We start from the raw sequence: 54,600 nt of genomic DNA, 5'->3' as shown, positions 1-54,600 counted from the left end.
CATCAATTCCTCCAAGGCGTTTCTTCAAACAGCGGCGTCCCTATCAACCTCGCCCCACCGGAGGCGGACGCTAGGCGGCGAGGCGATTGCGGTCAATCCTCGGCGCGCTCGCACAGGTTGAAAAACGCGGAAAATCCGCGCTGACGCCGCTAAGAAAATGTCATAAATCCAAAGCGCTTAGCTTGGCAGGCCCAACCGCTGCCGCTACCAGCGGATCAGCGCCGACCCCCAGGTGAAGCCGCCGCCCATCGCCTCAATCAGCACGAGCTGCCCAGGCTTGATCCGTCCGTCCGAATGGGCCTGCGCCAAAGCGAGCGGGATCGAGGCCGCCGAGGTGTTGCCGTGCTTGTCGACGGTGATGACCACCCGGTCCTCGCTGATACCGAGCTTGTGGGCGGTGGCGTCGATGATGCGGCGATTGGCCTGGTGCGGCACGAACCAGTCGATATCGGCGCCGGTGAGCCCGGTTTCCTCGAAGGTGTGGCGCACCGTATCGGCCAGGTTGACCACCGCGTGCTTGAAGACCTCCCGGCCCTCCATGCGCAGGAAGCCCACTGTCTTGGTCGAGCCCGGCCCGCCATCGACATAAAGCTTGTTCATGTAGCGGCCGTCGGAGCGGATATGGGTCGTCAGCACGCCGCGATCGGCGAGCGTGCCGTTGCCCTGCTCCGCCCTGAGCACCACGGCGCCGGCGCCGTCGCCGAACAGCACGCAGGTGGCGCGGTCCTCCCAATCGAGAATGCGCGAGAAGGTCTCGGCGCCGATGACCAGCGCTGTCTTCGCCGCACCGCTGGTCAGGAACTTGTCGGCGGTCGCGAGCGCGAAGACGAAGCCGGAGCAGACGGCCTGCAGATCGAAGGCCGCGCCGTGGCTGATGCCGAGCGCAGCCTGGATCTCGGTCGCGGTCGCAGGAAAGGTGTGGTCGGGCGTCGCGGTCGCGACGATGATGAGGTCGACCTCGCTCGCCGGGATACCGGCGTCGGCGAGCGCGGCCTGAGCCGCCTTCAGGCCGAGCGTGCCGGTGGTCTCGTCATCGGCCGCGATATGACGGGCACGGATGCCGGTGCGCTGGACGATCCACTCATCGTTGGTGTCGACCTTCGCCGCCAATTCGGCGTTGGTGAGGATTCGCGCAGGCAGATAGGAGCCGCAGCCGCGCAGGACGGATCGCATTCTGGACAAGGACGTTTCTCTTCCCTACTCGCCCTAGAGCCCGTTCCGATCAGCTTGCCCTGCAAGCTGATCGACAAAACGGTCTCTCACTTTGTTTGGAGACGGATTCACCGACAGATTATCCAACCTGATCGGATCCGGCTCCCGCGACCTGCGGAACTGCCGGTGCCGCGCTGGGCCGCGCCGTCGCGGCGACCATCTCGCGCACCTTGGCCATCAGATTCTCGCGCGCCATTTCGTAGCCGAGTTCGGTGGCGCTGGCGAACCCGACGGCATCCGTGCCGCCATGGCTCTTGATCACGATGCCTTCCAGACCGAGAAAGACACCGCCATTGACCTTGCGCGGGTCCATCTTGTCCTTCAGCGCCGCGAAGGCGCCACGAGCGAGAAGATAGCCGATTTTCGACATCAGTGAACGGCCCATCGCCGCACGCAGATACTCGCCGATCTGCTTGGCCGTGCCTTCGGCGGTCTTCAGCGCAATATTGCCGGTAAATCCCTCGGTGACGACGACATCGACCGTGCCCTTGCCGAGATCATCGCCCTCGACGAAGCCGTGATAATCGAGATGCGGCAGGTTGCTCTCGCGCAGGATGCGACCCGCTTCCTTGACCGCCTCGACGCCCTTGATCTCCTCGACGCCGACATTGAGCAGGCCGACGCTCGGCCGGTCGATGTCGAAGACGACACGCGCCATGGCGGCGCCCATCACCGCAAGGTCGACCAGATGCTGGGCATCGGCGCCGATGGTGGCACCGACATCGAGCACGACGCTCTCGCCGCGCACCGTCGGCCACAGACAGGCGATCGCCGGCCGGTCGACCTGCGGCATCGACTTCAAGCAGAATTTCGACATCGCCATCAGCGCGCCGGTGTTGCCGGCCGAGACGGTGACGTCGGCCTCGCCGATCTTGGTCGCGTCGATAGCGCGCCACATCGACGATTTGTAGCGGCCATAGCGCAGCGCCTGGCTCGGCTTGTCGTCCATCTTCACCGAGACCTCGGTGTGGTGGAAGGTCGTCACCGCCTTGAGCTTCGGATGGGCGTCGAGCAGCGGCAGGACCAGCGCCTCGTCACCGAAGATCACGAACTTCGCATCGGGGCGGCGTTCGAGCGTGAGCGCGGCGCCCGGAATGACCACGGAGGGGCCGTGATCACCGCCCATGGCGTCGAGCGCGATTGTAACCGGGCGTGTCATGAGAGGGTGGTCAATTCCAGGGACTGTGCCCCCAGCCTGGGTGGCCGGGCGGGCGGCGGACCATAGCGGGTTGGCCGCCCGCCGCAAGCCAAAGCGTTGATGTTTTTAGCGATCATTCGCCGCGTTTCAGCTGTAGGAGCGCGGCGAAAGGCGATTCGGCTTCCGTCTCAGGCGCCGGTTCGGTGAAGGCGACGCCAGGCTTGCGCGGATAGGGATCGAGCGCGAGCGCGAGGAATTCGAGCGTGACCACGCCCAGATCGATCATGCCGTCGACGATCGGCTCCGGCGGCTCTTCCTCGTTCAGCAACACCTCGATGTCGATCTCGTCATCCTCCGACGGCCGCGCGGCAATCTCGGCCTCGGGCGCGAAGTCGAGCTTGACCGGCACGTTGAGTTCGACCGGGAAAGGATCGACGGTGACGACGCAGTTCTGGTGCAGGCTCGCCTTGATCATGCCCTCGAGCTTGACCCGCTCGCCATTGCGCGACAGCGAATAGCTCGCCTTCAGCGCCTCGGCCGAGGCGATACCGAGGAAGGTCGCAATCGCTGCGAGGTCGCCCTGCTCCGCCGCCAGCTCAACGGCGACCGGGCGCAAGGTGATGGTCTCGACGCGGAGCGGGTGCGAAAACGGCAATGTGTCCGGGCTGGAATCGGTCATGTGGCGATGCTGTCTGCGAAGTGCGAGAACAAGGGATTGGCGGCGAGGATATCGTCGAGCGAGCGCGTGGCCAAGACGGCGGCGGCGCTCCTGACATGGCGCGCGAGCGCCGGCGCATCAACCCCAGCACCGACATTGCGCAGTAGAGCCGCCTCGAGCGCATCGGGCGCCGCAGCGGCGAGCGCCTCCTCATAGCCGCTCAGGCGACCATAGAAGCTGCGGCCGATCTTCTTCATCCGCTTCGGCACGGCGACGTCGCTGGTGCCGCCCTGGCGGAAGCCGAGCTCGAGATAGGCAAAGCTGGCGTCGATCAGGTCCTGCGCCACATCGGCCGCCGGCGCCGGCAATTCGCGCAGGCGGCGCAGAACCAGGAAGAGATGGAGCGTCAGTGCCTCGAACCGGCCCTCGAAATCATCGGGCACGCGTCCATCGAGATAAAGCGAAGGCTCGCGCGAGGCAGAGACAATGCGCTCCAGCACCGCATTGACCGGCGCCATGCGCGCGCGCTTCCTGCCGAACAGGCCGAAGATCACAGCCTCTACCCTCACCTTTCCCGGCTCGCTTAGCTAAAAAGCGACTTGCCTTGCCAAAGCCATGCTCGGGCGTTACGCCAAGCGCACCCACCCTGACAAGCGCGGCAGCACCGCGCGCCTGCCTCCGGATCCGCCAAGCATGACCGCTCCGACCCGCCGTACCGTCCTGATCGGCTCGCTGGCCGCCGCGTTGCCGCTGGCCGGCTGTGGCACTGCCACCAATCTCGGCCTCCGCACCCCGACCTCGGCCGGTCTCAACGAGGAGTTCACCCGCGGCTTCGTCATGGATGACGAGCTGATCGGCAAGGTGAAGCCCGGCATGGACGTACAAACGGTGCTGACCACGCTCGGCACGCCGTCGACCACCTCGACCGTCGGCAACCGCACCTTCTACTACATCAGCCAGAAGGTTCGCCGGCGCTTCCAGTTCCAGGAGTTCGCGGTCATCGATCAGCAGGTCCTGGTGATCTATTTCAACAAGGGCTTCAAGGTCGAGCGCATTGCCAATTACGGCCTGCAGGACGGCGTGATCTTCGACTTCATCAGCCGCACCACCACGACCGGCGGCGAGGAGCAGAGCTTCCTGCGCAACCTGTTCCGCGGCGTCACCAAGTTCTCGCCATTCGGCACCTCATAGGCGCCTGTCCGCACCGAATGCAAAAAACCCGCGGCGCTGCCGCGGGGTTTTTTCTTTCCCTCCTGCCTAGAGCCGGATGATTTCAGTTGGAACCGCAAGGCGATACCAACTGAAATCTGAATCCGTCTCTTATCAAAGAGTTAGAGCAGGATTCTTGCGAAAAACCGGTTCCCACTTTTTCGCATCCTGCTCTAGATGCCTCAACCGCTTTTCGGCTTCCGTTCAGGCAGCGTCATCGCGAACACCCCGACGATGACCAGAGCGAGCCCGGCCCAGGCGGTCGCGCTCAAGCGCTCGCCAAGGAACAGGACGCCGATGGCGACGCCGGTGGGCACGCGCAGATAGGCGACCGAGGTCGTGCCGACCGTGCCGAGCCGGTCGATCAGCCTGAAATAGATGATGAAGGCGAGCGCGGTCGAGAACACCGACAGAGCCAGCAGCGCCTGAATCGACTGAGGTGACGGCGAGAGCGTCCAGGGCCGGTCGATGAGCAGGCTGAAGGGGATCAGGATCACGGCGCCGCAGATCAGCGATCCGGCCGCCGGCATGATCGGGTCGAGCCCCTTGAAATTGCGCCCGAACAGCGCCGCCCCGCCATAACAGGCCGCCGCCGCGACCAGAGCGAGCTGCGCCCAGAGCTCGCGGCCGACCCCCGACAGCGCCTCGACGCCGATGATGAGGCAGACGCCGAGCATGCCGGCGGCAACGCCGAGAAGCTTCCGGCCCACGGCAGCCTCGGCACGGAAGAGCAGCAGGCTCAGCAGGAAGGCGAAGATCGGCGAGCCGGCGTTGAGGATCGCGGCGAGGCCGGCATCGACGCTGGTCTCGGCCCAGGCGATCAGGGTGAACGGCACCGCGCTGTTGAGGCAGGCCTGGATCAGGAAGCGCCGCCAGATCACCGGATCGCGCGGCAGCTTCAGCCCGCGCCAGCGGATGATGACGAGGAGGATCGCGCCGGCGATCAGCGTCCGCGCCGCGATCAGGGTCAGCGGCGGGATCGTCTCGACGCCGAGCTTGATGAAACTGTAGGAGGCGCCCCAGAGCACGGCCAGAAGTACCAGCAGCGCGATGTCGAAAAGCTGGCCATGACGGGCGGCGGGGATGCTGGCAGGCGTGGTCATGAAGGCGCTCCTGGGGACGCCGGGACCATGCCAGCATTGCCGGGCCAGCGCTCTCGCGAACGCTACGGTCCCGGCCGTATCGAGCCGCCATCGTCGCGCCCGCCTCAGCTGCAGGATTTGCCTTGGCATGGCTTGAACCAGGAGCGTAGGCTCAAAAATCAGCGGCAGATGGAGTTCAGCATGAACCCGGAACTCGGCCGGCGAGTGATCGCGATCGCACAGAAGCTCGTCGGCAGCCACTACATCAATGGCGGCTATGGCGCGACGCCCGGACTCAACGATGGCTGCCCGTGTCGATCCGGCGGGATCTCGCTGATCGCCGACGAGAGCAATCTGGAACCGAAGCTCAACTCGGGGAACAAGAAGGCCAATCTCGCCGTCAAAGCGGCGACGATGTCGGTCAAGACCTACTGCGTCTGCGCCGGCAACTACGCCACCTTCTCGGGCGGCCGCGAGACGACGGCGACCGCATCCGACCTCACCGGCTATCTCGACACGCTGAAGGGCAAACCGCCGTCGAGCTGGGAGAACTACGCGGAGCACTACACACCGCGACGCACCTTCGGGCCGGGTCAGAACGGCGGCGACGGCGGCGGCAAACTCGTCTGGGGCCAGTCGTGCAAGGGCATCCGCCATTTCGACTGCGTCGGCTTCATCAGCTTCTGCTACTGGAAAGCCAGCGGCTCCGTCATGCAGCTCGACATCAGCGCCTGGCGCAATCCGAGCGGGGGCAGGCAGGTCTTCGACTTCAAGGCCGGCGAGCGGCCATCCGCGCTGATGGATGGCGACATCCTGGTCAAGGCCGACCACCATATCGGCTATGTCAGCGCCACCGGCACGGTGATCGAAGCGCAGGACTCGCATTTGGGCGTGCGCTCGACGACCGGCTTCATGCTCGCCTCACCCGGCAAGTGGACGCACCTCGTGCGCCTCGCCGGCGCCGCCTCTCCCGAACTGGCCTGGCCGATGGGCTGGTGGCGCGTATGGGACGGCGGCACCTGGTTCTATTATCTCGGGCCCGACGGCGTCGCGAAGTCGAGCAAGACGTCGCCGTTCAATACGCGCACGCCGCCCGGCAAGGCACACAACACCGGCACCTGGGTCTACACTGCGCCGAAGACGCTCGTGATCACCTGGAAACAGGTCGCCGGCGCGCCGAAGCCGTGCAAGGAAACCTTCGTGAACGCGGCCGAAGGGTGCGAACAGATGAACGCGACCTCGAACCTGTACTCGCCGCTGGTCGCGACGCGGATGGAGTGAGGCTCACAGCCTGATTCAAGGTCTACGTAAATCGAATCAGCCGATCGCCCCAAAGCCTTGAGCGCAATGAAAAACCCCGCGGATCGCTCCGCGGGGTTCGTGCTTGATCAGGCTGCTCTCGCGCTCAGGAATGCGCGAGGATGGCGAGCAGCAGCAGCGCGATGATGTTGGTGATCTTGATCGCTGGGTTCACGGCGGGGCCCGCCGTGTCCTTGTAGGGGTCGCCGACGGTGTCACCGGTAACCGAGGCCTTGTGAGCCTCCGAGCCCTTCATGTGGCGCACCCCGTCCTTGTCGACGAAGCCGTCCTCGAAGCTCTTCTTGGCGTTGTCCCAGGCGCCGCCGCCCGAGGTCATCGAGATCGCGACGAAGATGCCGGTGACGATCACGCCCATCAGCATGGCGCCGACCGCGGCGAAGGCCTGGTTCTTGCCGGCGATGGCGCTGATGGCGAAGAAGGTGACGATCGGCGCTAGCACCGGCAGCAGCGAGGGCACGATCATCTCCTTGATCGCGGCCTTGGTCAGCAGGTCGACGGCGCGGGCATAGTCCGGCCGCTCCGTGCCTTCCATGATGCCCGGCTTCTCCTTGAACTGGCGGCGGACTTCCTCGACCACCGAGCCGGCGGCGCGGCCGACCGCGGTCATGCCCATGCCGGCAAAGAGGAAGGGGATGAGGCCGCCGAGCAGCAGGCCGACGACGACATAGGGGTTCGACAGCGAGAAATCGACGACGACGCCCTTGAAGTACTGGAAGGTCGTCGAGCCCGCCTTGTTGGCCTCGGCCACGAAGAAGTTGAGGTCCGAGGTGTAGGCGGCGAACAACACCAGCGCGCCGAGGCCGGCCGAGCCGATCGCGTAGCCCTTGGTGATCGCCTTGGTGGTGTTGCCGACGGCGTCAAGCGCGTCGGTGGAGTGGCGGACTTCCTTGGGCAGGCCGGCCATTTCGGCAATGCCACCGGCGTTGTCGGTGACCGGGCCGAAGGCGTCGAGCGCCACGACAACACCGGCCAGTGCCAGCATCGCCGTGGTGGCGATGGCGATGCCGAACAGGCCGGCGAGGCCGTAGGAGACGATGATGCCGGCGATGATCACGATGGTTGGCAGCGCCGTCGATTCCAGCGAGACCGCGAGGCCCTGGATGACGTTGGTACCGTGGCCGGTGACCGAGGCCTGGGCGATCGAGACGACCGGGCGCTTGCCGGTGCCGGTGTAGTATTCGGTGATGACGACGATCAGCAGAGTCACCGCGAGGCCGACCAGCGCGCAACCGAACAGGGCGCCCGAGGTGAAGGTGACGCCCTGCCCCGTGGTGAACGAGGCGGCGAAGCCGCCGAACATCAGGTAGTTGACCGCGGCGATGGCGCCGACCGAGAGCACGCCGGCGGCGATGAAGCCCTTGTAGAGCGCGCCCATGATCGACTGGTTGGCGCCAAGCTTGACGAAGAAGGTGCCGATGATCGAGGTGACGACGCAGGCCGCACCGATCGCCATTGGGTAGAGCATCATCGTGCCCAGCACCGGCTGGCCGGCGAAGAAGATCGCAGACAGCACCATGGTCGCGACCAGCGTCACCGCATAGGTCTCGAACAGGTCGGCCGCCATGCCGGCGCAGTCGCCGACATTGTCGCCGACATTGTCAGCGATGGTGGCCGGGTTGCGCGGGTCGTCCTCGGGGATACCGGCCTCGACCTTGCCGACGAGGTCGGCGCCGACATCGGCACCCTTGGTGAAGATGCCGCCGCCGAGACGGGCGAAGATCGAGATCAGCGAGGCGCCGAAGCCGAGTGCGACGAGCGAGTCAATGACGACGCGGCTCGACGGAGCAAAGCCCTGCATCGAGGTCAGGAAGCCGTAATAGCCGGCGACGCCGAGCAGAGCGAGGCCCGCGACCAGCATGCCGGTGACCGCGCCCGCCTTGAAGGCGACGTCGAGGCCGTCGCCGAGCGACTGCATCGCGGCTTGCGCGGTGCGGACATTGGCGCGGACCGAGACGTTCATGCCGATGAAGCCGGCGAGGCCCGAGAGCACCGCGCCGATCAGGAAGCCGATGCCGACATAGGTTCCGAGCAGATAGGTCAGCACGACGAAGAGCACGGCGCCGACCATGGCGATGGTGACGTATTGGCGCTTGAGATAAGCCTGCGCGCCTTCCGCGACCGCGCCGGAAATCTCCTGCATGCGCTGGTTGCCGGCATCGCGTTTCATCACGTCGCCATAGGCCCAGAGGCCGTAGACGATCGATAACGCACTCAAGAGTATGATGATGAGCAAGGCCGACATCGAATTTCCTATCCCTGAGAATTCGTCATCCGGGGCAGGACGCCCCGACGGATCCCGGTTTTCCGGGTTGTTGAACGCAGGGAACGGCTCCGCCAGGCCTCACAAAGAATCAGGCCCGCTGTGCCGATCGCCGGTGTTGGCGAGATTGTTGCCCAGTTTCCGCCAGAATCGCAAACGGCTCGGCTGACAAAATCGCACGAATGTCAGGCAGAAGGGATGCATGACGGCGTGCCGCGCATCACCGCATCATCAGCCGATGCTCGATGAGGTCAGAGCGCGACGTCGCGGTTGACGTTCTTGTAGAGCAGATAGGCTGCGTCATCGAACCCGGTCGGATAATATTGCTGCGGGCAAAATCCTCCCATCCAGATGAAGTCCCCGGCCCAGATCTCGTGCCATTCGGTCCCGAGGAAGTAGAGGCCCTGCCCTTCCAGCATGTAGAGCCCGTGCTCCATCACATGGGTCTCGACATCGGGGAAATAGGCGCCCGGCTTGAACCACATCAGGTTCATCTCGAAATCGAAGCGCATATCGCCGCGCGGCAGCAGGAACTGGAAGCCGCGTCCGTCCATGCCCGTATGGTTGGTGATCGGAACCTCGTCGCGATGGGAGAGGATCGGGTCCGGCTGCGGCAGGCCGACCGCCTCGTAGCGCTTGCGCAGGCCGAGCACGCGCAACTGTTCCGAACCGGTATTGCGAAGCGAGAAGGCGGTACCGGGCGGAACATAGGCGAAGCTGCCCGGCCGCAGCTCCACAGCCGGCGCATCGCCGATGGCGAAGCGGCCAGTGCCTGAAAGGACGTAGTAGAAGTGCTGGATGCCGTCCTCGCGGAACGGCTCCGGCGTGCCACCGTTCGGCTCGATCTCCAGCAGGTATTGCGCGAAATGCGCGCCGAGCACCGGGGCGGCGAGGACACGCACGACCGTGTCGTCGAAATGCAGCAGGCGGCTGACCAGCACGCCTTCCGGCGGCATGAAGGCGTAGTTCGGTCGCACCACCCCGCGATTATGGCCGATCGCTCCCGGGGCAGGCCGTCCGGGAGTCGCAGGAAGCTGGTGCGGGCGCATGGGAAAGCCTTTCGTCGAAAGCCGATAGAGCCTCCGATCTTGCCGGCTCGACCGGGGCTAGGAAAGCCGCCTCAAGCGGGCCGCGCTTGCGTCTGCAGGCCTTGCCAGGCGACCAGCGCCAGCGCAATCGCGACCGGCGGGAAGACCAGCCAGTTGACGCTGTCCCAGCCGCCGGCGCTGAGCAGGCCGCCGGAGGAGAAGGAGGCGATCGCGACCGAGCCGAAGACCAGGAAGTCGTTGGCGGCCTGGACCTTGACCCGCTCTTCCGGCCGGTAGCAGTCGGTGACCAGGGCGGTTGCGCCGATGAAGCCGAAATTCCAGCCAACCCCGAGCAGCACGAGCGCGATCCAGAAATGCGCGACGCTGAGGCCGTTGAGGCCGACCACGGCGGCGAGCGCAGTCAGCACCAGACCGGCGGCGGTAAGCTTCTCCTTGCCGAAGCGGGCGATCAGGCGGCCGGTGAAGAAGCTCGGCGCGAACATGGCGAGCACATGCCACTGGATGCCGAGCGCCGCATCACCGACGCTGTGGCCGCAGCCGACCATGGCGAGCGGCGCGGCGGTCATGACGAAGCTCATCAGCCCGTAGGTGACGAGTGCTGCGATCACCGAGGCAATGAACTTCGGCTGGCGCATGATCTCGCCGAGCGGCCGGCCGCCGCTCGACTTCGCCTGCGCCACCGGTGGGGCGCGCAGCGCCAGCACGACGCCGATGGCGAGCAAAGCGAGCGCGCCCTGCGCCAGAAAACTCGCGGCGAAGGGCGCCGCCGGCGTCAGGTCGCGCGTCCAGTAGACCGATTGCGGCCCGATTATTGCTGCCGCCAGCCCGCCGATCATCACCCAGGAGATGGCCCGAGGCTTGAAGCTGTCGCTCGCCGTGTCGGCAGCGGCAAAGCGGTAGCTCTGGACATAGGAGCCGTAGAGTCCGCACAGGAATGTGCCGAGGCAGAACAGCCAGAACAAGCGCTCGGCCACGCCGGCTGCAGCAATGGCGGCCCCAACCGCGCCGACCAGCGCGCCGATGACATAGCCGCTGCGACGGCCGAGCCGGCGCATCATGAAGGCGGCGGGGATCACGCCGGCGGCGAGGCCGAGCTGCATCAGGCTGACCGGGACGGTGGCGAAGGCCTGGTTCGAAACCAGTTGCGAGCCGACGATGCCGCCGAGCGAGATCACGATCGCCGGGCTCGCACCGCCAAGCGCCTGGGCGCCGGCGAGCACCAGCGCGTTGCGCTTGGCGAGCGTGTCGCCATCCATCACCGGAACATGCTGGTTCATCGCGGCCGCCGAACCCTTCGCGGCCATCTGGCCGCCGTCAGAAATGAGCGAAGGAGCCGCGCGCGAAGGTTCGCGGCCGGCCCGCTTCGGTATAGCGCACGCTCCCGGCCTCGGCCGTGACCCGCCCGATGCGTGCGAGGCCGAGGCCCGCCGCTTCGGCGGCAGCAGCCAGAGAAAGATATTCTCCTTCCGAGACCGTACAGAGAATTTCGTAGTCGTCTCCGCCGGTCCAAGCCAGCTCCGCCAACGCGGGATCGGCCATGACGGCAGTGCGGGCCGCGGGCGAGAGCGGCACCGCGTCGAGGTCGATCTCGGCGCCGGCTTTCGAGGCTGCCAGCAGCTTGGCGAGGTCGCCGACCAGACCGTCGGAGATGTCCATCGCGGCCGAAGCGTGGCCCTGCAGGCCGACCGCGAACGCGATACGGGGCTGCGGGTGCAGATAGCGATCGGCGAGGAAGGCCCGGTCGGCTTCGGCGAGCCTGCCGACCCAGGCGGGCCGATCCGGACCATGCGCCTTCAGCCCGAGCGCGCCATCGCCGATCGTGCCGGTGACGGCGATGATGTCGCCAGGCTTCGCGCCGGAACGCAGCACCATGCGGCCAGCCGGGACGCTGCCGAAGGCGGTGATGGAGAGCATCAGCGGCCCCGGCGTCGAGACGGTGTCGCCGCCGATCAGCGGGCAGCCGCCCTCGCCCGCCATGGCGGCGAGTCCCTCGGCCAGGCCGGCAAGCCAGTCCTCCGTCCAGCCTTTCGGCAAAGCGAGTGCCAGCACGAAGCCGTCAGGTTTCGCGCCCTTGGCGGCGAGATCGGAGAGATTGACGGCAAGCGCCTTGCGGCCGATCGAGGCCGGCGGATCGTCCGCGAAGAAGTGGACGCCGGCGACGAGCGCATCCGCCGTGACGACCAGCTCATAGCCGCGCGCCGGGCGCAGCAGGGCGGCATCGTCGATCAGGCCGAGCCCGTCGCGACCGGCGATCGGGGCGAAATAGCGGGCGATCAGTTCGAACTCGCCCACTTCGCTCATGACGAGGCGCACCTGAACTCCCTCCCCCCGCTTGCGGTGGGGAGGGCTGGGGTGGGGGGCAGTACCGCTCGGCGGGACGTTTCCGGACGGAACTCCGGCTTTCCGGCCCCCCACCCTAACCCTCCCCACCGCAAGCGGAGGGAGGGAATGCGGTGGCGGATCGGCGCTCCGTTCGCGAAGCTTTCCATCAAGCCGCCGGCGCGTCGAATTCCTCGGCGCGGACGTCGCGGGCCAGCTTGTCGAGCACCGCGTTGACCATGCCGACCTCCTCGCCCTCGTAGAACGAGCGGGCGACCGCCACATATTCCGAGATCACGGCGCGGGCCGGCACATCCTTGCGGAAGGCGATCTCATAGGCGCCGGCGCGCAGGATCGCGCGAACCACCGCCTCGACGCGCTTCAGTGGCCAGCCGGAGGCCAGCGTCTCGTCGACCGAGCGATCGACCAGACGCTGCTCGCGGACGACGCCGCCGAGCAGGTCGCGGAAGAAGGCGATCTCAGCCTTGGGAAGCTCGATGTCCTCGACCTCCTTGCCGATCCAGAAGGCCTCGAACTCGGCCATGGCCTCGACCACGCCACGTCCGCCGATCTCCATCTCATAGAGCGCCTGCACGGCCGAGAGCCGGGCGCCGCGGCGCATCTCGGATCGGCTCATTTCGACTCCTCCGCCAGCGAGCGCTTGTAACGCAGCACCGCGAGCGCAGCTTCCGCCGCGCCGCCGCCCTTGTCCATCTCGCTGCGGTTGGCGCGCGCCCAGGCCTGGGCGTCGTTCTCGACGGTGAGGATGCCGTTGCCGAGCGGCAGGGCAAAGGCGACCGAGAGATCCATCAGGGCGCGCGAGCTTTCGCCGGCGACGATGTCGTAATGGCCGGTCTCGCCGCGAATGACGGTGCCGAGCGCGACCACGGCCTCATAGGGATCGACCGACTCGTCTGCAGCGCGCAGGCCGATGACGATGGCCGAGGGGATCTCGAGCGCACCGGGAACGGTGACGCGGTCGACGCGGCAGCCTGCTTTCTCGAGTACGGCGAGCGCCCCGGCCAGGAGTTCGTCGGCGAGGCCGTCATAGAAGCGCGCCTCGACGACGAGCACGCGCGCGCCCTCGAGCGAAGTGGCCGAAACAGCCGATGATTGCCGGGGTCCGGCCATGATGAAGTCCTCGTCTGGGATTGAGGACGCTGGTTAGCCGCCCGGGCGCGCCTCCGCAAGCCGCGCGGCATACCGCGCCATCAGATCGACCTCGACATGGACGCCGTCTCCCTTCCGGCGTTCGCCCCAGGTGGTGACGCTGAAGGAGTGCGGGATCAGCAGCACGGTGAAGACGTCGTCCTCGACCGTGTTGACCGTCAGCGATGTCCCGTCGAGGCAGATCGAGCCCTTGGCGGCGATGAAGCGGGCGAGGCCTTGCGGTGCCCGGATATGGAAACGCGCCGTCGCACCCCAGGGCTCGCTGGGGTCGGCGGCGATCTCGTCGATCTTCAGGATCCTGCCGACGCCATCGACATGGCCGGTGACGAGATGGCCGCCGAGTTCGTCGCCCATCTTGAGCGAACGTTCGAGATTGACCTTGGTGCCGGGCGCCCAGTCGCCGACCGATGTCTTCGCCAGGGTCTCGGCTGCCGCCTCGACCTGGAAGGTGCTGCCCGGCTCGCCATCCTCGCGCGGGTTCAGCGCCGTCACGGTCAGGCAGACGCCGGCGCAGCAGATCGAAGCGCCGATCTCGATGCCGGCCGCTTCCCAGGGACAGGAGATATCGAACTGCTTGAGGCTCGGGCCCTTGCTCTCGGCGCGGGCGACGGTGCCGATGGCGGTGACGATGCCGGTGAACATCAGGCGATCCTCGTGAAGCGTTCGAAACGGTCGCAGCCGATCTGCCCGGCTTCGGTGAAGGCGTAGATTTCGGGATCGGCGAGCAAAGCCGCAAGTCCCGGCCTGACGGCGACGATGCCCTCGGACCCGAGCGGCTTCGGCGAGGTCGAGACGATGACCTCGTCAGCGAGGCCCTGCAGCGCGAGTTGCTCGCCGACGGTCGGGCCGCCTTCGGAGAAGACACGGGTGATGCCGCGCGTCGCCAGAAGGCGCAGCGCCTCGCCAAGGTCGAGATGACCGTCGGCGGCGCGCGAGACGCGCATGACCTCGACGCCAGCGGCGACGAGCTTCTCCTCGGCCGCCACCGGCGCGTCCTCGGCCGCGATCACCCAGAGCGGCACGGTCGCGGCCCCCTGCACCAGTTTGGCGCTGAGCGGCAAGCGCAGCGACGAATCGAGCACGACGCGGACGGGCGAGCGAATCTCGAGGCCGGGCAGGCGCACGGTCAGCAGCGGATCGTCGGCGAGGACGCTGCCGATGCCGAGCATGATCGCGTCATGGCTGACACGCAGGCGATGCACCCACTCGCCCGATTCCGGGCAGGAGATGGCGAGACGCGCGCCCCCTGCCCCGCCGGCGAAGCCATCGGCCGTGCGCGCGACCTTGAAGGTCACCATTGGCCGCCCTTCGGTCACCCGCAGGACGTGGCCGCGATGGCTACGCTGCGCCTGGTCTTCGAGCACACCAACCTTGACCTCCACACCCGCCATGCGCAGCAGGGCGTGGCTGAGCCCGGCGATCTGCGGATTGGGGTCGGCCATGGCGGAGACGACGCGCCTGACGCCGGCAAGCAAGGTGCGCTCGACGCACGGGGTTCCGCCACGGATCGTGCGGTGCGAGCAGGGCTCGAGCGTGACATAGAGCGTACCGCCGCTCGCAGCTGCGCCGGCCTGCTCGAAGGCCATCGCCTCGCCATGCGGGCGGCCACCCGGCTGGGTACGGCCCTCGCCGACGACCACGAGCCCATCCGGCCCGTCGCGCACGACCACGGCGCCGACGCTCGGATTCGGCCAGGTCTGGCCGAGCCCGCGCGCGCCGAGCTCCAGCGCCCGCGCCATGAAGGCGCGATCGATCTCGTCCTGGTCAGGCATCGTCGCGGGCAGGCGCCGGCTTGGTATCGGGCTCGATATCGTCACTCCCGAGCTGGCCGAGCAGCTCCTCGAAATCGCGGGCCTCGCGGAAGTTCTTGTAGACCGAGGCGAAGCGGACATAGGCGACGTCGTCGAGCGCCTTCAGCCCTTCCATCACCAATTCGCCGATGGCCGAGCTCTGGATCTCGCCCTCGCCGGAACTCTCCAGCTGGCGGACGATGCCGTTGACCATGCGCTCGACGCGCTCGGGCGCAACGGAGCGCTTGCGCAGCGCCACCTCGATCGAGGTCTGCAGCTTGTCGCGGTCGAAGACGGTGCGCCGGCCCGAACGCTTGACCACGGTGAGCTCGCGCAGCTGCACGCGCTCGAAGGTGGTGAAGCGGCCACCGCAATCGGGACAGACGCGCCGACGCCGGATCGAGGCGTGATCGTCGGTCGGCCGCGAATCCTTCACCTGCGTGTCGAGGGAGCCGCAATAGGGACAACGCATGGCGAGGCCTCGGGGTTACCGGGCGACGATATCGCCCGCGGCCCTTCATTGCCCCAGCCATGCCGTCGCAGGCCAGCGAAAAACGACCAGTCGGCGGCAAGGGAACAAGCACGAGATTGCATGACGCTCCGGCCTTCGGATCGCAGCTCCTCGAAAAAGACGCCGGGCGAACCGCCTTCCCGTGGCAAGGTATCGCCCTGCGACCAGCCTGCCAGTCACCTTTTGCGCCTGCCTTCCGATCCCCCATTCGCCAATCGGAGTTTCGCAGATGTCCAATGACACGATGGGCGACGCCTTCGGCGGCCTGGTCGTCCTGGCGTTCGACCTTCTCGACGACGAGATCCAGAGGTCTCCCGAACGCCTCGCCGCGATCCTGAAGAGCCCGGTCGTTCTGGCGACGGCCCAGAAAGGCCTGCTGAGCTTCGCGAATGCGAAACTCAAGAGCCAGACGACGCAGCTCTCGCCAGACGATATCCAGAAGCTGCGCTCGATCGGTGACGACGTCCTGTCGAAGGCCGCCGACGAGTATTTCAAGCAGATCAAGAAGTCGTCGAGCTACAAATCCCTGGAAAAGCAGGTCGACGCCTTCAAGCAGGCGGCGAGCTCGTCGGCGCTCGGCGTCTGGGTCGATCAGCACAAGGGCATCGTCTACGTCGTCGGCGCGGCGCTGGCGCTCGGGGCGGGCGCTGCCCTCTTCGTCACCAAGCCGACGAACGGGGCGGTGACGCTCGGCCTGCAGCAGCTGGAGAAGCTGAAATTCGAGGTCGTCAAGCTCGGGGCGCTGAAGCTCGGCGTCGGCGGCATCGTCTTCGATCCGACAGCGGAGCTGGTCGGCGCCAAGCTGACCGGCAAGCTGAAATGGGAGAAGCTGAAGCTCGACCTCTCGCTTCAGGTCGTGACCAAGTCGGCCGCCATCGAGAAGGTAGAGGGCGAGGTCATGGTCCAGTACGGCTCGTTCGAGCTCAGCGGCATCGTCAAGAAGGACGTGAACAAGCCGACCGTCGACCTCAATCTCAAGCTGAGCGCGACAGACGACCGCTTCAACGTCTCCGTCGCCGCGCAGGTCAAGGATGGGCAGTTCGGCGGCAGCGCCTCGGCGGGCTACAAGATCGCCAAGGGGCTCGACCTCAACGCCGAACTCAGCCGGGCCAACCGGGGCGATGCGCCCGGCGGCCCGGAGAACCTGTTCATGATCAAGCTGACTGGGACCTTCCCGTAGATCGCCGCGCGTCCTACCGGACGCGAGGTGGCGATCTACGTCCTTGTTTCAGCACCGGATTTCTCCGAAAAGTGGAATCCACTTTTCGGTCCGATGCTCTACGAGATCCCGGCCGCCTCCCGCTCAATAGATCGGGAAGCGCGCGGTCAGCTCGTGGGCCTTGGCCTTGACCGCCTGCTCGACGCTCGTATTGCCCTCCTCGCCATTGGCGGCGAGGCCATCGAGCACCTCGGCGATCAGCTCGCCGACCTTCTTGAATTCGGCGATGCCGAAACCGCGCGAGGTCGCCGCCGGGGTGCCGAGGCGGATGCCCGAGGTGACCATCGGCTTTTCCGGATCGAAGGGGATGCCGTTCTTGTTGCAGGTGATGTGGGCGCGCCCGAGCGCGGCCTCGGCCGCCTTACCGGTGACCTTCTTCGAGCGGAGATCGACCAGCATCAGATGGTTGTCGGTGCCGCCGGTGACGAGGTCGAAGCCCTTGCTCTTCAAGGTCTCGGCCAGCGCCTTGGCGTTGGCGACGACGGCGTGGGCATAGGTCTTGAACTCCGGCCGCAGCGCCTCCTCGAAGGAGACGGCCTTGGCGGCGATGACATGCATCAGCGGCCCGCCCTGCAGGCCCGGGAATACGGCCGAGTTGATCTTCTTGGCGATCGCCTCGTCATTGGTCAGCACCATGCCGCCGCGCGGACCGCGCAGGGTCTTGTGCGTGGTGGTGGTGACGACGTGGGCGTGCGGGAACGGCGAGGGATGGGCGCCGCCGGCGACCAGCCCGGCGAAATGGGCGATGTCGACCATGAAATAAGCGCCGACCTTGTCGGCGATCTCGCGGAAGCGGGCGAAGTCCCAATGGCGGGCATAGGCAGAGCCGCCGGCGACGATGACCTTCGGCTTGTTCTCGACCGCGAGGCGCTCCATCGCGTCATAGTCGATGACTTGGTCGACGACACAGACGCCATAGGGCACGACCTTGAACCACTTGCCCGACTGGTTGACCGGGGCGCCATGGGTGAGATGGCCGCCGGCGGCGAGGTCGAGACCCATGAAGGTGTCGCCGGGCTGCATCAGCGCCATGAACACGGCCTGGTTGGCCTGGCTGCCGGAGTTCGGCTGGACATTAGCGAACTGGCAGTCGAACAGGCGACAGGCGCGCTCGATCGCGAGCTTCTCGGCGATGTCGACGAACTGGCAACCGCCGTAATAGCGCCGGCCCGGATAGCCCTCGGCGTATTTGTTGGTCATCACCGAGCCCTGCGCCTCCAGCACGGCGCGCGAGACGATGTTCTCAGAGGCGATCAGCTCGATCTCATCGCGCTGGCGACCGAGCTCGAGCTCGATGGCACGGGCGATCTCCGGATCGACATCGGCAAGCGACGCGCCAAAGAAGGAGTTGGAGAGATGCTTGTCCAGCGCGGCTTCGGTCATGTCCGGCTCCTGAAAAGTGCGGCGGCCGATCGCGGCCTGGCCCCGTTCGCGGTCCCTATCACGCGATGTGAGGCTGTCCAAGTGATAGATGGCCGCGGCGGATGCCTTGGACGGACGAGGCCGCGCGCCGCAATGAAAGCCGTGTAATCTCGGATCGGGGCGCGGCATCCGCCGTCGCCATATCGGCAGCCGAGGGCAAGGCAAATGGCTGAGTCGGACACGCGCTCCCGGATCATCGCGGCGGCTGAGGTCCTGTTCTATGGGCACGGCCTGCACAGCGTCGGCGTCGATGCCATCGCCGAGGCGGCCGGCGTCACCAAGCGCACGCTCTACAACCATTTCCAGAGCAAGGACGAGCTGATCGCGGCCTATCTCGCCGCCCGCGACACGCCGGCAATCGAGCGTTACCGGCAATGGCTCGGCGATCCCGGCCGGCCGCTGCCGGAGCGGATCGCGAACCTGTTCGGCGAACTGGCGGACCACGCCAAGCGCCCGAAATGGCGCGGCTGCGGCTTCACCCGCGCGGCGGTGGAGCTCGCCGGCCAGCCGGGTCATCCGGCGGTGGCGCTGGCGGCCAGTCACAAGCGCCGCTTCGAAGCCTGGCTCGCCGGGGAGCTGCGCGAAGGCGGCCTTGCCGATCCGGAGCCGATCGCCCGGCAACTCGCGATCCTCGTCGAAGGTGCGATCGCGCAGATGCTGATTCATCGCGACACCAGCTACGCGCTCTCCGCTGGCGAAGCGGCGGTGCTCATCGTCGCGAGCCATCTCGATGCGGCGGCGCGCCGGCAGCAACGCGCCGCCGCCTCCTCTGCGCAGGCCGCCATGTATACTGACTAGTGAATTTCATCTGACCAGCTGGCGCCTATCGTTCGCCCTCGCATCTGCGGGGGAGACCGATCGTGCCGACAGCGACGTACAATTCCTGGCCACCAGCCCTGGTCCTGTCGCTCGTCGCGGCCGGAACGATCCTCTCGATCTCGATGGGCTTGCGGCAGAGCCTCGGCCTGTTCATGGAACCGATGGTCCAGAACGCAGGCGTCTCCGTCGCCACCTTCGGCTTCGCCATGGCGCTGCAGAACCTGGCCTGGGGCATCGGACAACCCTTCATGGGTGCGCTCTGCGACCGCTATGGCGGGCGGCTCGTCGTGATCGCCTCATCGGCGCTGTTCTGCGCCGGTCTCTATCTGATCGGGACCGGCAGCCCGCTCGGCCTTCAGCTCGGCGGCGGGCTGATGATCGGCATTGCTGTCGCAGGAACCTCGCATGGCGTACTGGTGGGCATCGTCTCGCGCCTCGCCGCGCCGGCCGTGCGCGGCACCGCGATCGCGATCCTCGCCGCAACCGGTTCGCTCGGCACCTTCGTGCTGGCACCGACCGCGCAGGCGCTGATCGAGCGCTGGTCCTGGCAGGGGGCGTTGGGAGGGTTGGCGGCGCTGGCCGCCGGCATGGCGGCGGTGGCCTTCCTCTTCCGATCAGGCGGCGGAAACGCCGCGGGCGCCCCGGCGCAAGAGAAACCCAATCCGCGCCGGGCGATCACCGAGGCCATGGCCGACCGCTCCTTCGTGATCTCGACTGTCGCCTTCTTCGCCTGCGGTTTCCAGCTGATCTTCATCGCAACGCATCTGCCGAAATACATCGCCATCTGCGGCCTGCCGCCCTCCGTCAGCGCCGAAGCGATTGCGCTCATCGGCATCTGCAATGCGGTCGGCACCCTTGTCGCGGGATATCTCTGCCAGCGTTGGGGCAACAAGAATGTGTTGGCGCTGATCTATCTCCTGAGGACGGCCTCGATCGCCGTATTCTTCTCCTTGCCCGTCAGTGTCGAGACGACGCTCGTCTTCGCCGCCGCCATGGGGTTTCTCTGGCTGAGTGTCGTCCCGCCGGTCAGCGGCCTGATCAATGGGCGCTTCGGCACGGCGAATTTCGGGACGCTATTCGGCGTGATGTTCCTCAGCCACCAGCTCGGGGCCTTTCTCGGCGCCTGGCTGGGCGGGCTGAGCTATGAATGGAGCGGCAGTTATGCGACCGCCTGGATCGCGCTGATCCTCGTCGGCACCCTGGCGGCAATCCTGCAGTTCCTGGCTGAGGACGAAGGGTCACGACGGCCGCAGCCAGCTTGAGGCTTCCGTCGCGAAGTCGGCAGTTCACGCCTTCGGCGCCGCCTTTCGGCCGGACCGAGGACCACTCGATGGGCGATAAACCAGCCTCTCGCGTGACGCCGTCTGCATGAGCTTGCGGAAGGTCGGGCACTCCAGATGGCTCGGCGCCGGACAATCGGCAACGTGGCGCAGGACATCCCGCAGCGTCCGAAGTTCGACCATCTGCCGCTGCAGCTCATCGGCCCTGACGCGCAGCTGGTCGCGCGGGATGTCGGGCCTGCCGTCGCGCCCGAACATGCCGGCGATCTCCTCCAGCGAGAAGCCGGCCGCCTTGCCCATGGCGATCAGCGACAGCTTCAGCAGCACATCGACATCGAACTGCCGGCGCAAGCCATGCCGCCCGAGCGAGGCGATCAGGCCGATCTCCTCGTAATAGCGCAGCGTCGACGGCACTACGCCCGAGCGCTCCGCCACCTCCCCAATATCGAGAACACGCATGGCTTGACCTCAAGTCGACTTGAATTCGTACACTCTGCCGAATCCACACATTCGGCAAGAGGAACATCATGGAAACCATTCTCGCTACAAGGCAAATTCCGGTCTGGCAGGACCGGCGGGCCATCGCCTTGTTGATGGCGGCATCGCTCACCACCATGGCGAACGCGACGATCGCCCCGGCGCTGCCCGGGCTGGAGCGCCTATTTGCGGACGATCCCAATGCGGCGCTGCTAACGCGGCTCTTGGTGCCGGCGCCCTCGCTCGCCGTCGCGATCTGCGCCCCGCTCGTGGGGCTAGCAGCAGACCGAATCGGACGCCGCAAGCTGCTGCTCGTCGGCGTGGTCCTCTTCGTGATTTCAGGCTGTGCGGGGCTTCTCCTGCCGGACCTGCCGACGATCTTCGCCAGCCGCCTCGTGCTCGGCATCGCGGTCGCCCTGATCATGACCGCGCAGACAGCGCTGATCGGCGACTACTTCAGCGGCGACGACCGCAACGCCCTGACTGGCCTGCAGATCTCGGCCCGCAATCTCGGCGGCCTCGTCTTCATCCTCACGGCCGGCTGGGTCGCAACGATCTCACCGCGCCTGCCCTTCGCGATCTATGGCTTTGCGGCCGCCTTCCTGCCGCTGATGTGGCTGGTGATCGTCGATCCGCCGCGCCTGTCGCCGGCTACTGGCGCAACGCCGTTAGGTGAGAGTGACGACCGCCGACCTTGGCGTCTCCTCTTCACCATGCTGGTGCTGCTCCAGGGCGTCACCAACATGATCTTCTTCATCATGCCGACGCAGCTATCGTTCTTCCTGGACGCAGGAGGCTATGACAGCGCGATCATGACCGGCTCGGCGCTGGGCGTGCTGATGCTGTCGGGCGGCGGCTTCGCGCTGCTCTATCCGCGCATCCAGCGCGCCGTCGGCTATGCCGACATCTTCGCGCTGGGCTATGGCGCCATGGCGCTGGGGTTCCTGCTGCTGGTCACCGCCTCGGCGACCCCGGCGATCTTCGCCGCCGTCGCCGCGATCGGCGCGGGCTACGCCTTGGTCTCGCCGAGCTTCATCGCCCTCGCGCTCAACCTCGCGCCGACACGCAAGCGCGGGCTGGCCGGCGGCATCCTGACCGCCTCGATCTTCATCGGCCAGTTCTGCTCGCCGCTGCTTAGCACGCCTTTGATCGCAGCCTACGGCTATGCCAGCCTCTTCGGCGGCACAGCCGTGCTGCTCGCCGCGATGACCGCAACAGCCGTGCTGGCGGGTGGCGCTGGCTGGCTGCGCAGGCAATAGTGCGGCGATATGGAATGCGGCATCGCGTCCGCTCTGCTCTATTTCACAGGTCGAGTGAGCCGACTCGCAGCCGCATGGCACAACCGTCGGCTGCAATCGAATCGACATCGGGATGTCGCAGCGCATCTGCGATATCCAGGCTACAAGAAGACGGGGGATGCCGGCGTGACCCAGGATGCGCAGCAGATCGAAGCCGAAGCTCCGGATTGGCCGCCCAAGCGCCGCTCGCCCCTGCACGCCTTGCTCGAAAGCGGAGCGGCGGCTGGCGTCCTGCTGGTGTTTTCCGCAGCCCTGGCGCTGATCATCGCCAACTCGCCGCTGGGCGTCGTCTATTTCACGATCCTGGAGGCGAAGGTCGCGGGCCTCTCGATCCTGCACTGGATCAACGATGCGCTGATGGCGCTGTTCTTCCTGCTCGTCGGGCTGGAGATCAAGCGCGAGTTCATCGAGGGCCAGCTTGCGACGTGGAGCCGCCGCGCCTTGCCGGCCCTCGCTGCGCTCGGCGGCATGATCGCGCCTGCCCTCATTTACGCCGCGCTCGCCTGGGGTGATGCGCAGGCATTGCGCGGCTGGGCGATTCCCGCCGCCACCGACATCGCCTTTGCGCTCGGCGTGCTCGCCATCCTCGGCTCGCGCGTGCCGGTCTCGCTCAAGATCTTCCTGACCGCGCTCGCCATCCTCGACGATCTCGGCGCGATCCTGATCATCGCCCTGTTCTATTCCGGCAACCTCTCGCTGCCGATGCTGGCCGGCGCCGCCGCCTGCCTTGCCGTGCTGATCGCGCTCAACCTGCGCGGCGTCCGCTTGCTGCCGCTCTATCTCGCCATCGGCGCCCTGCTCTGGTTCTTCGTGCTGAAATCCGGGATCCACGCCACGCTCGCCGGCGTCGCGCTGGCGCTGACCATTCCGCTCGGCGGCCATGGCACGGAGAGCGACGAGCCCGAGCATTCACCGCTGCACACGCTGGAGCACAGGCTCCATCCCTGGTCGTCCTATTTCATCGTGCCGATCTTCGGCTTTGCCAATGCCGGCGTCTCGATCGCCGGCATGTCGCCCTCGCTGCTATTGACGCCGGTGCCGCTCGGCATCGTGCTCGGGCTCTTCATCGGCAAGCAGATCGGCGTCTTCGGCTTCGCCTGGCTCGCGGTCCGGCTCGGCCTCGGCACCATGCCGGCCAAGGCGACCTGGGCGCAGGTCTACGGTGTCTCGCTGCTCTGCGGCATCGGCTTCACCATGAGCCTGTTCATCGGCGGCTTGGCCTTCGCCGCCAACGCCTCGCTCAACGATGCGACCAAGATCGGCGTGCTCGCCGGCTCGGCGCTGTCGGCGGTGATCGGCTATGTCGTGCTTCATATCGCGGGCAAGCATCTGGCGACGGAGGATGAGCCCGCGCCGGTCGTGCCGCGCAAGCGGGCGTACTGAGAGGCGTCATCACAAAATCGCCGCAGCTGCGGCGGAACCAAGGCGAGTGAGCTGCGTTGCCCCTCACAGCGGTGGAGGTGGCAATGGGTTTCAGTCTTCTGGAAATCTCGATCGTGATGGCCTGTATCTCGCTGCTCGGCTTCCTGATCGCCGACAACCTGGCCTGATCGAGCGGTCGCCGGCGGGGTCAGCCCGCCTGCACCAGCCGTCGCAACCGCTCACGCCCGGCGGCCTTGATGTGATCGCGAGCCGCAGCCTCCGCCTTGGCGGGATCACGGGCTTCGATGGCCGACACGATGGCGTCGTGCTCGGCATGCGCCTTCGTCGCCCGGTCCTTATCGAGCAATGTCGAAGAGCCGAGCAGCGCGCGCGCGTCGCGCAGCGCATTCAGCGCCTTCAGCAGATAGCGATTATGCGCCGCGCCGTAGAGCGCGGAATGGAAGCGCTCATTGTGGCGGGCGAGTTCCTGTGGCCGGGCCAGCAGCCCGGCCTCGATGGCATGGAGATCGCGCAGCAACGCGACCTCGCCCTCCGAAGCGTGACGTGCGGCGAAGGCGGCGACAGTCCCCTCCAGCACTTCGCGCATTGCATAAAGCTCGGACACCGCCTGATGATCGAGCGTCATGACGACGAGCGTGCGCGAATCGCGCGTGAAGAAGCCCTCAGCCTCGAGCCGGCGCACGGCCTCGCGCAAGGGCGTCCGGCTCATCTCCAGGCGAGCGGCGAGATCCTCCTCGCGCAGGCGCATGCCGGGCCTGAGCTCGCCGGCATCGATCGCCTCGCGCAGGCGCGCATAGGCCTGGCCCGCGAGCGAGCGTACCGGCTGGATATCCGCGAACACTGTCAAACTGCGCCCTCTCCCATCACCCGACCGCGGCTGTGGTGATCGCCCGCGACCACGCCGAAATCAACGCTTGCCTCAATCTCGCATCTCAGCATACTTCAGTATACCGAAAACAAGAAGATCATGGGAGGCCGCATTGTCACGCCGGATCACGAGGCTGGTGCTCGCAGCCGCATTCGCCGCCACATCCGCCATCTCCGCCAAGGCGCAGGGCTGGCCGAGCAAGCCGATCAGCATGGTCGTGCCCTATGCCGCCGGCGGCGGCACCGACGTGATCGCGCGGGCGGTCGCGCAGAAGCTGCAGGATCGTCTCGGGGTCGGCGTCGTGGTCGAGAACCGGGCCGGCGCCGGCGGCAATCTCGGCACCACGGCCGCGGCGCAGGCTCCGGCCGACGGCTACACCGTGCTGATCAGCAATATCGGCCCGATGGCGGTCAATCCGAGCCTGTTCAAGAACCTGAAGCATGACCCGGCCGAGGTGCTGGAGCCGGTGACGCTGATCGCCAAGGCGCCGCTGCTCCTACTGGTCCACCCTTCGGTCAAGGCCAACTCGGTCGCGGAGCTGATCGCACTCGCCAAGGCGCAGCCTGACGGGCTGACCTACGGCACGGCCGGACACGGCTCGGCCAACCACATCGCGACCGCGCTGTTCGAGCTGATGGCCAGGGTCAAGCTGAAGCACGCCCCTTATCGCGGCGCGGGACCGGCGCTGAACGACCTGATCGGCGGGCATATCCCGATGATGTTCGCGACGCTGCCCTCGGCGATCGGCCATGTGCATGGCGGCAGCCTGAAGGCGCTCGCCGTCACCACCGCGGAGCGGGCCCCTGCCTTGCCGCAGGTGCCGACGCTCGCGGAAGCCGGAGTTCCCGGCTACGAGGCCAGCGGCTGGTACGGCGTCTTCGTGCGCAAGGGCACGCCGCAGGCGATCATCGACAGACTACGCAGCGAGGTCGCGACGATCATCAACCTGCCCGAGGTGCGCCGGAATCTCGAGCTCGAAGGCGCCCAGCCGATCGGCAACACGCCGGCCGAGTTCGCCGCCTTCGTCAAGGCCGAGCGCGAGAAATGGTCGAAGGTCGTCAGCGAGGCCGACATCAAGGTCGAGTGACGCCTCTCTCCTCTGCCTCCTTCTCATCAACCCGGACAATGCCGACCATGACCGACGCGACATCTCCTGCCATGCCCCTGCGCCTGCTCGTCCTCGAAGGGGACGGCATCGGCCCCGAGATCGCGACGGCGACCTGCAAGGTGCTCGACGCCGCGAGCGCGCTCTTCGGCTTCGCTCTCACCTATCAGCGGGCGGAAATCGGCTTCGCCGCCCTCGCCAACCAGGGCACGACCTTTCCCGAGAGCGTGCTGGAAGCGGCCAAGCGGGCGGACGGCGTCATCCTCGGCCCGGTCTCGCACAACGACTATCCGCCGGCGGAGAAGGGCGGGCTCAACCCATCAGGCCAATTGCGCAAGCGGCTCGATCTCTACGCCAATATTCGCCCGGCCCGGTCGCGCGAGGGTTTCGCGCCGCGCTGCGGCAAGCCGCTCGATCTAGTCTTGGTGCGCGAGAACACCGAAGGCTTCTATTCTGATCGCTCGATGCATCTCGGGCCCGGCGAGATCATGCCGACGCCGGATCTTGCCCTGTCCTTCCGCAAGGTGACGCGGCAGGCCTCCCTGCGCATTGCCGAGAGCGCCTTCGCGCTCGCCCGCCAGCGCCGGCGCAAGGTCACGGCCGTGCACAAGGCGAATGTGTTGCGCATCTCCGACGGGCTCTTCCTGGAATGCGTGCGATCGGTGGCAGAGCGCTATCCGGACGTCGCCTATGAGGAGAAGATCATCGATGCGATGGCGGCGCTCCTGGTGCGCGACGCCAGCGTCTTCGACGTGATCGTCACCACCAACATGTTCGGCGACATCCTCTCCGACCAGGCTTCCGAGATCTCCGGCAGCCTCGGCCTCGCCGCCTCGCTCAATGCCGGCGAGAGCCATGCGGTCGCGCAGGCGCAGCACGGCTCGGCGCCTGACATCGCGGGACAGGATCTCGCCAACCCAGCCTCGCTGATCGGCTCGGCAGCTATGCTGCTCGCCTGGCTCGGCGAGCGGCGGCAGGCCCCTGCCTTGCTGCAGGCCGGGCAGGCGATTGAGCGGGCAATCGACCTGACAATCAAGGCGCCGGAGCAGCGCACGCGCGACCTTGGCGGCCCACTCGGTACCAGGGCCTTCGCGAGTTGCGTCGCCGCCAATCTCGCCGAGGTTGCAAAGGCGGCCTAACGCTGGCGACTATCCTCAGCCCTCATCCTGAGGAGCCGCGCAGCGGCGTCTCGAAGGATGCTCCAGATGTCTTCGGAGCCTCCTGAATCATCCTTCGAGACGCGGCCTTCGGCCGCTCCTCAGGATGAGGGCTCACGTTTCCCAACGAGGCCTGCAAGACAGCACGTAGAGGACCTCAAAACGAAACGACCCGCCGTCTCCGGCGGGTCGCATAAGCAGCCGTCGGGCGGAGGCGTCAGATATCCTGATCGCCCTGCAGGGCCGCGACAGGCACCGGGCCGAGCCCGTCCTTGTTGTAGATGTCGTCGCGGAACTGCACGCCGCCATCGGGCGTCGCCCAGGCGGTGACATAGACCCAATAGCATGGCACCGGATTGGCGATGCGGGCATTGACGCGCTCGCCCGAGGCGATGGTCTCGTCGATCTTGGCGCGATCCCAGCCGGGCGTCTCCTTGAGCAGGAAGGCGATGTAGTCGCGCACGTTCTGAACGCGGATGCAGCCGGAGGAGACGAAGCGGAAATCGTCGCCGAAGATGCCCTTCGACGGCGTGTCGTGCATGTAGACGCCGTGCGGGCTCGGAATGTTGATGCGCACGAAGCCGAGCGAGTTGAACTCGCCGCCCGGATCCTGGCGGAAGGTGTAGCGCGTCGCTTCATCCGAGCGCCAGTTGACGCGTTCGGGCGGAATCTCGCCGCTCGGACCGATGATGCGGATCTTGTTCTCGGTCAGGTAGCTCGGCTCCTTCTGCATCTTCGGAATCAAATCCTTGCGGATGATCGAAGCGGGAACCGTCCAGGTCGGGTTGAAATTGACCTCGGGGATCTTGGTCTGCAGCAGCGGCGACTGGCGGTCGATCTTGCCAACGCCGGCGGCGTGGCGGGTCGCGACATGGCCGTTCTCGACCGTCTCGACCGCGGCGGCCGGGATGTTGGCGACGACATAGCGGTTGCCGAGATTGCCCGACCAGGTGCGCAGGCGCACGATATTGGTCTCGAGCTGGCGGATGCGCCGGTCGACCGGCACGTTGAGTGCGGCGAGCGTGGCGCGGTTGATGCTGCCGGTGGTCGACAGGCCCATGCGCGACTGGAAGCGGCGCACGCCGCCCTCGACATAGGAATCATAGATGTTGCTGTCGCCGGCGGAGGCATCGAGATCGCCGGTGATGATCAGCCGCTGGCGCAGCGCGACGACGCTCGCGCCGCGCGAGCCGACGGCGAGCTTGTCGCTGACCTGGAGAGATTGCCAGCCGCCGCGCGCGGCGAGTGCCCGATAAGCCTCGACAGCCTGCTCGGTCGCGGCCAGCGCAGCCGGTGACAGCATCGGCGTCGAGGAGCGCGCGACCGCGTTGCGCGCGCCGGCATCATAGCTCTGGCGCCATTCGGCCTGCTGCGCGAAAGCCGGCAGGCTGACGCCGGCGGCAGCGCTCGACAGTAGGGCCAGGACCGTCTCGCGACGTGTCAGGCTGAGTTTCGGCATCGATCGTACCCCTTGGACTTCGCATATCATCGGAGCGGGACGCGACCCGCCCCTTCGGCCGGGCATCTGCCACGGCCGGTCGCTGGGGACGATCCCTTACCACAGTTAACACCGTATGATGAGCGCGGCATTTTTGGGGCGGCGATGCGTTGCGCTCACGGGAGTTTGATCCGGGCCGCACCGCTGATGCAGAGGTGTGGCGAGACACCATGCATAGCGATCAGACGCGCTGCCCGGAGGTGACCCAGTTCAAACTTCGGCTCCCAACCCCGAGCAGACCCAGGGCATGGCCGGGCTATCGCCACATCGGCACGACCGAGGCCGCGAGCAGCAGGCCCAGCGCGACATTCACGATGCGCCATTGCCTTTCGGTCTTCAGGGTTCGCGAGAGCCACAGGCCGCCCATGCACCAGAGGGTGAGAGAAAGCGTCGCGGCCAATCCAAAAACGCCGCCAAGAGCGAGCGCCAGGCGCAACGGGCCATCCGACAATCCCGCGTAGGCTGCGGCGGCGGCAACCGCCATCGTCCAGGCTTTTGGATTCAGCCAGAGAAGCAGAAGCCCCTTCACGAAACCCATCGGTGCCGCCGCCGGACCCGCCTTCGAGTTCGGAGCGCCGAGGCATGCGATCGTCCATGCGAGCCACAGGAGATAGACCGAACCGGCAACGCGCAGCACGAGTTGGAGTTCGGGCAAAGACAGAATGACCGTACCGAGGCCGCCGCCTACGATGCCGATCAATGAAGCTAGGCCAAACGCGATCCCGCCGATCAGCGGAAGGCTTCGCGCAATGCCGAATTGGGCGCCGGATGCCGTGGCCAGGATGGTCGCTCCGCCCGGCGTCAGCGTCGCAATGACAGCGAACGTGACAAGTGAAACCTGCAGGTCCGTCATCGCCGCCTCATCATGCGTCTGGTGTGCGGCCACTGATGATCTGCCGGAAGACCGGCATGTCGATGTTGCCGCCGCACAAGATCACCCCAGCGCGCTTTCCGGCGAGCTTCGCTTTCTCCTTGATGAGGCCTGCGAGCGATGCGGCACCAGCGCCTTCGGCGAGATTATGGCTGTCGGTGTAGGTGATCCGAATGGCTTCGGCGATCTCGTCGTCACTCACGCGGACAATGCGCGCCGCGCCCGCCCTGATGATCTCCAACGGCTCCGCTTGAGGATCACGGCACGCCATGCCGTCGGCAAAGGTTCTTGCCGCAGCCGTTGGGACAGGCCGTCCGGCTTCGAACGAAAGAGCGAAGGCTGGAGCGCCTTCAGCGACGACACCCACGATCTCCGTCTTGAGCTGGAGCAGGTCTCGAACGGTGATGAGACCGCAAATGCCGGAGCCCATGCCGACCGGGACATAGACAATATCGAGATCGGACCAGGCGGTAAGGAGCTCGTGCGCATAGGTCGCCACGCCCTTCACGAGTTCCCGATGGAATGAGGGGATGAGATGATAGCCGCGTTCCCGCTCGATCTTCGCGGCAATGGCGCGGCTTTCGTCAAAGTCGGCGCCCGCGATCATCAGCTTGGCGCCGAAGGCCTCCATGGCCGCGTTCTTCTCGGCGGAGTTGCCTTCGGGGACGACGACGATGCAGGGCAGACCATTGCGCGCCGCGGCCAGGGCGACCGACTGCCCGTGATTGCCGCGCGTTGCCGTGACCAGGCCGTCCGGCAGACGTGCCGTACGGCAGAGGGCATCGACATAGACGAGCCCGCCGCGGGCCTTGAACGACCCCGTCGGAGTATGATTTTCGTGTTTGACGACAATCTGGACGCCGAGCCTCTTGTGGAGCAGAGGCCAAGCATAGGCAGGAGTCTGCGGCACAAAACCGCGCACGATCGCGGTTGCGGCTTCGAGTTCGTCGAGGGTGAAGAGGGGCATGGCGGCACGGTTTCCTTGGGTCGCCGAGCTGTATCAAGGGCGAGCAGGCGCCGCTTTCAGGATTCTGACCCGAAATCCGCCTTGTACCGTTCGCGCCGTGCCAGCTCTCATTTCGGCTGGTATGATGCGGGATGCGCCCCGATCAGCACCTTCAGGCGAATCAAATCGGCGCGCAGAGCGCCCGGCGCGCCGTTATTGGCCGATGGCGCATCGAACTGCTGCCCCGAAGCCCTTATGACGCGGCCTATACGCCCGACATGGCGATCATTGGCTTTGCGTTCGAGAGTCAGGTCGGCGTCCATGCGTTCGGCAGCGACCGCAGAACCGGCTTTCGGGCGAAACCCAATGGCCTAGCCTATGTACCGGCGGGCTGCGACGTCTATTCGCAGTCGGAGCATGGCGGCGAGTATCTGAAGATCGCCTTCAGGCCGGAAGAAGGCGACCTGCCTGCTTGCGGGCGTCGCTTCAGCAACGTCATCGACCGAACGACTATCGGGGCCGCGCAAAGGCTGCGCAGCATCCTGTTGAGCCCGGACCTTGTTGATTCACTCCGATACGAGGGTCTGGTCAGCTCTCTTGATGACTGCGTGGTCCGCATCTTGAGGGGCGGCGATGCGGAACCTCGATCAGGCGCGTGGATGACGCCACGTCGCCTCAGGCATGTCGATGAACTGATAGAGGCCGGATTGGACAAGAAGCTGACCGTGCAGGAGCTGGCGGCGGCATTGGGGCTCTCCGCAGGCTTCTTCAGCCGCGCCTTCAAGGCCGCTGTCGGCAAAGCACCGCACGACTACATCATAGACCGTCGGATCTCACGGGCGCGGGCGTTGATGCGGGCTGGGGCGCTTGGCCTGGACATGGTAGCCCTCTCCTCGGGCTTCACCTCGCATGCGCATATGACCGCCACGTTCCGAAGCCGCCTCGGCGTAACGCCAAGCCAGCTTCGCGACATATTTGCGTGACCGGGCAACTTTCGCTCTCGGTCTGGACCCGAAATTCAAGTTGAAACCTAGGCCGTCAACGCAAATAAGCGCCCCGGCGACACAAGGCCGAGGCGCGTAGCGGGAGAACCACCCAGGCGGGCCGCCGGCCCGGCTCAGAGCTTGTAGCGGATCTGGTCGGTCCAGAAGCGCTCGAGGCGCAGCAGGGCGTTGTTCATGCGCTCGAAGTCGTCGGCCGCGATGCCACCGATCTGCTCGACCGTGCGGACATGCTTGTCGTAGACGCCCTTGACGATGTTGTGCACCTCGCCGCCCTTTTCGGTCAGGCTGATGCGCACAGAGCGACGGTCGATCCGCGACCGGGCATGGTGCAGGAAGCCGAGCTCGACCAGCTTCTTGACGTTGTAGGAAACGTTCGAGCCGAGATAGTAGCCGCGGGTGCGCAGCTCGCTGGCGGAGAGCTCGGCGTCGCCGATATTGTAGAGGAGCAGCGCCTGCACGCTGTTGACGTCGTCGCGGTTGCGGCGCTCGAACTCGTCCTTGATGACGTCCAGCAGCCGGCGATGCAGCCGCTCGACCAAGGTGAGGGACTCAAGGTAAAGCGGCTTCACCTTGAGCTGAACCTCGTCAGTGGCAGCTGGCTCCACAGTCTTTACATTGCTCTTCATGGTATATCCCGCCTGTTGCATGTCGGCCAGGATTGTCTCCCGGTCCGCTTCTGAGAGACACCATAGGCAGTGCGGATGAAAACGAGTTTAAATATCAGGATGAATCAGGGATTTACCCATTTGGGTGAATCCAAAATGAACCGCAAGTCTCTTAAGCTAAAGCGTTTCTTACCGCGACCTGCCGCATTCGACGCGCGCGGACGGGCTCAGGTTTCCTGGTTCTCCGCCGCCCAGGTCGCCAGGAAATAGGCCAGCATCAGCGCGACATAGGTGCCGATCAAAGCGGGCGAGAGCGTCAGCCAGCGCGGGAAGAAGAAGGCGAGCAGGAGCTGGCTGACGGCCGCGAGCAGCCAGAGCACGCCGCCCCAGGTCGCGGTCAGCCAGAGGCCGACGCCGGCGACGAGATCGAAGACCGCGAAATAGACGGTGATCGCCTGGAAGGTCAGCGGGCGCGTCTCGAAGGCCGGGCCGGTGTCCAGTCCGAGGCCGAGGATCATCGCCCAGTGGTAGAGGCCCTTGCCGATCCACACCAGCGAGAGCAGGCGCAGCAGCCAGACCAGGAGCAGCCGCCAGCGTATGCCGCGCCTGGCCTCACCGGCCGGGCGCGGGCCACGCAGAACCTCGCCGTCACGCAGGACCGCCATCTCAGCCGCCTAAAACCAGCTCGGTCGCTCCGAGTGGGGCGAAATAGGCCGCCACCGCCGCCGGATCGAGCTCTTCCAATGTCTGCGGCCGCCAGGATGGCGCCTGGTCCTTGTCGATCACCACGGCGCGGACACCCTCATAGAAATCATGGCCGCGAGGAATGCGCGAGACGATGCGGAATTCGAGCTGCATCGCCTCGGCGAAACCGAGCGAGGCGCCGCGGCGCATCTGCTCGAAGGCGATGGCGACGCTGGTCGGCGACTTCGCCCGGATCGTGGCGAGCGCCTTGGCCGCGAAGGCATCGCCAGCGGCGGCCTTGGCATCGAGCCGATCGAGCAAATCGGGCAACGTCGCCGCGCCGAAGCAATGCGCGATCGTCGCGCGCTCCTGTGCGAGCTTGCCGGGCCCGGGCTCCCCGGCGAACCGGGCGATCGTGGCGTCGATTGACTCGGTTCCGGTCAGCGCCTCGGCGATCTCGGCCATGCGCACTGAGGGCACCGCATGCGTCGCGAGCCCGAGCGCCAGCGCATCGGCCTGGCCGACACGGTCGCCGGTCAAAGCGAGATAAGTACCGCTGTGATCCGGCAGGCGCGGCAGGGCATAGGTCGCGCCGACATCGGGGAAGAAGCCGATGCCGACCTCCGGCATGGCGAAGAGCCAGCGCTCGCCGGCGACGCGGTAGCTGCCGTGCAGGGAGAGGCCGACCCCGCCGCCCATGACGATGCCGTCGACCAGCGCGACATAGGGCTTGGGATAGCTCTGGATGCGGGCGTTGAGGATGTACTCCTCGCGCCAGAAGGCGAGCATCTCGTCATATTGGCCCGCCTTGCCGAGATCGTGCAGGCTGCGGATGTCGCCGCCGGCGCAGAAGGCCTTCTCGCCAGCGCCGGTCACGACGATGCGCGTGACGGCGGGATCGCGCTCCCAGGCGTCGAGCGCCTTGGCCAGCTCGCGCACCATGACGAGATTGAGCGCGTTCAGCGCCTTCGGTCGGTTGAGCACGACGAAGCCGGCGCTGCCGCGGGTTTCGCAGATGATATCCGGCTCGTCCGACATAGTGCTCTTTCGTCTGATCTGGCCCCGTGTTTGGGCGTTGGCCGGAGGCCTGTCAACGCGGCGGCCGGCGCGCAGCCGCACGGCGCGCTTTGGCGAAGTGCCCGCGCGATGCGCGTGGCCGCATGCGACCATCGCGACTGTTTTGGAATGGTTCCGATGTGCTAAAGCATCGCCAGCAAGCAAGTATCGCGTTCGAAGCGGAGGCGTTGATGGCATCTCGGGTTGTGCGGCCCTTCCCCGCGCCGCAGGCGCGGCAGGCCGAGGCTGCGGCCGCCATGACGGACGCGCTCGGGCTCACCCGCCGCATGCGCCGCAACCGCAAGGCGGACTGGTCGCGCCGACTGGTGCGCGAGAATCGCCTGACCACCGACGATTTGATCTGGCCGATCTTCCTGATCGATTCGGCCGAGCCGATCTCGCCGGTCGCCTGGATGCCAGGCGTCGACCGGCTCAACATCGACGAGGCCGTCCGCCAGGCAGAAGCCGCGGCCAGGCTCGGCATCCCCGCGATCGCGCCCTTCCCTTATGTCGACCAGGCGCTACGCGACGAGACCGGCTCCGAGGCGCTCAACGGCCGCAACCTGATGTGCCGCGCGGTCAGGGCGATCAAGGCGGCGGTGCCGGAGATCGGCATCATCTGCGACGCGGCGCTCGACCCCTATACCTCGCACGGCCATGACGGCGTGATGGATGGCGAGAGGATCCTGAACGATGCCAGCGTCGGCATTCTCGTGCGGCAGGCGCTGGCGCTGGCGGAAGCCGGCGCCGATGTGATCGCGCCCTCCGACATGATGGATGGGCGCGTCGGCGCGATCCGCGCCGCGCTCGACGCCGACGGCCATGAGGACGTGCAGATCATGGCCTATTCGGCCAAGTACGCCTCGGCCTATTACGGCCCGTTCCGCGACGCGATCGGCACCAACGCCACGCTCATCGGCGACAAGCGCACCTACCAGATGGACCCGGCCAACACCGACGAGGCGATCGCCGAGGTCGCGCTCGACCTCGAAGAGGGCGCCGACATGGTGATGATCAAGCCCGGTCTGCCTTACCTCGACGTGATCGCGCGAGTGAAGGACACCTTCGCGGTGCCGACTTTCGCCTACCAGGTCTCCGGCGAGTACGCGATGATCATGGCGGCGGCCAACAACGGCTGGCTCGACGGCGACAAGGCGATGCTGGAGAGCCTGCTCGCCTTCAAGCGCGCCGGCGCCGACGGCGTGCTGACCTATTTTGCCCCGCGTGTCGCGAAGATGCTGAAGGCGGGAGCGTAGGCATTTTGGCGCGAGCGAGCCGGGCTCGTCCTGGCGCCCGCTTCCCTAACCCGTCACCGTGTACGTCCGGCCTCCCGCCCGACCAACCCCAGCCTGATCAAGCTTTCGCCCGTCGCGACAAGCGCCTCCTCGTTCGAGCGCGGGCGCCAGCCAAGCAGCCGGCGCGCCTTGTCGCCATTGGCACCTCGAATGATACCGAGCTGCGGCAGGGCTGCCCGCGCCGCCGGATTCCCTAGCGCCACCAGCCGCACCACCCAATCGGGAAGCTGGTAGCGCGGCACACGGCTGGCGGCGGTGCCGAGATTGCGGCGCAGGATGCGGGCGACCTCGTGCAGTGGCAGACAATCCCCGGCGACCGCCAGGAAACGCTCGCCGGCCGCAGCCGGGTCGACCATCGCTCGCAGATGCAGCTCTGCGACGTCGCGAGCATCGACCAGGTTGAAATAGATGCGCGGAACCGCGGGCAATGCGCCGTCGAGCAGGTGCTTGATCAGCATCGTCGAGGTCGAAAGATCAGGGCCGAGCACCGGACCGAACACACCGACCGGATTGATGACGGCGAGCTCGATGCCGCCTTCGGCCGCGACGAAATCCCAGGCGGCGCGCTCGGCCAGCGTCTTCGACTTCATATAGGGCTGAACGTCGGCTTCGCCGAGGACCGTCCAGTCGTTCTCGTCGAATGGCCGCCCGAGCCGACCATGGCCATAGCCGATGGCACCGAAGGACGAGGTGACGACCACGCGCTTGACGCCGGCGGCGCGCGCCTGACGCAGCACGCGCAAGGTGCCTTCGCGTGCCGGGGCAATCAGCGCGTTCTCGTCCTGCGGGATACCGGCTGGAAAGGGCGAGGCGACGTGCAGGACATAGTCGCAGCCGGTGACGGCCTCGGCCCAGCCGGCGTCGTCCAGTAGGTCGGCGACGTGACAGGAGAAGCGCTCCGGCGCTTTGGCGCCGGCGGCGACGAGCATCGCCCGCACTTCGCCTTCGCGCCCGATATCGCGCAGGGTTGCGCGAACCTCATGGCCGGCTTCGAGCAATGCCAGAATGATATGGCCGCCGATAAAGCCCGACCCGCCCGTAACCAGAACAGCGCTCATCTCGCCTTTCCTGCGGCAGCGCCGCGCGCTCGCCCCGCTATCATCGCCCGCGAGGCCTAACCGCCTACAAGGCGATAGACGGAGACGTGCGAGCCCGACTCCGCCGTGAACGGTGCCCCGGCCCAATCGGCATAGCGGCTTTCGAGTTCGAAGCCGGCCAGCTGGGCCATCAGATCGAGCTCGGCCGGCCAGATATAGCGATGCGGTGAGCGGAAGACTTCGGCCTGCCCGCCCTCGCCGAACCTGACATGATGAGACACTAACTGCTGGTTCAGCGTGTCGTAGGTGTCGAGGCCGATATAGCCCGCCTCCGACTGCCAAACGACCGCCTGCTGCCCAGGCGGTAGCTTGCGCAGTTCCGGCACCCCGAGCTCGACCACGAAACACCCCCCGGGCGAGAGGTGGCGCGCCGCATTGCGGAAGCACGCCACCTGCGCTTCCTGCGTGAGCAGGTTCGAGATCGTGTTGTAGACGAGATAGACGAGCGAATAGCTGCCGGGAGCGGTGGCTGTCGCCATATCGCCGAGCACGACGGGGATCGTCGCCTCATCGGCCTTGGTCCGCAGTTCGGCGATCATAGCCGGCGAGAACTCGATGCCCGCCACGGGAACCTTCCGCTCGCTGAGTGGCACGGCGACGCGGCCGGTTCCGATCGCAAATTCGAGCGCTGCGCCGCTGTCTGCGAGTTGCACTAGCCTTTCGACCGCCGGCTCCAGGACCTCCGGCGAGAACATTCCGGTGCCGGGCGTATCATAGGATTTTGCCGCCTCGTTGTCCCAGATCTCATCCTGCTGCATGTCAGATATCCCGCCGCGCGACCGGGCCGGCCAGCATCCGCCCGGGCCCGGACCGGATGTGCGCCGCCCTGTCGATTTATCAAGGCCACGACGAGCATATGACGAGCGCCAATGCTGCGAGTTCCAACGCCTCGGTTCTCGCGCTAGCGTCACCATCGATGCGCGCCCTGCTCACGTCGATTCTGCTCTGCCTTGCGCTCGCAGCCTGCGGGCGCTTCGACACCGATCAGATCCGCGCCTGTCGGCTGGCGATCCCGGCGCTGAATCCGTCCGGCGCCGTCATCACCCTCGAAGGCACCGGCGCCGGTCCGCGTGCCGACATACTGCGCATCGCCTACCGGGCACAGGCGCCGGACGAGCGGCCACGCCGGCGCACCATCGACTGCATCTTTGCCGGCGAAGGCACCACGCTGCAGCGCGGCGCGCTGGCGGGTCTTGCTTCCGATGGCGTGCCGATGACCGATGCGAGCTTCCTGCTGCTGCGGCGCTTCTATCTTGAAAACAAGGTCGAGCCGCCGGTCGATCCGGGCGCCTCGCCGGGCGCTGACCTGGTCGTTTTGTCGCCCGGCCTCGCCTATGGCCTGCAGCAGGGGCTCGCCGCCCTACCCTCGGCCGCGATCTATGCACTGCTCGCCAGCGCCTATGCGCTGATCTACGGGCTCAACGGCCGCATCCTGTTGACCTTCGGCGAGTTCTCGGCGCTGGGCGCGCTCGCCGCCGTTGTCGGCGTGGCGCTGACCTTGTCGCTCGCCGTCTCGACGCCGGTCTCGGGCCTGTTCATCGCCTTCGCCGTCGCGATCGCCGTCAGCGCGCTGCACGGCTTCGCCATGGGTCGCTTCGTGCTGCGCCATCTCGACAAGAGCAATGGCCAGCAGGTGCTGATCGCAACGATCGGGCTCGCCATCGCGCTCTCGGAGTATCTGCGCCTCGCCCAGGGTCCCGAACTGCGCTGGCTGCCGCCGGTCTTCAACGAGCCGCTGCCGCTGGCGCGGGCCGAGCAATTCATCGTCACGGCAACGCCGGTCTCGCTCGCCATGGCGGGGCTCGGCTTCTCGGCTGCGACCTGCCTCATCCTCTATCTCGCCCGCTCGTCTTACGGCCGAGCCTGGCGCGCGGTCTCCGACGATGCCCGCACGGCTTCCCTCTTCGGGATCGATCCTCGCGCGGTGCATGACCGGGCGCTGATCATCGCCTGCGCGATCTGCGGCGCGGCCGGCGTCATCGTCACGGTGATCTATGGCGGCATGGGCTTTTCAGGCGGCTTCACGCTCGGCCTCAAGGCGCTGGTCGCAGCCGTACTCGGCGGCATCGGCTCGGTGCCGGGCGCCTGCCTGGGCGGCCTCGTCATCGCCGCCTTCGAAGTGCTGTGGTCGGCGACGATGCCGCTCGAACAGCGCGACATCGCAGTCTATAGCTTGCTCGCCGTGACGCTGATCCTGCGCCCCGGCGGCTTCTTCGGCGACGGCGCGCTGACGCCGCGCCAAGTCTAGAGATTTTCCGCGTTTCTACGAATCGCGGAAGATCTCTAAGTTTTTGTTTTGACGCATTTTCTTCACGCGAACCGGTATCCACTTCGCTCGAAAATGCTTTGGAAAACGGGGGAATGGATGGGCAGCGGCTTCGCGATCAGCTTCGCCGATATCGAGGCGGCTGCGCAGACCATCGAAGGTCACGTGCTGAAGACGCCGCTGATGCAGGCGCCGCGCCTCTCGGCGCTGACCGGCGCCGAGATCTTCGTCAAGCACGAGAACATGCAGGCGACCGCCTCCTTCAAGGAGCGCGGCGCAGTCAACAAGCTGCGCAGCCTGAACAACGACGAGAAGCGCCGCGGCGTCATTGCCATGTCGGCCGGCAACCATGCCCAGGCGGTCGCCTACCACGCCAAGCGCTTCGGCATCCCGGCGACGATCGTGATGCCGGACACGACGCCGCTGGTGAAGATCGAGAACACCCGCGCCTATGGTGCCGAGATCGTGCTGTTCGGCGAGACACTCTACGAGTCGGCGCAGAAGGCGCGGGAGATCGCGGCCGAGAAGAGCCTGGTCTTCGTCCATCCTTACGACGATGCGGCGGTGATGGCCGGCCAGGGCACGGTCGCGCTGGAGATGCTGCGCGAGGCGCCTGATCTCGACATGCTGCTGATCCCGCTCGGCGGCGGCGGACTGATGGCCGGCAACGCCATTGCCGCCAAGGCGCTGAAGCCGTCGATCGAGCTGATCGGCATCGAGGCGGCGCTCTTCCCATCCTTCCACAACGCCGTGCATGGCACCGAGATGCCGATTGGCGGGGCGACGCTGGCGGAAGGCATCGCAGTCAAGACCGTCGGCACGCAGACCCTGCCGGTGATCAAGGAGCTGGTCTCCGACATCGTGCTCGTCGGCGAGGATCTGATCGAGCGCGCCGTCAACGCCTACGCGACCTTGCAGCACACATTGGCGGAGGGCGCCGGCGCCGCCGGCCTCGCCGCGATGCTGAAGGAACCGGAGCGTTATCGCGGACGCAAGGTCGGCCTCGTGCTCTGTGGCGGCAACATCGATCCGCGCCTGCTCGCCGCGATCATGGTGCGCGAGCTCGAGCGCGAGCAGCGCATCGCCGCCTTCCGCCTCACCGCCAGCGACCGGCCCGGCCTGCTCGGCAAGGTCGCCAGCCTGTTCGGCACGCTCGGCGCCAACATCCTCGAGGTCAGCCATGGCCGGCTCTTCCTCGACGTGCCGGCCAAGGGCGTGACGCTCGACGTCACCGTCGAGACCCGCGACGAGGCGCACACCGCCGCGATCGAAGAGGCGCTGCGCAAAGAAGGTTTTGCCCCGCGCCGAATCTATCCCCGTGGTCTTGCGGAACCGGGGGCCTGATCCGGCTGACTTAGTCGGCCGGCCAACCGAGGCGCCCGAGATCGCGTGCGCCGTCGACGATGCGGACGATTCGGACGCCGCCATCGACCAGACGATAGAGCACGAGCCAACGCTCGATGACGAGACCGCGCGCGCCCTCGCCGATCTCGGGGCGGGCCATGCCGATCTCGCGATGCTGCGACAATTTATTTGCGCGCTGCTCTAAGCGATCGAGAACCGCATCGGCCAGCAGCACACTGTCACGCGCGATCCAAAGCCAGATGTCGAGGAGGTCTTGCTTCGCTTGATTGGTGTAGTGGACGAAGCCCATGCCGCTTCAGGCTTTCCCAGCAAGGCGCCGGCGACCTTCGGTCTTGATGGCAGCCAGATCGACCTCGCCGCCATCACCACTGGCGACGCCATCCTGCCAGGCTTGCCGGAGCCAGCGCAGCTTCTCGGCTTCCTGCTCATCCTGCTTCTCGAGCAGGCGCAACGCCTCCCGCACGACCTCGCTGGAGGAGGTGTAACGGCCGGTCTCCACCTTAGCCCTGATGAAGCGGAGCAGCTCTTCGGGCAGCGATACATTCAGGTTCACGGTCGATCTCCCATTGTCCGAGTGTGGGATCGAGCACAAACTTTAGCAAGGTTTGCTATCGACCCAACTCAGTGCTCTCGTGCCAGAACAACGCAACGCTGTACCCGTGGTCTTGCGGAACCGGGCAGCTGATCAAACATTACTCCTCGACAGGCCAAAACCGGCCGGCCTCATAGGGGATTTTTTGTCGATGTCGAACCCGTCCTATCGCCAGCCGCCGATCGTCGCGCTGGAGGACCGGCCGCTGCAGAATACGCGCGGCGTGCTCGGTTCGCGCCTGTTCGCCTGGATCGGCGACGTCGTCGTCCTGTTCATTCTGGGTAGCATCGTCTGGTTCCTGCTCGCGATCCTGGGCATCGTCACCTTTGGCCTGACTTGGCTCCTGATGGGCGGGGCGACGATCGCAGTCGCGCTCGGCTACGCCGCCATCACGATCGGCGGGCGCAAGCAGGCGACGCTCGGCATGCGCATGGCGGGGCTTCGGGTCGAGACCGCCTCCGGCGGCCGGCCGGATGCGCTGGCAGCTGCAGTCCACGCGCTGTTCTTTTATGTCGCGGCCGGCACGGTCGCCCTCTGGTTCCTCGACATCGCCTGCGGGCTGGTGCGCGGGGACCGCCGGCTCGGCCACGACATCCTGACCGGGCTTGTGGTGGTGCGCGCCTGAGCCCTCCCCGTCATGCTCGCCCTTGTGGCGAGCATCCACGTCTTGACCACCGCACTGCAGGAAGGAAGACGTGGATGGTCGGGACAAGCCCGACCATGACGGCAACGGCTCTGCGCTAAAAGCGATAGCGCAGCAGCAGGCCGATCCGCGCCAGTGGCGGGATCAGCGAGAAGAACTGGATCGCCAGCCGCGCCGGCCAGGACATCCGGGCGATCTGCTCGGGATCGTAGCCATCCGGATCATAGGCCGTCAGCTCGGTCATCAGGGTCAGGCCCGGCACCTGCCGCTCCAGTTCGGCGGGATCGTCGAGCGCCCAGTGCAATGTCGCGCCGGTCGCCTTGATCGCGGGCTGCAATGCGATCATGCGCAGGCCGAAAGCGCTATAGGCATCGAAGGTGATCTCGCCACTGCGGCAATGCCGCACCAGCCGCTCCAGCAGTCGTGGCACCTCGTCCTGCGGCAGATACGGCAGAAGCCCCTCGGCCACGATCATCGCCGGGCGATCTTGAGGCAGGTCGGCGAGCCAGCCCGGCTCCGTCACAGACGAGCCGATCAGATGGTAGTTCTCGCGCGCCGGGTAGAGCTTGCGCCTGAGCGCGACGACGTCGGGATAGTCGATATCGTACCAGTCGACGCCCGCAGGCGGATCGATGCGGGAGACGCGGCTGTCGAGCCCGCAGCCGAGATGCAGGACGATCGCATCCTCGTGCCTTCCGAGAAAATCGCGCGTCCAGCCGTCGAGGGTATGGGCGCGCATGGCGAGGCCGACCATCAGGTCGCGGTCGACCTTCAGCCTGGCGAAATCGTAATCGATGCGGGCGGCGGCCTCCGCAGCGAAGCGGTCCTTGAGCAGCGAATCCGGCAGGCGGCTCTCGCCGGCCTTGGCCCAGAGCGTGATCAGCAGGGTTTCCTTCTCGCGGGTCAACGCGACCGTTTCGGTCTGCATCGCATCCCCCTTATCCCGAGGCCTCCGCTCGCATGAAGACTAGCACCGGCTGGAGGGTTATCCCATGTGTGCGGGCGCCGCAGGGATGGTGCTTGTTGCCGCCGCGCCGGCTGCTAAACTCGCTCCGATTTCGGCCGTTTCGGAGTCACCCCGACGTGACGCGCCCCTTGCGGGATGCCCCGCAATTCTACCTGACCTCGCCGACGCCCTGCCCCTATCTGCCGGGCCGAGAGGAACGCAAGGTGTTCACCCATCTCGTCGGGGCGCGGGCGCGCGACCTCAACGACGTGCTCTCGCATGGCGGCTTCAGGCGCTCGCAGAGCATCGCCTATCGCCCGGCCTGCGAGACCTGCCGGGCCTGCGTCTCGGTGAGGATCGTCGTGGCCGATTTCCGGCCCTCGCGCAGCTTCCGCAAGATCCTGTCGCATAACAGCGACCTGATCGGCGAGGCGCTGCCGCCGCAGCCGCGCTCGGAACACTACTCGCTGTTCCGCGGCTATCTCGACGATCGCCATCCCGAAGGCGGCATGGCGACGATGTCGGCACTCGACTTCGCCATGATGGTCGAGGATACCCATGTCGAGACCAGCCTAATCGAATACCGCCGGCGCGGGCCCGACAGCGGCTTCACCGGCCGCGGTCAGGGCGACCTCTACGCCTTCGCCCTGACCGACCGGCTGAGTGACGGTCTCTCCATGGTCTATTCGGTCTACGATCCCGCTCTCGAGGCCCGCTCGCTCGGCACCTTCATGGTGCTCGAGCATGTCGAGCGCGCCCGCAAGCTCGGCCTGCCTTACGTCTATCTCGGCTATTGGGTCGAGGGCTCGCCGAAGATGGCCTACAAGGCCCGCTTTCTGCCGCAGGAGCGCCTGATGCCGCAGGGCTGGGAGCGCTTCGGCTGAGCGGGTCGGCTCCAGTCGCGGGTCATTCTCGGGCGGAGCGAAGCGCAGACCCGAGAATCTCAGGACGATAAAGCGCCGACCGGAGCCTCATCCGGCCGGAGATGCTCGGGTCAGGCCCGAGCATGACGAAAATCGTAGTTTAAATCGTTTAATACGCACGCCAGCGCTGCAAAAACCGCACTTGCCCGCTGCGCCGCCCTCTGTGCAAGGTGCCGGTAAGGCCGCCGGAGCGGTCACCCTCGGAGGAAACATGACCGATACGCTGACCGAGCGCCTCGAACGCTGCTACACCGGCATCATCCACGACACGATGCGGGCCATGGGCCTGAAGGACTTCACCCTACCGCCGGCGCTTCGCCCGCTGCTGCCTGGCGTGAAGCTCGCGGGCCCCGCCTTCACCGTCGAGGGCAAGACCGGCGAGTTCGATGCGCACGAGACCCTGCTCGGCTGGACCGGCCTGCTCTCCGCCGCCAAGCCCGGCCATGTCTGGGTCTGCCAGCCCAACACGGAGGAGGTCGCGCTGATGGGCGAGCTCTCGGCCGAAACCCTCAAGAACAAGGGCGTGCGCGGCTGCGTCATCGATGGCCTGTCGCGAGACACCGAATTCATGGTCGAGATGGGTTTCCAGGCCTATTTCAAGGCCTATACGCCGCGCGACATCGTCGGCTTCTGGCTGCCCAAGGCCGTCGACGAGCCGATCAAGATCGGCGACGTCTGGATCCGGCCGGGCGACTACATTCTCGCCGATCGCGACGGTGTCGTCCGCATTCCGGTCGAGATCATCGAGGAAGTTCTAGAGAAATCCGAGACGGCGATCTCGGCGGAGAACAAGGTGCGCACGGCGATCCTCGCCGGCACCGACCCGCAGCAGGCCTATCTGCAGTTCGGCAAGTTCTGATGTCCGAACACGATCCCCGCCTGATCCTGCTCGATCCGCGCGACAACGTTTTCGTCGCACGGACCCGCCTGCCGGCCGGCGAGCGTATCGAGACCGGAACCGGTCCGGCGGTGATCGACCGCGACATCGCCCTCGCCCACAAGATCGCCCGGCGCGCCATCGCGCCCGGCGAGAAGATCCTGAAATACGGCGCGCCGATCGGCGTGGCGACAATCGCCATCGCCGCCGGCCATCACGTCCATGTCCAGAACATGAAGAGCGACTACACGCCGACCTATCACCTCGAAGACGAGCGCAAGGCGGGAGCGGCGCAATGAGCGGACTCCAAGGTTACCTCCGCAGCGACGGCCGCAAGGGCATCCGCAACGTCGTCGCCGTCGCCTATCTGGTCGAATGCGCCCATCATGTCGCGCGCGAGATCGCCCTGCCCTGGCGCGAGCACGAGGTCCACGCCATCGGCTTCCCGGGCTGCTATCCCAACCCTTACGCCGAGCGGATGATGGAGCAGCTCTGCACCCATCCCAATGTCGGGGCGGTGCTGCTGGTCTCGCTCGGCTGCGAGAGCTTCAACAAATACGCGCTGGAGCGGGTGGTGCATGCCAGCGGCCGGCCGGTGAAGACGATCGTGATCCAGGGCACGGGCGGCACCCGCGCCTCGATCAAGGAAGGCCGCGCCTGGGTCGAAGAGCAGCGCATCGCGCTCGATACTACCGAGACCGTACCGATGGCGGTGAGCGAACTGGTGATCGGCACCGTCTGCGGCGGCTCCGACGGCACCTCCGGCATTACCGGCAACCCGGCGGCGGGCCGCGCCTTCGACCAGCTCATCGCCGAAGGCGCATCCTGCATCTTCGAGGAGACCGGCGAGCTGATCGGCTGCGAGCACATCATGGCGGCGCGCGCGATCACACCCGAGCTCGGCGTCGAGCTAGAGAAATCGGTCGCCAAGGCGGCGCGCTATTACGCGACGCTCGGCTACGGCTCCTTCGCCGCCGGCAATGCCGCGGGCGGGCTCTCGACCATCGAGGAGAAGTCGATGGGCGCCTACGCCAAGTCGGGCGCATCGCCGATCTCCGGACTGCTGAAGCCCGGCGACGTGCCGCCACGCGGCGGGCTTTATCTGCTCGACGTGGTGCCGGATGGCGAGGTTCGTTTCGGCTTTCCCAACATCAACGACAATGCCGAGATCGCCGAATTGATCGCCTGCGGCGCGCATTGTGTGCTGTTCGTCACCGGACGCGGCTCGGTCGTCGGCTCGGCGATCTCGCCGGTGGTCAAGATCTGCGCCAATCCGGAGACCTATCGCCGGATGAGCGACGACATGGACGTCGATGCCGGCCGCATCCTCGAAGGCAAGGCCGGTCTCGACGAAGTCGGAACCGAGATCCGCGATCTTGTCGTCTCGCTGGCACAGGGTGGGCGGACGAAGTCGGAAGAGCTCGGCCATCAGGAGTTCATCCTGACCTATAAGAGCTTCGAGCCACTCGGCCCGGCCTGCTTGCCGGCGGCATAAGGGCCGAGCGCTGCGCAACCGTCCTTGACCCCTCCCCTGACCCGGCACTAACCTTGGGTCATCGGGGACGGGCAGGACCAAGACCATGGCGCTCACCTCGCCTCGCTTTTCCGCCAATGACCGCCTGAGGAAGGCCTCGGAGAATGCGCCGCCGCTGAAACAGGGCGAGCGCGGCCAGGCCGTCGCCATCATCCAGCTGGCGCTGATCGATCTCGGCCTGGCGATGCCGAACTCGAGCAATCAGGGCCGCACTCTGCCCGACGGGATATTTGGCCCGGAAACCGCGAGCCGCGTGCGCAGCTTCCAGACGGCCAACGGGCTCGTCGCCGACGCCATCGTCGGCCCGCTGACCATGGCCGCTCTGGAGCGCGCCATCATCGCGCAGAGCGCCATCAATCGCCGCGCCGACGCCGCCAAGGCACGCACGCACAGCGCCGCCGTTCGCTAGATCGACGCTCCCCGCCTCGAAGACCTGGGTGAAACCGGGCCATCCGCTATCAGCAGGAGTAGCCATGGTTATCGCGATCGCTCCCGGCAGCGCCACGATCACCGCCAACAAGGGCGGCTCGCGCACCGACATCCATGTCGGCACCGAACACGCCCTGCTCCATTGCACGACCAAGGTGCGCCGCGCCGCGGCCGACGAGGCGGCAGGCCACCCCGGCCATACCGGGCCGATGATCACCTGCACCGGCACCGTGCTGATGTCGGGCGATCCGGCCAATAGGCAGGACAAGGTCGAGCTGATGACCAATTGGGAGTTCGGGATGATCCTGGTCGCCGACATCGTCGTCTACGAGGCGCATTATGCCGGGCGGATGGCCAATGAGGGCAGCATCGTCGTCAACCTCAAATCCGCCTTCGGCACCAACCCCTCGCTGGACGGCGACGGCGACCTGCCGACTGTCGACGAAATGATCTTCGACCCGAGCAATCAGGTCATCACCGACCAGACCACCGGCACCAAGGGCTTCCTGGTGACCTACAAATTCGGCGACCACCCCAACAATCCATTTCCCCTGCGTCAGACCAATGCAGTGGCGCATTCACCGAACTTCCTGCACACAGCGCGACGGGACGAGGGCTTCATCGCCTATTTCGTCGCCAGGGAACGCGGCACGACGGTCCACCACCTGGCGCGGATCGGCTGGCACGTGATCTGGCACGGCACACTCGGCTGGACCGCGCCGACCACCAAGCCGACAGCCAGCATGGTGACCTCGCGTATCGATATCGGCCAGCCGACCACCGACGCAGTCGACAACACCGCCTTTCCGCGTTCGGCCGCCATCGCCAAGAATCCGCAGCGCCCGACCTGCAACGAGCAGGACGGCACCGCCTTCGACAGGGGGTACGGCCCGACGGCGAGCGCGTCGGTACGGGCGGAGTCGACCACGCGGCCCGGCAATCTGCCGAGCAATTTCTTCCCGACGCCGTGAGTCAGTTCTCACCCCGAAGCTGCCCCGTCGGTTCGGCGGGCGGTTGACACGGCCGTCCAGAGCATTCCCGCGCTTCTCCGACGCGCAGGAATGCTCTGGATTCCTATTTTATCGCATTTTCTTCACGCGAGCCGGTATCCACTTCGCTCGAAAATGCTCTAGGTGGCCGGCGCAGTCCAGGACGTGGTCCAGGTCTCGCTGAGCGTGTGCCTGGCCGTGCGCAGGAAGACACGCAGGTCGGTGCGTTCGCCCGGGCGCACGCTGACATTGACGATCGCCCGGAAGCCCTTCGCCGCGAAGTTCGGGTCAAGTGTCGCGCTGGCAACGGTGCCGGCCGAGACCGTCGCGACCACCGAGACGCGCTTGGGATCGGAGAGGTAATATTCGAGATCGCCGGCGTTGAAGTCGACGATGAAGCGGCGCTTCGCCAGCCCCGCCGCCGCGTCGACCTCTTCGCGGGCGGCAATGCTGCTCTGGACCTGCGCCATCGCATGCAGCGTCTCGGTGGTCGACACGGAGGTGATGCGGTAGCTCAGCTCGGTTGGCTGGCCACTGGGCAAGGGCGTCTTCGGTGTCCAGCAGCAGACGATGTTGTCGAATTCCTCGCCCTGGGTCGGGATCTCGATCAGGTCGACGCGGCCCTCGCCCCAGTCGCCTGATGGTTCGACCCAGTAGCCGGGACGCGCGTGATAATGCGCCTCCAGGTCCTGATAGTGGCCGAATTCGCGGTCGCGCTGGATCAGCCCGAAACCGCGTGGGTTGCGGTCATGGAAGGACGAGATCGTCAGCGCCTGCGGATTCCGGATCGGCCGCCAGATCCATTCGCCCGCACCGGTCTTCAGCATCAGCCCGTCGGAATCGTGGACTTCGGGCCGAAAATCGGTGCGCTGCTCGCGGTCGCCTTCGCCGGCGAGGAACATCGAGGTCAGCGGCGCGATACCGATGCGCTCGATCGTCCGGCGCGGCACGATCGTCGCCGTGACGGCGACGCTGGTCTGCTGGCCCGGCGTCACGACATAGCGGAAGGCGCCGCTGACCGAGGGCGAATCGAGCAGCCCGTAGATGACGAGGTCGACGCTGTCGGGCTTCGGCTTCTCCAGCCAGAGCGCGCGGAAGAACGGGAACTCCTCGGCCTGCTCGCCGCCGACATCGAGCGCCAGCGAACGCGCCGAAAGGCCGTAACGGTGGCCGCGGCCGAGGAAACGGAAATAACTCGCGCCCAGGAAGGAAATCACCTCGTCCTGAACCCTCAGGTCGTTGAGCGTCGTCGTAACGGAGAAGCCGGCGAAACCGAGCGAGATCGGCAGCTTCTGCGGGACCTGCGCCTTGCCGTATTCGAACAGCGCCATGTTGAACGGCAGCGGGATCGCGGTTCCGTCGCTGATCACATGAACCGGCACCGGCTTGTCGTGCAGGAAGCCGAGATGGAACAGATGCAGGCGGTAGTCCGAGCCGCTGTCCTGCCAGAGCGCCTTGTCCCGGCGGAACCTGATCTCGCGATAGCTGTCATAGGTCAGCGATTTCAGCGCCTCCGGAATGGCGGGCGCACTTGTGTCGAAGGGCCGGGCTGCGAGCTCGCGGGCCTGGCGGACAACATCCTCATAGCCGAAATTGCCGCGTCTGGGCTCGGCAGGTGCAGTGTTCGGCGTGACCGGCGGCGGACGGGTGTCCTGCGCGCCAGCAGACGAGGCAACCGCAGCCGTCGAGGCGAGAGCCGCGATGACCGCGCGGCGAGACGGCCGTGCCCAATCACAGGAAAACATGTCGCTCTGGTCGAGCGGGGGCGTGCTCACATCGGGCTCCGCAGGGACTGCGACACACTCGTCGCGATCTGCCAACGTCGCGACGATGACGAAGTTCCGTCAGATGCGACGGAAAACTCGGACCATAGATTGCTTCTATGGAAAAACACAACCTATAAGGGTAATACACAATACTGAAAATACTGAAGAATCTTCGATCGGCTTAAGACTAAATCAAATGCAGAGCCCTTACGCTCCGACATTGCTCCAAACGCGATACTCCCTGCGGAACCCGCGCCGATGCTCCAGTCCTTGTCCCGCATGCCGGCGGAGATGTCCTCCGAATCCCGGCGCAAGCTCCTGAACGCCGTCACCGACCTGTTCCTGCTCGACGCCGATCCGAGCGAGGAATCGCAGGAGCACTATGGCGACATCGCGCTGCGCTCGCTGCCGCATCTCGACGCCGAAGGTCGCCGCGAATACGCCGACTCGGTTGCCGAGACGGCGACGCTGCCGCGCCCGGTCGCAGTGTCCCTGGCGAACGATAGCGACAGCGAAGTCGCGCGGCTCGTCCTCAAACTCTCGCCGGTCCTGACCGACACCGATCTTGCCGCCATCGCCATCAGCCAGACGCAGGAGCATCTTGCGGCCATCGCCGAGCGCGCCCGCCTGTCCGAGGGCGTCACCGACATCCTGGTCGAGCGCGGCGATTCGACGGTGCTTCGCAGCGTCTCCGGCAATGAGGGCGCCCAGTTCTCCGATCACGGCTTCGACAGGCTGCTGCAGCGCGGCGGCGACGATGCCGCGGTGGGCGAGGCGCTGGCGCGCCGCTCCGACCTGTCGCCGCAGCGCGCCGAGCGCGTGCTGCGTATCGTCGAGCAGATGTCGGATCCTGCCGCCGAAGCGAGCTCGCATCAGGCTACGATGATGGCGCGTCAGGCGCGGCAGCAACGCCGCGAGGTCCGGCTGCTGATCGCCGACCTGCAGGCGGGCGCACGCAGCCTTGACGAGGTCGTCACGATGCTGGCGGAGGAGGATCGCGCCTTCCATCTCGCGCAGGTGATCGCGACCCGCGCCGAGGTCAGCACCGAGCAGGCCCTGCGTGTGCTGCTGCAGCGCGACGTCAGCGGCATCGCCGTGCTCGCGCGCACGCTGGAACTCGGCAAGGACACGTTCCACGCCGTGCTGCAGTTGCGTGGACGCCGCCTCTACTTCAAGGTCAAGGACATCGAGGACGACCTCAAAGCCTATGAGCAGCTCGACATGGCCACCGCCGAGCGGACGATGCGCTTCCTACGCCTCAAGACCAAGCTGAGCTGAGCCAGCGGCGTACCTGCCGCCACAAAAGCGCGACAATCGCGCCCTCACCTGCTATGCCATGAGCATGATCCTGGCTGCGGGCAGCGCACGCATGAAGCTTTTCTGGGCCGGCGCCGCCGTGGCGGCATTGATGGCGACCAGCGCTCCGGCGCAAGCACAGGCCTTCCTGCCGCTCTCGGGTTTCGGAATCCTGCCCTCCTTCGCTTGGTCGGAGCCGACCTTGTCGCCCGGCGGCGTCAAATGGGACGGCTCCTACGCCCGCATCTCAAGCGGCTTCCAGGTCAGCAGCTCGAAACGCTTCGGCACCTCGGCCGGGCCGGTGATAGGGCTCGAGGCCGGCAAGATGTGGCGCGACGGCGATTTCGTCTACGGCATCACCGGGGCGCTCGAATTCTCTCCGGCTTTCGGCGGCTACGCCAATCCGGGGTTCAACCAGGCGAGCTATACCCGCGACATCGCCGGCGCCTTCCAGCTCAAGGCCGGTGTCTTCGCGACGCCCGACGTGCTGCTCTATACGAGCGTCGGCCTGGCCGCGGCCAACGAGACCTTCCGCTACGGCGCGACGCCGTTCTCGATGCCCTTCTCGCGCTCCGACATCGCGCTCAGGCCGGAAGCGCGCGCCGGCATCTCATGGGCAGTGACCAATAATGTCACGCTCGGGCTGGAAGTCGGCGTGGTCGGATCGGCGATCCGCTGAGACAGCGATTCAAGACGCTTCGATCTTGATTCAGGCGGCTGGCGGGTTGATTCAGCGGATCGGCGCAAGTCTCTGATCAGGCAACAGGATTGGGCCGCAGCCGGCGCTTATCAGGCTGTCAGATTGAGCGAGACAGCGTGCTTGTCGGACCAGGCCCGGATTTCGCGAAAGACAGCGCGAAGATCGCGCGCTGACGGCGTCAGCTCATATTCCACCCGCGGCGGCACCTCCGGATAGATCGTGCGCTTGACGAGACCGTGCGCTTCCAGATCGCGCAGCTGGGTCGTCAGCATGTGCTGGGTGATGCCGGGGATCGAACGACGCAGCTCGCCGAAGCGCAGAGTGCCCTGCCCGAGCCGCCACAGGATTTCACCCTTCCACTTGCCGGTCAGCATGCGCATGGCGGCATGAAATTGCTCGACCGCAGCAGAACCTTCGCAAGCGTCTGATTCTGCAATAACTTTCGTGTCTGCATCCACGCGCTGAAGTTCAATAGTCTTGTTTTCCATACTACACCACAAATTTCAGCCTACTTGTGTTTTTCACCTTACTCTCGATTTTCTCACGACGAAAACGACGGGACCGGCCCGCCGCAGCCCTCGGGCTTTCCTCGGAGATATCTCATGTCAGTTGCTGAAGTTTCGGAAGCGCCGCGCTGGCGCCGGATTGGCCTTTGGACTGTCAAGGCACTGCTCGCCGCCATCTTCGCCGCTGCCGGCGGCGCCAAGCTCGCCGGCCTCCCGATGATGGTCGAGAACTTCGCCACGATCGGCCTCGGACAATGGTTCCGCTATCTGACGGGGGCACTCGAGCTCTCGGGCGCGATCGGGCTGCTTGTTCCCGCTCTCGCCGGCTTTGCCGCCTTGATGCTCACCACGGTGATGGTCGGAGCCATCCTGGCGCACCTCGTTATTCTGCCCGGCCCGTGGTTGCCTGCCGCGGTGCTGCTCGCACTCAGCCTTCTGGTCGCCTGGGCACATCGGGACCAGGTCGAGGCCGCAGCCAGAACCGTGCTGCTCGGCCGCGACTGAGGCTGGCGAGGTTCGACCACCACCCATCCCTCGCGCCCCTTCCGGAGCAATTCATGTCGCGCCTGATCACCGCCGCTTTGCTGGCGTTCGCCTTGTCGGCCTGCCACACCACCGATCTCGGCCGTTCGGTCGGTTGGCCGGCGCCGCAGCGAACCGTCAGATGACGATACGCCGGCCACCTCCTGCCCCGCTCAGCCCCCGAACTTGTTGTTCTTCGGGAAGCCCTTGGGCGGCAGGCGGCCGGCCTCGGCGCGGTGGCCGAGCCATTCGATCAGCTCGGCCTGCGCCACCGTCCAGGTCCGGTTCGAGCTGTCGAGCCAGGTCAGCCCGTCCTCGAGCTTGAAGACCTTGGCGTCCGACAGGCCGCCATCCTTGTAACGCTGCAGCCTGACGCCCTTGCCGCGGCCCATTTCGGCTACCTCGGACAACGGGAAGCAGAGCAGCTTGCGATTCTGGCCGATGATCGCGACATGGTCGCCCTCGGCCGGCACGACGAGCATCGCCTCAGCCGGCAGATCGACGTTGAGCACCTGCTTGCCCTTGCGGGTGTTGGCGACGACGTCGTCGGTCGGCACGACGAAGCCGCGCCCCTCCGTGCTGGCGACCAGAAGCTTCAAGCCCGCCCTGTAGGGGAAAGCGGCGACGATCTCGGCACTCTCCTCCAGCTCGATCATCAGCCGGATCGGATCGCCGAAGCCGCGCCCGCCCGGCAGCTTCGAAGCCTCCAGCGTGAAGACCTTGCCGTTGGTCGCCATCACCAGGATCTTGGACGTCGTCTCGCTGAAGAAGGCTGTGCGGAGCGTGTCGTCGCCCTTGAAGGTGAGGCTCGACAGGTCCTGGACATGGCCTTTCAGCGCCCGGATCCAGCCCTTCTTCGAGATCACCACCGTCACCGGCTCGCGCTCGACCATGGCCTGGGTCAGGTCGATATCGGTCGTATCGGGCATGTCGGCGAAGGTGGTGCGGCGCTTGCCGATCGCCGTTTCCGGGCCGAACAGCTTCTTCACCTCGCGGATGTCCCAGGAGATGGTCTTCCACTGCTGCGCATCGGAGGCGATCAGGCCCTCGATCTGGCCCTTCTCCTGGGTCAGCTCGTCGAACTCGGTCTTGAGCTGCATCTCCTCGAGCTTGCGCAAGGCGCGCAGGCGGGTGTCGAGAATGGCATTGGCCTGAACTTCGTTGAGCGCGAAGGCCTTCATCAGCTCGAGCTTCGGCTCGTCCTCCTCGCGGATGATTTTGATCACCCGGTCGAGATCGAGATAGACGATCAACAGGCCGGCAAGGATTTCGAGGCGCTTCTCGATCTGGCCGAGGCGGAAGCGTGAGCGCCGGATCAGCACGTCGCGGCGATGGTCGAGCCAGGCGCGCAGCGCTTCAGCGAGGCTGAGCACGCGCGGCACCAGCCCGCCGGTCAGCACGTTCATGTTCATCGGAATGCGCGATTCCAGCTCCGAGAGCCTGAACAGCGATTCCATCATCAGGTTGGCGTCGACATTGCGGGCACGCGGCTCGATGACAACGCGAATATCCTCGGCCGACTCGTCGCGCAGGTCGGCGACCAGCGGCAGCTTCCGGTCGTTCAGGAGTTCGGCGATCTTCTCGATCAGCCGGCCCTTCTGAACGCCGTAGGGGATCTCGGTGACGACGACGAACCATGTGCCGCGGCCCTGGTCCTCGACATGCCAACGCGCCCGCGTGCGGAAGCCACCACGGCCGGTCCGGTAGGTCTCGACCATCGACGAGCGGCTCTCGACGATGATGCCACCGGTCGGGAAGTCCGGGCCCGGCACGAAGGTCATCAGCTGCTCAGAGGTCGTCTCCGGGTGCTGGATCAGATAGAGCGCCGCGTCGCAGAGCTCGGCGGCATTGTGCGGCGGGATCGAGGTTGCCATGCCGACCGCGATGCCCTGCGAGCCATTGGCGAGCAGGTTCGGGAAAGCGGCCGGGAGCACCATCGGCTCCTCGTCCTCGGCATTGTAGGTCGGACGGAAATCGACCGCGTCCTCCTCGATCCCGTCGAGCAGGAGGCGCGCGACCTCGGTCATGCGCGCTTCGGTGTAACGGTAGGCGGCGGCGTTATCGCCGTCGATATTGCCGAAGTTGCCCTGCCCGTCGATGAGCGGATAGCGCTGGGCAAAGTCCTGGGCGAGACGCACCAGGGCGTCATAGACCGACTGGTCGCCATGCGGGTGAAAGCCGCCGATGACGTCGCCGACGATCTTCGCGCATTTCCGGTGAACCACATCCGGGTTCAATCGCAGCAGGCGCATCGCATAGAGAATGCGGCGATGGACGGGCTTCAAACCGTCACGCGCATCCGGCAAGGCACGGTGCATGATCGTTGAGAGCGCATAGGCGAGGTAGCGCTCCTCGAGCGCACTCTTCAGATCGACGCGTTCGGCTTCCTCCTCCGGAGGCGGCTCGACGGGTTTGCCCATGCTTCTACCAACCTAGTTCGACACGCAGCCCAGCTGAGGGGCCGACACCGGTCCATACCTCGCAGGACGAGGGAATAAGGGCCCGAATCACTTGATGCAACGATGCAGCCCGGATGCAAGCGACGCAAAGCGGGACTGGCGGAAAAACCGCAGAAATCAGGGGATTCTCGCCGCCAGTTCCAGCAGGCGCACCCGCTCTGGCGGCTCCAGCAGGCCGCGCGGTTCGTAGAGGTCGCGGCGCAGGAAAAAACCGGTCAGGGCAAAGCCGGCGGCGATCTCGGCCGGCGCCGGCCGGCGCGCGCCCTGCCCCTCACTCAGGAAGGCAGGCAAGGCGAGGAGTCTGTCTAGATAAGGCTCGGCTGCCTTGCGGCTGACCGCCTTGCCCGATTTCGGCGAGACGTGGCTCAGCTCCTCACGCAGGCCGGTGACGGCGCAGCGTTCGAGCGAGAGGCCGTAGCCGAGCTCGGACAGCATGGCGAGCTCGAAGCGCACCATTAGCGCCGGCGCGATCGCGATCTCGTCGAGATGCGCGACCAGCACCGCTAGGCCCTCATAGAGGCCGGGATGCGGATCGCGCTCCGGCAGCAGGCGCAGCAAGCCCGAGACATTGGCGAGTCCATAGAGTGCCACCGGCTGTGCCATCAGCCTTGCTGCATGCGAGGTCACGAGCTCGACCTTGTACTCGCCGAGATGCTCGTCGAGCCGCGCCCGCCAGGTCAGCGAGACGAGATTGCCGGGCTGCAGCACCGGTTGCTGTTTGCTCGAGCGGCCGCCGCGGACAAGGCCAAGATGACGGCCATGATCGCGCGTCATCGCCTCCAGGATCACGGCGCTCTCGCCATGACGCCTGACGCCGATGATGGTGCCCTCGTCGCTCCACTCCATGGCGGAGAGTTAGGGGCAATAAGGGGTGAGTTTCCAGTGCCTCCGCGCTGAAGGGTGTCAACAGAAGCGCGGGAACCCCTCTCCTGGAAGGAGAGGGGCAGGGGTGAGCGACTGTCTTGCTGGTCAAGCGGTTTGAGCG

The 54,600-nt window shown here is 66.3% G+C and carries 56 protein-coding genes (1 of these 56 only partly in view); 23 read left to right on the top strand and 33 right to left on the bottom strand.

Annotated elements, in window-relative coordinates; all coding sequences use genetic code 11:
• The 5 genes from ACSQ3M_RS25045 to ACSQ3M_RS25025 all read right to left on the bottom strand — a co-directional run.
• A protein-coding gene (locus ACSQ3M_RS25045; RefSeq protein ID WP_284173039.1) for an integration host factor subunit alpha crosses the window boundary here: on the bottom strand, positions 1-3 show its beginning. The gene continues 312 nt to the left of window position 1, outside the view; only the first 3 of its 315 coding nucleotides appear in the window; the start codon lies at positions 1-3; its stop codon lies off the left edge, out of view.
• 201 nt (positions 4-204) lie between these two features.
• A complete protein-coding gene (locus ACSQ3M_RS25040; RefSeq protein ID WP_436152789.1) occupies positions 205-1,182 on the bottom strand; it encodes a beta-ketoacyl-ACP synthase III in 978 nt (325 codons plus the stop codon).
• A 109-nt stretch (positions 1,183-1,291) separates the two neighbouring features.
• On the bottom strand, positions 1,292-2,371 hold the full coding sequence (gene plsX / locus ACSQ3M_RS25035) for a phosphate acyltransferase PlsX (RefSeq protein WP_436152788.1): 1,080 nt from the start codon (positions 2,369-2,371) through the stop codon (positions 1,292-1,294).
• 112 nt (positions 2,372-2,483) lie between these two features.
• On the bottom strand, positions 2,484-3,029 hold the full coding sequence (locus tag ACSQ3M_RS25030; RefSeq protein WP_436152787.1) for a YceD family protein: 546 nt from the start codon (positions 3,027-3,029) through the stop codon (positions 2,484-2,486).
• Positions 3,026-3,577, bottom strand: coding sequence for a ubiquinol-cytochrome C chaperone family protein (locus tag ACSQ3M_RS25025; protein ID WP_436152786.1), 552 nt, complete (start codon positions 3,575-3,577; stop codon positions 3,026-3,028). The genes ACSQ3M_RS25030 and ACSQ3M_RS25025 overlap by 4 nt, the downstream gene beginning before the upstream one ends.
• Positions 3,578-3,701: 124 nt before the next feature.
• Here ACSQ3M_RS25025 and ACSQ3M_RS25020 point away from each other — a divergent pair, with 124 nt between their 5' ends.
• Positions 3,702-4,199, top strand: coding sequence for an outer membrane protein assembly factor BamE (locus tag ACSQ3M_RS25020; protein WP_436152785.1), 498 nt, complete (start codon positions 3,702-3,704; stop codon positions 4,197-4,199).
• A 200-nt stretch (positions 4,200-4,399) separates the two neighbouring features.
• On the opposite strand, the gene ACSQ3M_RS25015 is transcribed toward ACSQ3M_RS25020, so the two are convergent.
• Positions 4,400-5,320, bottom strand: a complete 921-nt coding sequence (locus tag ACSQ3M_RS25015) for a DMT family transporter (protein ID WP_436152784.1) — start codon at positions 5,318-5,320, stop codon at positions 4,400-4,402.
• Between the two features lie 180 nt (positions 5,321-5,500).
• On the opposite strand from ACSQ3M_RS25015, the gene ACSQ3M_RS25010 reads away from it, so the two are divergent.
• The gene (locus tag ACSQ3M_RS25010) at positions 5,501-6,580 is read left to right on the top strand and encodes a hypothetical protein (RefSeq protein ID WP_436152783.1); all 1,080 of its coding nucleotides are present in this window, start codon (positions 5,501-5,503) and stop codon (positions 6,578-6,580) included.
• A gap of 124 nt (positions 6,581-6,704) precedes the next feature.
• Here ACSQ3M_RS25010 and ACSQ3M_RS25005 read toward each other — a convergent pair whose 3' ends face one another.
• The 9 genes from ACSQ3M_RS25005 to nrdR form a co-directional block, all read right to left on the bottom strand.
• Positions 6,705-8,861: a sodium-translocating pyrophosphatase gene (locus ACSQ3M_RS25005; RefSeq protein ID WP_436152782.1), complete on the bottom strand. Its 2,157-nt coding sequence runs from the start codon at positions 8,859-8,861 to the stop codon at positions 6,705-6,707.
• Between the two features lie 269 nt (positions 8,862-9,130).
• Positions 9,131-9,928 (bottom strand): (S)-ureidoglycine aminohydrolase, encoded by a 798-nt coding sequence (allE, locus tag ACSQ3M_RS25000; protein WP_436152781.1) that lies wholly within the window; start codon positions 9,926-9,928, stop codon positions 9,131-9,133.
• 71 nt (positions 9,929-9,999) lie between these two features.
• The gene (locus tag ACSQ3M_RS24995; RefSeq protein WP_436152780.1) at positions 10,000-11,205 is read right to left on the bottom strand and encodes an MFS transporter; all 1,206 of its coding nucleotides are present in this window, start codon (positions 11,203-11,205) and stop codon (positions 10,000-10,002) included.
• Positions 11,206-11,242: 37 nt separating this feature from the next.
• Entirely contained in the window at positions 11,243-12,229 is a 987-nt protein-coding gene (gene thiL, locus ACSQ3M_RS24990) for a thiamine-phosphate kinase (protein ID WP_436152779.1), read from the bottom strand.
• A gap of 187 nt (positions 12,230-12,416) precedes the next feature.
• Positions 12,417-12,884: a transcription antitermination factor NusB gene (gene nusB, locus ACSQ3M_RS24985; RefSeq protein ID WP_436152778.1), complete on the bottom strand. Its 468-nt coding sequence runs from the start codon at positions 12,882-12,884 to the stop codon at positions 12,417-12,419.
• Positions 12,881-13,378 (bottom strand): 6,7-dimethyl-8-ribityllumazine synthase, encoded by a 498-nt coding sequence (gene ribH, locus ACSQ3M_RS24980; RefSeq protein WP_436152777.1) that lies wholly within the window; start codon positions 13,376-13,378, stop codon positions 12,881-12,883. Before ribH ends, nusB begins: the two co-directional genes overlap by 4 nt.
• Positions 13,379-13,411: 33 nt before the next feature.
• Positions 13,412-14,059 (bottom strand): riboflavin synthase, encoded by a 648-nt coding sequence (locus ACSQ3M_RS24975; RefSeq protein WP_436152776.1) that lies wholly within the window; start codon positions 14,057-14,059, stop codon positions 13,412-13,414.
• The gene (ribD, locus tag ACSQ3M_RS24970) at positions 14,059-15,189 is read right to left on the bottom strand and encodes a bifunctional diaminohydroxyphosphoribosylaminopyrimidine deaminase/5-amino-6-(5-phosphoribosylamino)uracil reductase RibD (protein ID WP_436152775.1); all 1,131 of its coding nucleotides are present in this window, start codon (positions 15,187-15,189) and stop codon (positions 14,059-14,061) included. The genes ACSQ3M_RS24975 and ribD overlap by 1 nt, the downstream gene beginning before the upstream one ends.
• Positions 15,182-15,679, bottom strand: coding sequence for a transcriptional regulator NrdR (nrdR, locus tag ACSQ3M_RS24965; protein WP_436152774.1), 498 nt, complete (start codon positions 15,677-15,679; stop codon positions 15,182-15,184). The genes ribD and nrdR overlap by 8 nt, the downstream gene beginning before the upstream one ends.
• Before the next feature lie 268 nt (positions 15,680-15,947).
• Here nrdR and ACSQ3M_RS24960 point away from each other — a divergent pair, with 268 nt between their 5' ends.
• Positions 15,948-16,898 carry a hypothetical protein gene (locus ACSQ3M_RS24960; RefSeq protein WP_436152773.1) on the top strand — a complete coding sequence of 317 codons (951 nt, stop codon included), beginning with the start codon at positions 15,948-15,950 and terminating at the stop codon, positions 16,896-16,898.
• A gap of 123 nt (positions 16,899-17,021) precedes the next feature.
• Here the strand turns inward: ACSQ3M_RS24960 and glyA are convergent, their stop codons facing one another.
• Complete coding sequence (gene glyA / locus ACSQ3M_RS24955; RefSeq protein ID WP_436152772.1) at positions 17,022-18,320, bottom strand: serine hydroxymethyltransferase; 1,299 nt, start codon at positions 18,318-18,320, stop codon at positions 17,022-17,024.
• Positions 18,321-18,524: 204 nt separating this feature from the next.
• Here glyA and ACSQ3M_RS24950 point away from each other — a divergent pair, with 204 nt between their 5' ends.
• Together ACSQ3M_RS24950 and ACSQ3M_RS24945 are read left to right on the top strand one after the other, a co-directional pair.
• A complete protein-coding gene (locus ACSQ3M_RS24950; RefSeq protein WP_436152771.1) occupies positions 18,525-19,157 on the top strand; it encodes a TetR/AcrR family transcriptional regulator in 633 nt (210 codons plus the stop codon).
• Positions 19,158-19,219: 62 nt separating this feature from the next.
• Complete coding sequence (locus ACSQ3M_RS24945) at positions 19,220-20,440, top strand: MFS transporter (protein ID WP_436152770.1); 1,221 nt, start codon at positions 19,220-19,222, stop codon at positions 20,438-20,440.
• A gap of 24 nt (positions 20,441-20,464) precedes the next feature.
• On the opposite strand, the gene ACSQ3M_RS24940 is transcribed toward ACSQ3M_RS24945, so the two are convergent.
• A complete protein-coding gene (locus ACSQ3M_RS24940) occupies positions 20,465-20,917 on the bottom strand; it encodes a helix-turn-helix domain-containing protein (protein WP_436152769.1) in 453 nt (150 codons plus the stop codon).
• 68 nt (positions 20,918-20,985) lie between these two features.
• Here ACSQ3M_RS24940 and ACSQ3M_RS24935 point away from each other — a divergent pair, with 68 nt between their 5' ends.
• Both ACSQ3M_RS24935 and nhaA read left to right on the top strand, forming a co-directional pair.
• Positions 20,986-22,194 carry an MFS transporter gene (locus ACSQ3M_RS24935; protein WP_436152768.1) on the top strand — a complete coding sequence of 403 codons (1,209 nt, stop codon included), beginning with the start codon at positions 20,986-20,988 and terminating at the stop codon, positions 22,192-22,194.
• Positions 22,195-22,359: 165 nt separating this feature from the next.
• Complete coding sequence (gene nhaA, locus ACSQ3M_RS24930; protein ID WP_436152767.1) at positions 22,360-23,616, top strand: Na+/H+ antiporter NhaA; 1,257 nt, start codon at positions 22,360-22,362, stop codon at positions 23,614-23,616.
• A gap of 187 nt (positions 23,617-23,803) precedes the next feature.
• Here nhaA and ACSQ3M_RS24925 read toward each other — a convergent pair whose 3' ends face one another.
• Positions 23,804-24,457, bottom strand: coding sequence for a GntR family transcriptional regulator (locus tag ACSQ3M_RS24925; protein WP_436152916.1), 654 nt, complete (start codon positions 24,455-24,457; stop codon positions 23,804-23,806).
• 139 nt (positions 24,458-24,596) lie between these two features.
• On the opposite strand from ACSQ3M_RS24925, the gene ACSQ3M_RS24920 reads away from it, so the two are divergent.
• Together ACSQ3M_RS24920 and ACSQ3M_RS24915 are read left to right on the top strand one after the other, a co-directional pair.
• Positions 24,597-25,571 (top strand): Bug family tripartite tricarboxylate transporter substrate binding protein, encoded by a 975-nt coding sequence (locus ACSQ3M_RS24920; RefSeq protein ID WP_436152766.1) that lies wholly within the window; start codon positions 24,597-24,599, stop codon positions 25,569-25,571.
• Positions 25,572-25,618: 47 nt separating this feature from the next.
• A complete protein-coding gene (locus ACSQ3M_RS24915; RefSeq protein WP_436152765.1) occupies positions 25,619-26,728 on the top strand; it encodes an isocitrate/isopropylmalate dehydrogenase family protein in 1,110 nt (369 codons plus the stop codon).
• A gap of 235 nt (positions 26,729-26,963) precedes the next feature.
• Here the strand turns inward: ACSQ3M_RS24915 and ACSQ3M_RS24910 are convergent, their stop codons facing one another.
• From ACSQ3M_RS24910 to ACSQ3M_RS24900, 3 genes are all read right to left on the bottom strand, one after another.
• Positions 26,964-28,205, bottom strand: coding sequence for a L,D-transpeptidase family protein (locus tag ACSQ3M_RS24910; RefSeq protein WP_436152764.1), 1,242 nt, complete (start codon positions 28,203-28,205; stop codon positions 26,964-26,966).
• A 295-nt stretch (positions 28,206-28,500) separates the two neighbouring features.
• Positions 28,501-29,097 carry a LysE family translocator gene (locus ACSQ3M_RS24905; RefSeq protein WP_436152763.1) on the bottom strand — a complete coding sequence of 199 codons (597 nt, stop codon included), beginning with the start codon at positions 29,095-29,097 and terminating at the stop codon, positions 28,501-28,503.
• Between the two features lie 10 nt (positions 29,098-29,107).
• Entirely contained in the window at positions 29,108-30,082 is a 975-nt protein-coding gene (locus ACSQ3M_RS24900; RefSeq protein WP_436152762.1) for a threonine dehydratase, read from the bottom strand.
• Between the two features lie 131 nt (positions 30,083-30,213).
• Here ACSQ3M_RS24900 and ACSQ3M_RS24895 point away from each other — a divergent pair, with 131 nt between their 5' ends.
• Positions 30,214-31,044, top strand: a complete 831-nt coding sequence (locus ACSQ3M_RS24895; protein WP_436152761.1) for a helix-turn-helix transcriptional regulator — start codon at positions 30,214-30,216, stop codon at positions 31,042-31,044.
• 134 nt (positions 31,045-31,178) lie between these two features.
• On the opposite strand, the gene ldtR is transcribed toward ACSQ3M_RS24895, so the two are convergent.
• The 3 genes from ldtR to ACSQ3M_RS24880 form a co-directional block, all read right to left on the bottom strand.
• Entirely contained in the window at positions 31,179-31,691 is a 513-nt protein-coding gene (gene ldtR, locus ACSQ3M_RS24890; RefSeq protein ID WP_436152760.1) for a transcriptional regulator LdtR, read from the bottom strand.
• Positions 31,692-31,897: 206 nt separating this feature from the next.
• Entirely contained in the window at positions 31,898-32,335 is a 438-nt protein-coding gene (locus tag ACSQ3M_RS24885) for a DUF6163 family protein (protein ID WP_436152759.1), read from the bottom strand.
• 1 nt (position 32,336) lies between these two features.
• Positions 32,337-33,392: an enoyl-CoA hydratase/isomerase family protein gene (locus ACSQ3M_RS24880; protein WP_436152758.1), complete on the bottom strand. Its 1,056-nt coding sequence runs from the start codon at positions 33,390-33,392 to the stop codon at positions 32,337-32,339.
• Positions 33,393-33,601: 209 nt separating this feature from the next.
• Between ACSQ3M_RS24880 and hemB the strand changes: the two genes are divergently transcribed.
• The gene (gene hemB, locus ACSQ3M_RS24875; protein ID WP_436152757.1) at positions 33,602-34,666 is read left to right on the top strand and encodes a porphobilinogen synthase; all 1,065 of its coding nucleotides are present in this window, start codon (positions 33,602-33,604) and stop codon (positions 34,664-34,666) included.
• Positions 34,667-34,719: 53 nt separating this feature from the next.
• On the opposite strand, the gene ACSQ3M_RS24870 is transcribed toward hemB, so the two are convergent.
• Together ACSQ3M_RS24870 and ACSQ3M_RS24865 are read right to left on the bottom strand one after the other, a co-directional pair.
• Entirely contained in the window at positions 34,720-35,763 is a 1,044-nt protein-coding gene (locus ACSQ3M_RS24870; RefSeq protein WP_436152756.1) for an SDR family oxidoreductase, read from the bottom strand.
• 56 nt (positions 35,764-35,819) lie between these two features.
• Positions 35,820-36,560, bottom strand: coding sequence for a class I SAM-dependent DNA methyltransferase (locus ACSQ3M_RS24865; protein ID WP_436152755.1), 741 nt, complete (start codon positions 36,558-36,560; stop codon positions 35,820-35,822).
• Positions 36,561-36,718: 158 nt separating this feature from the next.
• On the opposite strand from ACSQ3M_RS24865, the gene ACSQ3M_RS24860 reads away from it, so the two are divergent.
• Together ACSQ3M_RS24860 and ACSQ3M_RS24855 are read left to right on the top strand one after the other, a co-directional pair.
• A complete protein-coding gene (locus tag ACSQ3M_RS24860; RefSeq protein ID WP_436152754.1) occupies positions 36,719-38,050 on the top strand; it encodes a branched-chain amino acid ABC transporter permease in 1,332 nt (443 codons plus the stop codon).
• 117 nt (positions 38,051-38,167) lie between these two features.
• Positions 38,168-39,412 (top strand): threonine ammonia-lyase, encoded by a 1,245-nt coding sequence (locus tag ACSQ3M_RS24855; protein ID WP_436152753.1) that lies wholly within the window; start codon positions 38,168-38,170, stop codon positions 39,410-39,412.
• Positions 39,413-39,422: 10 nt separating this feature from the next.
• On the opposite strand, the gene ACSQ3M_RS24850 is transcribed toward ACSQ3M_RS24855, so the two are convergent.
• Entirely contained in the window at positions 39,423-39,722 is a 300-nt protein-coding gene (locus ACSQ3M_RS24850) for a type II toxin-antitoxin system RelE/ParE family toxin (protein WP_436152752.1), read from the bottom strand.
• A 6-nt stretch (positions 39,723-39,728) separates the two neighbouring features.
• Entirely contained in the window at positions 39,729-39,986 is a 258-nt protein-coding gene (locus tag ACSQ3M_RS24845; RefSeq protein ID WP_436152751.1) for a type II toxin-antitoxin system ParD family antitoxin, read from the bottom strand.
• 190 nt (positions 39,987-40,176) lie between these two features.
• On the opposite strand from ACSQ3M_RS24845, the gene ACSQ3M_RS24840 reads away from it, so the two are divergent.
• Positions 40,177-40,650: an RDD family protein gene (locus ACSQ3M_RS24840; protein ID WP_129155885.1), complete on the top strand. Its 474-nt coding sequence runs from the start codon at positions 40,177-40,179 to the stop codon at positions 40,648-40,650.
• Positions 40,651-40,765: 115 nt separating this feature from the next.
• Here ACSQ3M_RS24840 and ACSQ3M_RS24835 read toward each other — a convergent pair whose 3' ends face one another.
• Entirely contained in the window at positions 40,766-41,596 is an 831-nt protein-coding gene (locus ACSQ3M_RS24835; protein ID WP_436152750.1) for a class I SAM-dependent methyltransferase, read from the bottom strand.
• A gap of 155 nt (positions 41,597-41,751) precedes the next feature.
• Here ACSQ3M_RS24835 and ACSQ3M_RS24830 point away from each other — a divergent pair, with 155 nt between their 5' ends.
• The 6 genes from ACSQ3M_RS24830 to ACSQ3M_RS24805 all read left to right on the top strand — a co-directional run bounded on the left by ACSQ3M_RS24830 (position 41,752) and on the right by ACSQ3M_RS24805 (position 46,348).
• A complete protein-coding gene (locus ACSQ3M_RS24830; RefSeq protein WP_129155887.1) occupies positions 41,752-42,498 on the top strand; it encodes an arginyltransferase in 747 nt (248 codons plus the stop codon).
• Between the two features lie 250 nt (positions 42,499-42,748).
• On the top strand, positions 42,749-43,396 hold the full coding sequence (locus tag ACSQ3M_RS24825) for an RraA family protein (protein ID WP_129155888.1): 648 nt from the start codon (positions 42,749-42,751) through the stop codon (positions 43,394-43,396).
• Positions 43,396-43,713, top strand: coding sequence for a UxaA family hydrolase (locus tag ACSQ3M_RS24820; protein ID WP_436152749.1), 318 nt, complete (start codon positions 43,396-43,398; stop codon positions 43,711-43,713). Before ACSQ3M_RS24825 ends, ACSQ3M_RS24820 begins: the two co-directional genes overlap by 1 nt.
• On the top strand, positions 43,710-44,909 hold the full coding sequence (locus ACSQ3M_RS24815) for a UxaA family hydrolase (RefSeq protein WP_436152748.1): 1,200 nt from the start codon (positions 43,710-43,712) through the stop codon (positions 44,907-44,909). Before ACSQ3M_RS24820 ends, ACSQ3M_RS24815 begins: the two co-directional genes overlap by 4 nt.
• A gap of 85 nt (positions 44,910-44,994) precedes the next feature.
• Positions 44,995-45,357, top strand: coding sequence for a peptidoglycan-binding domain-containing protein (locus ACSQ3M_RS24810; RefSeq protein ID WP_436152747.1), 363 nt, complete (start codon positions 44,995-44,997; stop codon positions 45,355-45,357).
• Positions 45,358-45,421: 64 nt separating this feature from the next.
• Positions 45,422-46,348 (top strand): hypothetical protein, encoded by a 927-nt coding sequence (locus ACSQ3M_RS24805; RefSeq protein ID WP_436152746.1) that lies wholly within the window; start codon positions 45,422-45,424, stop codon positions 46,346-46,348.
• A gap of 158 nt (positions 46,349-46,506) precedes the next feature.
• Here ACSQ3M_RS24805 and ACSQ3M_RS24800 read toward each other — a convergent pair whose 3' ends face one another.
• Positions 46,507-48,141, bottom strand: coding sequence for a glucan biosynthesis protein (locus ACSQ3M_RS24800; protein ID WP_436152745.1), 1,635 nt, complete (start codon positions 48,139-48,141; stop codon positions 46,507-46,509).
• 249 nt (positions 48,142-48,390) lie between these two features.
• On the opposite strand from ACSQ3M_RS24800, the gene ACSQ3M_RS24795 reads away from it, so the two are divergent.
• Complete coding sequence (locus ACSQ3M_RS24795) at positions 48,391-49,410, top strand: DUF2336 domain-containing protein (RefSeq protein ID WP_436152744.1); 1,020 nt, start codon at positions 48,391-48,393, stop codon at positions 49,408-49,410.
• Between the two features lie 91 nt (positions 49,411-49,501).
• The gene (locus tag ACSQ3M_RS24790; protein WP_436152743.1) at positions 49,502-50,107 is read left to right on the top strand and encodes an outer membrane protein; all 606 of its coding nucleotides are present in this window, start codon (positions 49,502-49,504) and stop codon (positions 50,105-50,107) included.
• Between the two features lie 110 nt (positions 50,108-50,217).
• Here ACSQ3M_RS24790 and ACSQ3M_RS24785 read toward each other — a convergent pair whose 3' ends face one another.
• Complete coding sequence (locus ACSQ3M_RS24785) at positions 50,218-50,508, bottom strand: winged helix-turn-helix transcriptional regulator (protein ID WP_436152915.1); 291 nt, start codon at positions 50,506-50,508, stop codon at positions 50,218-50,220.
• Positions 50,509-50,730: 222 nt separating this feature from the next.
• On the opposite strand from ACSQ3M_RS24785, the gene ACSQ3M_RS24780 reads away from it, so the two are divergent.
• Positions 50,731-51,138 (top strand): DoxX family protein, encoded by a 408-nt coding sequence (locus ACSQ3M_RS24780; protein ID WP_436152742.1) that lies wholly within the window; start codon positions 50,731-50,733, stop codon positions 51,136-51,138.
• A gap of 191 nt (positions 51,139-51,329) precedes the next feature.
• Here ACSQ3M_RS24780 and parC read toward each other — a convergent pair whose 3' ends face one another.
• A complete protein-coding gene (gene parC / locus ACSQ3M_RS24775) occupies positions 51,330-53,576 on the bottom strand; it encodes a DNA topoisomerase IV subunit A (RefSeq protein ID WP_436152741.1) in 2,247 nt (748 codons plus the stop codon).
• A gap of 156 nt (positions 53,577-53,732) precedes the next feature.
• Complete coding sequence (recO, locus tag ACSQ3M_RS24770; protein WP_436152740.1) at positions 53,733-54,461, bottom strand: DNA repair protein RecO; 729 nt, start codon at positions 54,459-54,461, stop codon at positions 53,733-53,735.
• Positions 54,462-54,600 lie beyond the last annotated feature (139 nt).

Origin of the sequence: Allobosea sp. LjRoot90 (assembly GCF_964254315.1) — a bacterium.
Lineage (GTDB): Bacteria > Pseudomonadota > Alphaproteobacteria > Rhizobiales > Beijerinckiaceae > Allobosea.
This window is presented reverse-complemented; position numbering and strand designations above follow the sequence as displayed.

Excerpts from the sequence above, each read along its gene's own strand:
- nrdR (WP_436152774.1), bottom strand. The coding sequence starts at position 15,679 with ATGCGTTGTCCCTATTGCGGCTCCCTCGACACGCAGGTGAAGGATTCG.
- ACSQ3M_RS24850 (WP_436152752.1), bottom strand. The coding sequence starts at position 39,722 with ATGGGCTTCGTCCACTACACCAATCAAGCGAAGCAAGACCTCCTCGAC.
- ACSQ3M_RS24785 (WP_436152915.1), bottom strand. The coding sequence starts at position 50,508 with ATGCGCATGCTGACCGGCAAGTGGAAGGGTGAAATCCTGTGGCGGCTC.
- glyA (WP_436152772.1), bottom strand. The coding sequence starts at position 18,320 with ATGACCGAAGCCGCGCTGGACAAGCATCTCTCCAACTCCTTCTTTGGC.
- ACSQ3M_RS24905 (WP_436152763.1), bottom strand. The coding sequence starts at position 29,097 with ATGACGGACCTGCAGGTTTCACTTGTCACGTTCGCTGTCATTGCGACG.
- plsX (WP_436152788.1), bottom strand. The coding sequence starts at position 2,371 with ATGACACGCCCGGTTACAATCGCGCTCGACGCCATGGGCGGTGATCAC.
- ACSQ3M_RS24815 (WP_436152748.1), top strand. The coding sequence starts at position 43,710 with ATGAGCGGACTCCAAGGTTACCTCCGCAGCGACGGCCGCAAGGGCATC.
- ACSQ3M_RS24995 (WP_436152780.1), bottom strand. The coding sequence starts at position 11,205 with ATGAACCAGCATGTTCCGGTGATGGATGGCGACACGCTCGCCAAGCGC.
- ACSQ3M_RS24940 (WP_436152769.1), bottom strand. The coding sequence starts at position 20,917 with ATGCGTGTTCTCGATATTGGGGAGGTGGCGGAGCGCTCGGGCGTAGTG.
- ACSQ3M_RS24865 (WP_436152755.1), bottom strand. The coding sequence starts at position 36,560 with ATGCAGCAGGATGAGATCTGGGACAACGAGGCGGCAAAATCCTATGAT.
- ACSQ3M_RS24825 (WP_129155888.1), top strand. The coding sequence starts at position 42,749 with ATGACCGATACGCTGACCGAGCGCCTCGAACGCTGCTACACCGGCATC.
- ribH (WP_436152777.1), bottom strand. The coding sequence starts at position 13,378 with ATGGCCGGACCCCGGCAATCATCGGCTGTTTCGGCCACTTCGCTCGAG.
- ribD (WP_436152775.1), bottom strand. The coding sequence starts at position 15,189 with ATGCCTGACCAGGACGAGATCGATCGCGCCTTCATGGCGCGGGCGCTG.
- ACSQ3M_RS24900 (WP_436152762.1), bottom strand. The coding sequence starts at position 30,082 with ATGCCCCTCTTCACCCTCGACGAACTCGAAGCCGCAACCGCGATCGTG.
- ACSQ3M_RS25010 (WP_436152783.1), top strand. The coding sequence starts at position 5,501 with ATGAACCCGGAACTCGGCCGGCGAGTGATCGCGATCGCACAGAAGCTC.
- ACSQ3M_RS25020 (WP_436152785.1), top strand. The coding sequence starts at position 3,702 with ATGACCGCTCCGACCCGCCGTACCGTCCTGATCGGCTCGCTGGCCGCC.
- nusB (WP_436152778.1), bottom strand. The coding sequence starts at position 12,884 with ATGAGCCGATCCGAGATGCGCCGCGGCGCCCGGCTCTCGGCCGTGCAG.
- ACSQ3M_RS24870 (WP_436152756.1), bottom strand. The coding sequence starts at position 35,763 with ATGAGCGCTGTTCTGGTTACGGGCGGGTCGGGCTTTATCGGCGGCCAT.
- ACSQ3M_RS24915 (WP_436152765.1), top strand. The coding sequence starts at position 25,619 with ATGACCGACGCGACATCTCCTGCCATGCCCCTGCGCCTGCTCGTCCTC.
- allE (WP_436152781.1), bottom strand. The coding sequence starts at position 9,928 with ATGCGCCCGCACCAGCTTCCTGCGACTCCCGGACGGCCTGCCCCGGGA.
- ACSQ3M_RS24835 (WP_436152750.1), bottom strand. The coding sequence starts at position 41,596 with ATGCAGACCGAAACGGTCGCGTTGACCCGCGAGAAGGAAACCCTGCTG.
- ACSQ3M_RS24860 (WP_436152754.1), top strand. The coding sequence starts at position 36,719 with ATGCGCGCCCTGCTCACGTCGATTCTGCTCTGCCTTGCGCTCGCAGCC.
- ACSQ3M_RS24790 (WP_436152743.1), top strand. The coding sequence starts at position 49,502 with ATGAAGCTTTTCTGGGCCGGCGCCGCCGTGGCGGCATTGATGGCGACC.
- ACSQ3M_RS25005 (WP_436152782.1), bottom strand. The coding sequence starts at position 8,861 with ATGTCGGCCTTGCTCATCATCATACTCTTGAGTGCGTTATCGATCGTC.
- recO (WP_436152740.1), bottom strand. The coding sequence starts at position 54,461 with ATGGAGTGGAGCGACGAGGGCACCATCATCGGCGTCAGGCGTCATGGC.
- ACSQ3M_RS24975 (WP_436152776.1), bottom strand. The coding sequence starts at position 14,059 with ATGTTCACCGGCATCGTCACCGCCATCGGCACCGTCGCCCGCGCCGAG.
- parC (WP_436152741.1), bottom strand. The coding sequence starts at position 53,576 with ATGGGCAAACCCGTCGAGCCGCCTCCGGAGGAGGAAGCCGAACGCGTC.
- ACSQ3M_RS24950 (WP_436152771.1), top strand. The coding sequence starts at position 18,525 with ATGGCTGAGTCGGACACGCGCTCCCGGATCATCGCGGCGGCTGAGGTC.
- ACSQ3M_RS25030 (WP_436152787.1), bottom strand. The coding sequence starts at position 3,029 with ATGACCGATTCCAGCCCGGACACATTGCCGTTTTCGCACCCGCTCCGC.
- ACSQ3M_RS24840 (WP_129155885.1), top strand. The coding sequence starts at position 40,177 with ATGTCGAACCCGTCCTATCGCCAGCCGCCGATCGTCGCGCTGGAGGAC.
- ACSQ3M_RS24960 (WP_436152773.1), top strand. The coding sequence starts at position 15,948 with ATGTCCAATGACACGATGGGCGACGCCTTCGGCGGCCTGGTCGTCCTG.
- ACSQ3M_RS24820 (WP_436152749.1), top strand. The coding sequence starts at position 43,396 with ATGTCCGAACACGATCCCCGCCTGATCCTGCTCGATCCGCGCGACAAC.
- hemB (WP_436152757.1), top strand. The coding sequence starts at position 33,602 with ATGGCATCTCGGGTTGTGCGGCCCTTCCCCGCGCCGCAGGCGCGGCAG.
- ACSQ3M_RS24855 (WP_436152753.1), top strand. The coding sequence starts at position 38,168 with ATGGGCAGCGGCTTCGCGATCAGCTTCGCCGATATCGAGGCGGCTGCG.
- ACSQ3M_RS24780 (WP_436152742.1), top strand. The coding sequence starts at position 50,731 with ATGTCAGTTGCTGAAGTTTCGGAAGCGCCGCGCTGGCGCCGGATTGGC.
- ACSQ3M_RS24805 (WP_436152746.1), top strand. The coding sequence starts at position 45,422 with ATGGTTATCGCGATCGCTCCCGGCAGCGCCACGATCACCGCCAACAAG.
- ACSQ3M_RS24910 (WP_436152764.1), bottom strand. The coding sequence starts at position 28,205 with ATGCCGAAACTCAGCCTGACACGTCGCGAGACGGTCCTGGCCCTACTG.
- thiL (WP_436152779.1), bottom strand. The coding sequence starts at position 12,229 with ATGAGCGAAGTGGGCGAGTTCGAACTGATCGCCCGCTATTTCGCCCCG.
- ldtR (WP_436152760.1), bottom strand. The coding sequence starts at position 31,691 with ATGAAGAGCAATGTAAAGACTGTGGAGCCAGCTGCCACTGACGAGGTT.
- ACSQ3M_RS24810 (WP_436152747.1), top strand. The coding sequence starts at position 44,995 with ATGGCGCTCACCTCGCCTCGCTTTTCCGCCAATGACCGCCTGAGGAAG.
- ACSQ3M_RS24795 (WP_436152744.1), top strand. The coding sequence starts at position 48,391 with ATGCTCCAGTCCTTGTCCCGCATGCCGGCGGAGATGTCCTCCGAATCC.
- ACSQ3M_RS24880 (WP_436152758.1), bottom strand. The coding sequence starts at position 33,392 with ATGTCGGACGAGCCGGATATCATCTGCGAAACCCGCGGCAGCGCCGGC.
- ACSQ3M_RS25015 (WP_436152784.1), bottom strand. The coding sequence starts at position 5,320 with ATGACCACGCCTGCCAGCATCCCCGCCGCCCGTCATGGCCAGCTTTTC.
- ACSQ3M_RS24935 (WP_436152768.1), top strand. The coding sequence starts at position 20,986 with ATGGAAACCATTCTCGCTACAAGGCAAATTCCGGTCTGGCAGGACCGG.
- ACSQ3M_RS24895 (WP_436152761.1), top strand. The coding sequence starts at position 30,214 with ATGCGCCCCGATCAGCACCTTCAGGCGAATCAAATCGGCGCGCAGAGC.
- ACSQ3M_RS24885 (WP_436152759.1), bottom strand. The coding sequence starts at position 32,335 with ATGGCGGTCCTGCGTGACGGCGAGGTTCTGCGTGGCCCGCGCCCGGCC.